The organism is Erwinia persicina (genome assembly GCF_014838825.1).
Classification (GTDB): domain Bacteria; phylum Pseudomonadota; class Gammaproteobacteria; order Enterobacterales; family Enterobacteriaceae; genus Erwinia; species Erwinia persicina_A.
Genome location: NZ_JACYMO010000001.1, coordinates 914,950 through 972,620, shown reverse-complemented (window position 1 = coordinate 972,620; position 57,671 = coordinate 914,950). Strand labels below are relative to the sequence as shown.

Genomic DNA, 57,671 nt, shown 5'->3' with positions numbered 1-57,671 from the left:
CCGCCGGGCTTATTGATCAGCACCAGATGGTCATCCTGAAAGAGGATCTCAATGTCGTCATGGCAGGGTGGAGCAATAAAGTCATCAATAATGGCAGACATCAGGCGGCCCGGAGCGAGAGTGGGGGCAGGGAGCACCCCGGCTGAAACCGTAAATGAAAAAGCCCGCTTAAGTTTCCTTAAGCGGGCTTCTCGAATTTGGCTCCTCTGACTGGACTCGAACCAGTGACATACGGATTAACAGTCCGCCGTTCTACCGACTGAACTACAGAGGAATTGTTGGAACGGGGCGCATCATATCCAGCGGGGCAGGGGATGTCAAAGCCTGATTTCACGCTTTTGGTTCAACTGCTGAATAAAGCAGCACCTTCCTGACAGCGGTGTGAGTTTCCCCACAATAATGATGCTTTCGCGGCATGCTTTGCAGGGTGTGACGGGGCTTGCAGCCGTGTTGCACTGATTTTCGTCAGGGTGATCACGTTTATTTCATTTTGACATTGATACGCTAAGTTTCGGTATATACATTCCATGGGTATTGAATGTTTGTTTCATTTTTCTCCCACCCTAAGGACCCACCATGAAAAAAGTCAGAATCGGGCTGATCGGTACCGGTTATATCGGACGCTGCCACGCAATCGCTTATGCTCAGGCCCCGACGGTCTTTAACCTGAAAGGGGAGTTGGTGCGTGAGATGCTGGCAGAGGTCAATCCGCAGCTGGCGAGCGCGCAGGCGGCAACGCTGGGGTTTAACCGGTCGACCGGTGACTGGCGGGAGCTGGTGGCGGATGACAATATTGATGTGGTCGATATCTGCGCCCCTAACTTCCTGCACAAAGAGATGGCGCTGGAGGCAATCCGGCACGGTAAACATGTTTATTCAGAAAAACCGCTGGCGCTGGACGCGGCCGATGCTGAAGAAATGGTGCGGGCGGCGGAAAAAGCCGGGGTGAAAACGCTGGTCGGCTTCAACTATATGAAAAACCCGACCAGCCAGCTGGCGAAAGAGATCATCGCCCGGGGGGAAATTGGCGAGGTGGTGCATTTTTACGGCACCCACAACGAGGACTACCTGGCTGACCCGCTGACGCCGCTGGACTGGCACTGCCAGAAAGCACTGGCGGGTCTGGGGGCGCTGGGCGACCTGGCGGCGCATATCGTCAATATGGCGCACTATCTGGTGGGCAATATTGATGAAGTCAGCGGCGATATGATGACGGTGATCAAACAGCGCCCGGACCCGAAAAATCGCTCGCTGATGCGTGATGTGGAAAACGAAGACCAGGCCAGCGCACTGCTGCGCTTTGCTAACGGTGCGCACGGGGTGATTGAAACCTCGCGCATTGCCTGCGGCAGCAAAATGGGCCTGACCTACGTAGTGACGGGTACCAAAGGCAGCCTCCGTTACACGCAGGAGCGCATGGCGGAACTGGCGCTGTATATCCATGACGATCCGGCAGGCCGCCAGGGCTTCAAAACCATCCTCACCGGCCCGGCACACCCTGACTATGCGTCATTCTGCATCTCTGCCGGGCACGGCATCGGCTTTAACGACCAGAAAACCGTAGAAGTCCGCGATCTGATTAACGGTATTGCCGCCGGGGATCGCATGTGGCCTGATTTTGCAGAAGGCCTGCAGGTATCGAAAGTGCTGGAAGCGATAGCGGTTTCAGCAGCGGAGCGGCGCTGGATGAAAGTCTGACGCGCTGTCAGGCCGGGGGGACCCGGCCTTTTTCATTTCTCTTCTTGCCCGTCCGCACCGCCCCGCGATAAGCCGTTTAATTTGTTCGCCATTAAATGTATGATAATAAGACTCATTTGCAACGTAATGGCCAAGATGAAAAAAACCTTCTCCTTCCCGGTACTGTGCGCAGTACTGGTTGCCGCCGCCCTGATCTTTGTGGTGTCTGTCCGTAGCTGTTCAACACAGCATATCGCCGATCGGCCGGACGCTTCGCAGGCGTCTGCGGTGCCTGCTCCAGCCTCAGCGGAGGCACAGCAGGGCTGGCCGCGCACCCTGCAAACCCCCAAAGGGCCTCTGACCCTGAAGCAGGCCCCTGAGCGTATCGTCTCTACCAGCGTGACCATCACCGGCACCCTGCTGGCCATCCATGCGCCACTGGTCGGGTCCGGCGGCACCAGCCGTAACAGCACGGTGTCTGACGATCGCGGTTTTTTTAAGCAGTGGAGCGCCGAGGCCGCTCAGATCGGGCTGAAGCCGCTGTATATCACGGAACCCAACGCCGAGGCGATTGCCGCGGCCGCACCGGACCTGATCGTGATTTCCGCTACCGGGGGGGACTCGGCGCTGAAGCTGTACGATCAGCTCTCCGCTATCGCCCCGACGCTGGTGATCGACTACGGCGATAAAAGCTGGCAGCAGCTGGCGGTACAGCTGGGGGAGATCACCGGGCATGAGAAGGACGCCAGTGCGGTGATTGACCGTTTCGAACAGCGGGTACAGGCGGTCAAACAGGCGATTGCGTTACCGCCGCAGCCGGTCTCGGCGCTGGTTTACTACGAAGACGGCCGCGGCCTGAACCTGTGGACGGAGGCGTCTGCGCAGGGCAAGCTGCTGTCGGCGCTGGGCTTTACGCTGGCGATGCCACCCGCAGACGTACACGGTGGCACCAGCATGGGCAAGCGTAACGATATTATTCAGCTGTCAGGCGAAAATATGGCGGCAGGATTAACCGGGAAAAGTCTGCTGCTGTTTGCCGCAGATGATGCCACGGTGGGCAGGGTACGGGCGAATCCGTTCCTGGAGCATCTTACTGCGGTAAAAAACAACCAGGTGTATGCAATGGGGCCGGATACCTTCCGCCTCGATTACTTCAGTGCCAGCAATATGCTGGACAGTATCGAACGGCACTTTAAAGCCCGCTAAGCGGACCGTTTGACAGAAGGCCCGCCGTTTGTCCGGCCGGCCCCTGTCAGATGATGCCGGTTACGAATGGGTTACCGGCTCTGACGCCTCCGACGGGGCAGGGGGCGCTGTCGTCAGCGTTGCCCGCCGCAATGTCCCTACCAGACCGGCCAGCACCAGCGCGACACCGGCCGCTGCCGCACCGAACGACAGTACGCTCACCACCGGCGTAAACAGCTTACCTAATACGCCCAGGCCCAGCGCCCCTACGGAATCTCCCGTCACATCCTGAGCAGTACCCAGACTGTTGACGCGCCCCAGCAGGTGGTCAGGCGTATGGTGCTGAATCAGCATATATTGCAGCAGCGAAGCAATGGCATTGCAGTAGCCGTATACCACCAGGGCCAGCAGGGCAGGAATAAAGTGGCTGTAAAGCCCCAGCGAAGCAATCGCCAGGAACGCGCAGGTGGCGCTGACCAGCACCAGAATCCCCGGCCGTCCGTGACGCGGTACCCAGCCGCTGGTAAAGGCACCTATCATCGCCCCCAGCGGGACGGCGGAGTACATCAGGCCAATGGCGGAGGCATCCGCGTGATAGCTGATGGCCAGCGCCGGAAAGAGGATGCGCACCGCGCCAACAATGCTGACCAGCATGCCCAACAGCACCACGGAACCTACCACTTTCTGTCGGCAGACAAACTGAATGCCGCTGGCCAGCGCGCGCAGCGGGTGTTCCGGCTCCTGCGCGTCCGGTTTCATCGTCGGCAGGCGTACCAGGGGGATCAGCGTGGCCAGCGTGCCGATGGCAGCAACGGCAAACGCCCAGCCGACGCCACCGGCGACAATGATCACCCCGCCAATCGCCGGGGAGAGGATCGCCCCGAGGCGCACGGTTACCATACTCAGCGCCCCTGCCGCACCGAGGTTTTCCCGGCCAACCAGCAGCGGGATCACCGCCATCAGTGCCGTCATCCCCAGCGCACCAAAGAAGCCATCCCACGCCGCCAGCACATACAGCGCCCACAGCGACGGTGCGGGAAGAAACGCATTGAGGCTCAGGGCGGCAAAGCCAATACCGCAGGTACCGCGGGCAAACAGGATCAGCTTACGGCGGTCAAGGCGGTCCGCAAGGATGCCGCCGAGCATTAAGCCAATAAACATACCGACCCCATCCAGCATCACCGCGACCCCCACCTGCAGGGTGGAGCCGGTCATGGCCTGGATCTGGATCGGCACGCCGACGGCCAGCATGCCCAGCGAGAAGACGGACAGCATGCGGGCGCAAAAGATGGCGCGGAAAGGGGCGTTATTTTTCAGCAGACTGAAATCAAGCAGGATGGAGGGCTTAGCCATGAGTGTCCATGTGTGTTGATGGGCCGGTGCCTGGCGGCCGGAACGCTGTCCGGTGCGGCGCGTAAGGATGCCGATGTTTTTCTGGCGGTGCGCATGGTAACATATTCGGTTAGTAACGTTAATGATAATAATACTCATATTCATTTGCATGTATGGAGGATCTGTCAGGGATGTCATTGCAGCACGCTTCCCCTCGTACCACTCCACTGTCGGCAGGCATTTCACGCGCCGGCGGTGTCATTATCTGCCTGTGCCTGCTGGCGGCCGTCAGCCTGGCAAGCCTGATGCTGGGGGCCAAATCCATTGCGCCGGCCGTGGTGTGGCAGAGCCTGTCCGGTCAGTTGACCAGTGCTGACAGCATCATCATTCTCAATGCCCGTCTGCCGCGCACACTGGCCGGGATCCTGGTCGGCCTGGCGCTGGGCGGTGCCGGGGCGGTGATCCAGGCGCTGACGCGCAATCCGCTGGCCGACCCCGGCATACTGGGTGTTAATGCCGGAGCCAGCTTTGCCATGGCCGTGGGCATCACCCTGTTTGGCGTCAGCGGCATGGCTGGCTGGCTGGGGTTTGCCTGGGGCGGCGCGCTGATTGCCAGTATTGCCGTCTGGGCGATTGGTACCCTCAGCGGGGGACGGGTGAATCCGGTCCGCCTGACGCTGGCAGGGGTAGCGCTGAGTGCGGTACTGGGCGGACTGACCTCCTCACTGTCGCTGCTGAATCCGCAAACCTTTGATCAGCTGCGCTTCTGGCAGGCGGGAACGCTGGATATCCGCACAATGGACAATCTGCTTATTGTTGCTCCGGCGATTGTGGCGGGAGCGGTGCTGGCGCTGGCAGTATCGCGTTCGCTGAACAGCCTGAGCATGGGCGAGGACATTGCCGCCGCGCTGGGCACAAGGGTGGTGCTGATCCGCCTGCTGGCGCTGCTGGCGGTGATGCTGCTCTGCGGATCGTCTACCGCGCTGGTGGGGCCGATTGGTTTTGTCGGCCTGATGGTGCCTCATGTGGCGCGCTGGTGGGTGGGGGCCGACCAGCGCTGGATACTGATCTATTCATTTTTAATGGCCCCGGTGCTGCTGCTCACCGCCGATATTGCCGGGCGGTTTATGGCGCAGGGCGAATTACGGGTGTCGATTGTCACCGCGTTGATTGGGGCCCCTGTTCTGATCTGGCTGGTCCGTCAGCGCAGGCATTAGGCTTTGTTACCTGCCATTTTGCAGCCCGGTTGAGTTAACCCGGGCTTTAAGGGAGATCTGCATGCACAGCAGAACGTTAATAATAGGGCGCGCGGACGGCTGGCTGAATCTGCGCCTGTCATCCCGGGTGATGTGGGTTAACCTGACGCTGCTGCTGCTGGCCGTTGCGCTGGCGCTGTTTGCCCTGTGCTACGGCACGCTCAGTATTCGCCCCGGGCAGGTGTGGCAGGCGCTGCAGGGAGAGGGGCCGCGCGGTATTATCACCGTCATCCGGCAGTGGCGTGCGCCACGCGCGATGTTAGCACTGGTGCTGGGGGCCGGCCTCGGCGTCAGCGGCGCAATCTTCCAGTCAGCCATTCGTAACCCGCTGGGCAGTCCGGACGTGGTCGGTTTTAATACCGGCGCTTTTACCGGCGCACTGGTGATGATTATCGCGTTTGGCGGCGGCTATTATCAGATTGCGGCAGGGGCACTGGTCGGCGGCATCGGTGCGGCGGCGCTGGTCTATCTGCTGGCCTGGCGTCAGGGCATTGTGGGTTTCCGCCTGATTATCGTCGGTATTGGCGTCGGCGCGGTGCTTTCCGCGCTGAATACCTGGCTGATTATCAGCGCTTCGCTGGAAAGTGCCATGAGTGCGGCGCTGTGGGGGGCCGGATCGCTGAACGGTATCACCTGGGCGAAAGGTCAGCCTGCGCTGCTGCTGGTGCCGCTGACGATTCTGGTCGCGCTGCTGCTCAGCCGCCGTCTGCAACTGATGGAGATGGGCGATGACAGTGCGCGGGCGCTGGGGATCAGTGCGGAATCCAGCCGCCTCTGGCTGATGCTGTGCGGCATTATCCTCACGGCGATTGCCACCGCCAGCGCCGGGCCCATCGCCTTTATCTCTCTGGCCGCCCCGCAGATCGCCAAGCGGCTGACCGGCGCACATGCTGTGCCGCTGTTCTCTGCCGCCACAACCGGGGCGCTGCTGCTGCTGCTGGCAGACGTCGTCGCGCAACATGCTTTTAACGGGATACAGCTGCCGGTGGGGGCCGTCACGGTCAGCATCGGCGGGCTGTATCTCATCGGGTTACTTATCAGGGAGTCACGTCGTTAACCATGGAACTTTCTTCCCCCTCACGCCTTCAGGCCAGCGGAGTGACGCTGGCCTACGACCAGAAGGTGATCGCCCGCGAACTCAGCGTGCAGATCCCCGACCGCCGGTTCACGGTGATCATTGGCCCGAACGCCTGTGGCAAATCAACGTTATTGCGCGCCCTGTGTCGTCTGCTGAAGCCGCGCAGCGGCCAGGTACTGCTTGATGGCGAGGATATTCACCAGATGGGCACCAAAGCGCTGGCGCGCCAGCTGGGTTTGCTGCCACAGCATGCCATTGTGCCGGAGGGGATCAGCGTGGCCGATCTGGTGGCGCGCGGGCGCTATCCGCACCAGAGCCTGCTGAAGCAGTGGAGCGAAGCCGATCGCCAGGCGGTGGCCGGCGCGATGCAGGCGACGAACGTCAGTGAACTGGCAGAGCGCAGCGTGGATGAGCTCTCCGGCGGACAGCGTCAGCGCGTATGGGTAGCGATGGTGCTGGCACAGCAAACGCCCCTGCTGTTACTGGACGAGCCGACCACCTGGCTGGATATCGCCCATCAGATCGAACTGCTGGATTTGTTCCGTCAGTTAAATCAGGAACGCGGGCATACGCTGGTGGCCGTGCTGCATGATTTGAATCAGGCCTGTCGCTATGCCGACCATCTGGTGGTGATGCAGGAAGGGCAGATCGTGGCCCAGGGCCAGCCAGCAGAGATCGTTGATGCGTCGCTGGTCCGGCAGGTCTTTGGCATGGAATGCGTGGTGATTGACGATCCGGTATCGCACACGCCGATGATCGTCCCGTGCGGACGTTATCACCGGCCATAAAAAAAGGCCGACCGTTATAAAAGGTCGACCTTGATACGAGGATCCCAGAGGCGGACCGGGTTTTGGGTCCGCCTCTGTTTTACGCCAGGTATTTACACTCCACCATCAGCTGCGCCAGCAAGGGCCCCAGTGTGACCAGGGATGCCGGGGACAGGATATCCATGTGATCGCAGTCCAGTTCGTGTACCCGTAACTGCTGCAGGTAAGGTGCCCAGCTTTTCTGCACATCCATCCCGACGGGCAGCGTCTTTTTCGCCACAAACAGCGTGGCCTGACCGGCAAAGCGCGGGGTAGAGGCGGTGCTCAGACGCTGGACCGCATCCGCGTAGTTCGTCACGATGGTACTGAACATCGCCGCTTTTTCCGCCTGTAACAGCGCATCGTCACTGTCGGTCGCTGCCATAAACTCCGCTTCCTCACGTTCGACTTCCGCGCGGGCCTCCTCCTCTGACGGCCGTGTCCAGTCCTGACCCTCTGGCGGATAGGTATCCAGCAGACCCAGGAAGCTTACCGTCTCCCCCTGCTGCTGCAGGCGGGTCGCTATCCCGTGGGCAAGGGTGCCGCCCAGCGAGTAACCCAGCAGATGGTACGGCCCCTGCGGCTGAATGCTGCGCAGTGTCGCCAGATGGCGATCGCACATTTCATCCACGCTGGCACAGGCGGCGATCACACCGTCAGGACGCGGCGACTGCAGGCCAACAATCGGGAAGTGACCGCCAAGATGACGCAGCATACCGGAATACTGCCACGCAAAGCCGGATGCCGGATGAATACAGAACAGCACCGGCCCGGTCCCGCTGCGGAAGGGCAGGCTTTCACCGTTGGCACGCGTCCCGGCGTTGGTGCCGTGGGCACCCTCATCCAGCAGACGGGCCATGTTCTCCACGCTGCGCGCAGCCATGATCTGCCCGATAGTGAGCGGCGTTGCCAGGCGACGACGCAGTTCGGCAGCCAGACGCATCGCCAGCAGCGAGTGCCCGCCCAGCGCGAAGAAATCATCATCGGCATACACGGTTTCACGCGCCAGCAGGCGGGTGAAAAGTTCCGTCAGCAGTTGCTCATGCTCACCGTGCGGCAGGCGGCCAGCCGACTGCGGGGCCTGCGGGGATGGCAGGGCCTTGCGGTCCAGCTTGCCGTTGGCGCTCAGCGGGAAACGGTCGGTCAGCACGTAGCTGACCGGCAGCATATGCGCCGGCAGGCGCTGCGCCAGCTGCTGGTGCACGACCCGGGTATCCAGTGCCAGCCCCGGTTGGGCAATCAGCCAGGCTACCAGCTGACGGGCATCGGCCCCGACGGCGGCCACGCTGCCCAGTTCGCGCGCGCCAACTACCGCCTGCGCCACGCCGTCCAGGGTCAGCAGCGCCTGTTCAATTTCGCCCAGCTCAATGCGCTGACCGCGAATTTTCAGCTGATCGTCGCTGCGGCCGAGGTATTCCACGGCACCGCTGTCCAGCCAGCGGGCGATGTCGCCGGTGCGGTACATGCGCTCACCGTCGGCAAACGGATCGGCGACAAAGCGCTGGGCAGTCAGGTCGGCACGGTACAGATACCCCTCCGCCAGCTGCACACCGCAGAGATACAGGTCGCCCGCCACGCCGACGGGCACAGGGCGCAGCAGGGCATCAAGGATGCGCAGTTCGGTGTTCCACACCGGGTAGCCAATCGGTACGCCCGCGCCGCTGCACTGTTTCAGACTTTCACCGCTGGCCGGATGCCAGGTCACATCAACGGCGGCCTCGGTCGGGCCATACAGGTTATGCAGCGGGGCGGCGATCAGGGCTTCATAGCTGGCGGCCAGCTCGCAGGAAAGGGCTTCCCCGCTGCAGAACACGCGACGCAGGCTGTGACAGCCTTTATCCTCGCCGTCGCGGCTTTCCAGCGCCGTCACCCACGCCGCCAGCATCGATGGCACGAAGTGCATCGTGGTCACGGCGTAGTCTTCAATCAGCTGTACCAGTGCCTCCGGGTCGCGATGGGCTTCCGGCGGGGCCATCAGCAGCGGCGATCCGACCATCAGCGGCCAGAAGAATTCCCACACCGAGACGTCAAAACTGCACGGGGTTTTCTGTAACACCACGTCGCTGGCGTCCAGCGGGTATTCGTCCTGCATCCACCACAGGCGGTTAACGATAGCCTGCTGGCCCACCACCACGCCTTTCGGTCGCCCGGTGGAGCCGGAGGTGTAGAGGACATAGGCCGGGCGGGTGCTGTCTGCCGGTGGCAGCAGGTGCCGTGGCGAATGCGGTTCCTCTTTCAGCTGGTCAAAGGTCAGTATCGGCCCCATCACGGCAAAGCGCGCGGCTAAGGCGCTTTCGCTGATAATCAGACGCGGCCGCGCATCGTCCACCATATAACCCAGACGGTCATCCGGGTAGCCGGTATCCAGCGGCAGCCAGGCAGCGCCGGCCTGCAGAATAGCGGTCAGCGCCAGGCTCAGGCGTACCGAGCGCGGCAGGGCGACGGCGACGATATCCCCGGGTTTTACTCCGGCATTAATCAGGCGGTCGGCCAGCCGCCGCGCCTGCTGCTGCATCTGGCGATAGGTCAGACGATGTTCGCCGTCCAGCAGCGCCAGCGCATCCGGCGTGCGATTCACCTGCTGCTCAATGGCCCCCTGCAGCGTGCCGGGGGCGACCGGGTAAGCGGTGTTATTGATGCTGGCAATCAGCGCCCGTTCATCCGGCGTCTGCAGCTGCCAGCGCGCCAGCGGCAGGTCAGGCTGTGCCACCAGCTGGGCAATCAGCATCAGCAGGCGGTCGGCAAAACGCTGCGGGTGCGGCACCGCATCGCGATATTCCATCAGCAGGTGCAGGCGCTCGCCCGGTAGCACCAGCAGGGTGAGTGGGTAGTGGGTGTAGCCCCGGTTGCTGATGTGGTCGCAGCGCAGGCCGTTGTGCCCCTGCAACAGGTCGGTGTTATCCGGATAGTTCTCCACCACCAGCAGGGTGTCGAACAGCGTGCCGCTGCCGGCCAGTTGCTGGATCTCGCCCAGGCCCAGATCGTCATGTTCAATCAGCTGGATCTGCTGTGCCTGATGATCGGCCAGCTGCTCCAGCAGCGGTCGCTGGCTGTCAAAGCGAACCCGCACCGGCAGGGTGTTACTGAACAGGCCAACATGCTGATCCTGGCCGTCAATCTGACCGAAGCGGCCGGACACCGGGGAGCCGAACACCACGTCCTGATGGCCGCTTTCAATCGCCAGCTGCATGCCCCAGAGGCCCTGCATAACGCTGTTCAGGGTCAGGCCACGGCGGCGGCACAGCGCCAGCAGGCCGCGTTCCAGCTCAGGCTCCAGCACCAGATCAAGGTCGTGCACCGGGCCGGTGTGGGCCTCACTGCCGAACAGCAGCGTCGGGCGTACGTCCTGTAATACCTGCTGCCACCGCTGACGCGAGGCCGCCGCGTCGCGCCCGGCAAGCTGACGGACGATATCCGCGTAGCTGAAGCGGTGCGGCGTCAGCGCCTGCGGGCCGTGCCACAGGGCGGTAAACAGGTCGGCTAAAATCACCGGCGTTGACCAGCCGTCCACCACCAGGTGATGGGCGTTCAGCATCAGGGTAAAGCGGTCGCCTCCGGCGTGCTCCACCAGCAGCGCGTGCAGCATCACCGGCTGGCTGAACAGGTCCCGCGCCAGCTCGCGTTTTTCCAGCGCCAGCAGGGCGTTTGTTTCGTCCTGCGGGGGGAGCACCGGCAGCGTATGGCGGTCGAGCGTCCAGACGGACTGGCCGACCGGCAACACCGGGATCAGCTGCAGCGGCTGAAGTGTCTGCTCGCTGTCAAAACGTGCTGCCAGCTGCGGATGGTGACGCACCACGGCATCCAGCGCCGCCCGCAGGCGATCCTCCTCCAGCGCGCCGCTAAAGGTCAGGCGGGTCAGGGAGTTATAGCTGCCGCTGTTATCGGCGGTGGCCGCATGGAACAGCAGCCCCTTCTGCAGCGGCAGCAGCGGCAGCACGGCGGCCAGCGGGCCGTGGCGGTCACCCAGCGCCACCACATCCTGCTGGCTGACATCGGCCATCGCGACCTCGGCGGCCACTAAGGTATCGCATGCCTGCTGAGGATGGCGGCGGGCAAACCCGGCCAGCGCCTCGCAGGCGTCTGCCATGGCCTGATGCAGGGCATCGATATCCTCTTCGCGGAATACGCCGCTGAGCCAGCCCCAGTTGATCGCCAGCTGCGGCATCGCGCCGTTTTCATCCACAAAGATATTCACCTCCAGCCCGTGCAGCTGCGGCATCGCCGGGGACTGATACACGGCAAAGGCGTCGCGGAAATGCCTGCGTGTGCGCTGGGGTGTCCAGAGTTCGTCCCCGGCGCTGAAGCGTCCGAGGTAGTTAAACAGCACTTCCGGTGCGTGCTGCTGCGCCAGTGTCTTAAGCTCTGGCCCACGGACGGCGTCGAGGTAGCGCAGCTGACCGTAGCCAATGCCGCGATCCGGTACGGCCCGCAGCACATGCTTGACCGCGCGGACGGTGTCGCGCAGCGTGCCGTTATCGCTATTTCCCAGTGTGACCAGCAGCGGGTATTCGGCGGTCAGCCAGCCGACAGTGCGGGCCAGGTCACGATCGCCTTCCAGTTCAGCGCGGCCGTGTGACTCCAGCGTATAGCGCAGCTGGCGGACCTTAAAGCGATCGGCCAGTGCCAGCGACAGGGTGCAAAGCAGCGTCTCCTCCACGCTGGCGCGGAACTGTTGCGGCAGCGTGGAGAGCAGGGCCTGCGTCTGACTGCCGTTCAGCAGCGTGCGCTTCTCTTTCATCTCACCGTGGGTATCCTGTCCGTGCACAGCGCGCTGGCCGAGCAGCGGAACAGGATCCTGCAACATGCTCTGCCAGAACGGCAGCTCAGACGTCCGGTGGGCGGTATCGCGCAACAGTGCTGCTGACCAGTCATGCAGTGAGGTTTCTTCAGGTGGCAGCGTCAGCGGCGTGCCGTTGATGGCCGCTTCGGCCGCTTCGCGCAGATCTTCCAGCAGGACGCGCCAGGAGACACCGTCCACGACCAGATGGTGGATCACCAGCACCAGACCGAACGTCAGTCCCTTATGCTGCAGCAGCGTCGCCTGCATCATCACGCCGTTCGCCGGATCAAGACGGTGAACGGCCGCGTCAAACGCATCTTCGGCACAGGCTTCCGGTGCGTCATTCAGCATCAGCGTACTGACCCGGGGGGGCGGTCCGGCCGGAGGCGCTTCGCCGACCACCAGCTGGCCGTCGCGGGTAAAGGCGGCCAGTGCCGGATGTGCCTCGCTGAGGGTGGTCAGCGCCTGCTCAAGCTGCGCAGGCTGCAGCGCCGCCGGTACCCTTAACCAGACGCCGTGGGCAAAGCGCTGGTTAATACCGCCGTGTTGGTTAAACCAGTGTAGGATCGGCAGGCCAGCGATCGCCCCCTGTTGTTTCACCTGACTGACCGCCGCGCGGGTCGCCAGCGGCGGCATATTCTGTGCCATGCGCGCCGGGGTGCGCTGGGCAAAAATATCGCGCGGGCGCAGCAGATAGCCTGCGCGGCGGGCGGCGGTGCCGAGCCCCATTGCAGAAATACTGTCGCCGCCGAGGGCGAAGAAATCATCGTCAGCGCCGACGCGCTCCATGCCCAGCAGGTCGGCCACTGCCTTGCAGATCAGCGTTTCTTCCGCTCCCTGCGGTTCGCGGCCGGGAGTAAAGGCCATCTGTTGCGGTTCAGGCAGCGCCTGACGGTCAATTTTCCCGTTGACGTTAAGCGGCAGCTCATCCATCACCATCAGGATGGCCGGCACCATATAGTCGGGCAGGGTCACGGCCAGCTTCGCCAGCAGCTTCGCTGAGAGCTGCGCGTCGGCGCGCAGGGCATCGTCAGATACCGAGCAGTAACCGATCAGCCGGTTTGTGGCCCCGACAGGCTGGGCGATCACCACGGCGGTACTGACTTCTTCCAGCGCCACCAGGGCATTTTCCACTTCCCCCAGCTCGATGCGGAACCCCCGCACTTTGATCTGATGATCGACGCGGCCAATAAACGCCAGCTGCCCGTCGCTGCGCCAGCGCATCAGATCGCCGCTGCGGTACATCACCTCGCCCTCAAGGAACGGGTTGGCGACGAAACGGGCAGCGGTCAGGTCCGGACGGCGGAGGTAGCCACGCGCCATCCCGGTGCCGGAAATGTAAAGTTCACCGACACAGCCCACCGGGACGGGGCGCAGCCTGCTGTCCAGCAGCCAGACCCGGGTGTTACCCACCGGGCGGCCGATCACCGGCTGGTCAGAAACCATTACGCTGGCACCCAGCGTATCGATAGTGTATTCGGACGGGCCGTAGTAGTTATGGATCTCCAGTTCCGGGTGCTGCTGCATCAGCTTCCACAGGGTCGGCGTGGCGGCTTCACCGCCGATCATCACAAACGCCGGGCGGTGGCTGTCGGCCTCAAACAGTCCCGCATCAATCATCTGCGAGAAGAACGACGGGGTGATATCCAGCAGGTCGACCGGCACCTGTTTCATTTTCTGTAACAGGCCCCACGCATCACGGCGCAGCTCTTCATCAAAAATGTTCAGCTCACAGCCCATCATCATGCAGAACAGCGGCTCCCATGACGAGTCGAAGGAGAACGAGGCGGTGTGGCCGGTGCGCATGCGGCGCGGCTGGTTGCGGTGGAAACGCTCAATGGCCGGGCCGAACAGGTTGGCCTGGTGCGACAGGAAGAGGTTCAGCAGGCCGGCGTGGGTGCTCATTACTCCTTTCGGGCGACCGGTAGAGCCGGAGGTGTAGATCATATAGGCGAGGTGCTCACCCTGCTGGGCGACGCGGCGTTCGCTGTCGCTGACCGGGGTGGCAGCGCGGGCATCACAGCGGGCGCGCACGTCGGCGTCATCAATACACAGACAGACCCCTTCCGGCATGCGAGCCACCAGGCTGCTGTGCGTCAGCAGCAGCTGTGGCTGCGCATCGTCACACATCAGCGCCAGACGCTCGCGTGGATAGTCGAGATCCAGCGGCATATAGGCGGCCCCGCTGGCCAGTACGCCAAAAATGGCCACCAGCGAATCCACCGAGCGCGGGAGGCCAATCGCCACAACATCATCCGCACCCAGACCGCGGGCCATCAGCTCACGTGCCAGCTGCATTGCCCGGGCAGAAAGCTGTCCGTAGGTCAGGCTGATATCACCGCAGACGACGGCGGTGGCATCGGGCTGTGCTTCCACCTGGCGCTGCAGCATGGCCAGTATCGACACCACACCCTCCGGCGGCGTCACGGCGATCCCCTGCGACCACTCATCAATCTGCTGCTGCTCAAGCCCGGTAACCAGCGCCAGTCTGGCCAGCGGCAGACGCGGTTGCTGCGCCAGCTGTCTTGCCAGACAGACGATCCGTTCGCCGTGCCAGGCCAGCATCTGCGCGTCATATTTATCGGGATTGGCGACCAGCGTGACCTGAAGCTGGCCAAGCTGGAAGCCGATCTCAAACTCCAGATCGTCCACCGGCCCCATCGCCAGGGTGTGGCTGACGGCATCAATACCGTCAAATGCCAGGCTGTCGTGATAAATCTTGAGGTTAATAACCGGGCCATACAGGGGCTGGCCGCTACCGACCAGGCCGAGATCGCGACGCAGCTGCTCTGCTTCATAACGCTGGTGACGGCGCACCTGTTTGATTTCACTCTGCAGGGCCTGGCTGACATCGGCCAGCGTCATGCTGTCATCAATGTCAGGCAGCAGCGGCAGGACGTTGACCACCGGCCCCGTAGCGGCCAGCGCGGCCGAACCGATCCGGCGCATAAACGGGAAGCCGATGCTCAGACGGGATTCACCGCTGATGCGTGCCAGATAGGCAACCAGCAGGGCGCTGGCAATCTCCGCCGGCGCGGTTTCCCGCAGGCCTGGCTGCTGGGCCAGGGCCGCCAGCAGGGCGGGCGGCAGGGTGACCTGCTGTTTCAGCGGTGACGTGCGGCCGTGGTGGCTGAAGGTTTCACCCGACAGGGAGATCGCCGTCGGAAAGTCTTTACCGTGCTGCTGCCAGAACAACGCCGCACGCTCACAGGCCGGTGAGTGCTGCCAGGCCTGATATTCGGCAACCACTTCACCAAAGGAGATAAACGGCGAGGGCGACGGCGTCTGGCCCGCGCGCAGGGAGTGATAGACTGCCGCCACGCGCCGGGTCAGCGCCTCGAAGCTGAAGCCATCCAGCATCAGATGGTGATAACGCTGATACCAGAACCAGCGGTCAGCGCTGACGCGGATCATCACCTGCCGGTACAGCGGACGGTCACCGTCAGCAGGGAGGTCGGCAGCCAGGTCGGCCTGCATCAGATCCTGTGCCGCCTGCACGGCATCGCTGCGCTGGCTGACATCTATCCATTCAACAGGCTGTACCTGCTCGGGGGTACGCGCATGCGGAAGCCGCTGAACGACGCTGCCGTCTTCCGCAAGGCAGAAAACCGCCTGCACGGTATCCGCCTCGGACATCGCCTGGCGGATCGCGGCGTCCAGGCAGGGGCGGTCAATGTTGCCGTGCAGCTCACTGTAGTGGGCGACGGCATAGCTGTTTCCTGTCGCGGCGATCTGATCGGCGATCCAGATCCCAGGCTGCGCGGCAACCAGCGGATATTCGGTAAATTCAGCCTGTATTTCAGGCGTGATCTGAGCTTCTGACACGGTGGCAATTCCTGTCGATAGAAAATGAAAATCCAGTGTGAAAACGGTGGGGCCAGGGCTGACTGAAACAGCAGGTCAGCCCCTGGGCGGCGTGAATTTTTCCGCCCGCCCCGCCGGGCAACGACTGCACCATTAACCCGCCGTTTTCAACCCGGCCGGGCGCATGTCCTGCCAGTGCTCTTCGATATAGGCGATACAGGCCACACGCGTCGTCGGGCCGGCCACGGTCTGCCAGCCGGCAGGCACATCGGAAAAAGCAGGCCACAGGCTGTACTGCTGGCGCGCATTCAGCAGCACCAGGAAGTCGAGGCTCTCATCATCGAAGGGATTGAGTTGTTCAGTCATGGTTGTTACCTGTTCCTGCCATAAATTGTGGAGAGTTTAAGTCGGCCAGCAGCCAGCGTAAGCCGTCAAGCAGCCCGCCGCGCCAGCACAGGGCATCATGCCCGCCGGAGAAAATACGGAAGTTGATATCATGTCCGGCCGCCAGCAGCGCCTTGCGCATCTGCTGGTTGACCCAGGCCATATCGCCTTCGCGATCGCCCGCTTCCTGGAAGATTTTTAAGTGGCTGTCAGGCAGGTGCCCGTTGATCGCCTGTTCGGTCAGCCAGCCCATGTCGTGTTCCTGAGCCTCAGCAAAATGGGTCACCAGACGGACGTTGGGCCACCAGAACGATCCGGACTGGCTGAGGACGCGGCCAAAGCGTTCAGGCCAGTGCAGTCCGGCATACATCGCAGCCAGCCCGCCATAGCTCTGGCCGGCCACCACCGTGCGGTCACCCCGTTCGCTGAAGGCCGCGTGCCTGCGTGCCAGCGGCAGCAGTTCCTCCTGTACAGCCCGCCAGAACGCGGCATTGCAGGGCAGCTCTTTTTCCCGCCAGTCACCGTTGATCACATCGATAAACAGCCAGCAGGCGGCGGGCAGCTGGCCACTGCCGGTGGCGGCCTGCAGGGCAGAAAACAGGGGTTGTCCCTCTACCCAGTTCTGGCCATCCAGCAGGATCACCAGCGGACTGTCTTCCGCGACCGGGAACGTGCCGGTGGTAAAGAGCCAGATTCGGCGCTGGTTGCCGAGCAGGATGCTGTCCCAGCTGAAGGTGTGCAGGCGCTCTGCATCGGGCTGCAGCGGATGTCCGGCATCCGGCGCATGCCACAGCGACTGGTCGGGTGCCGCAGGCATATGGGCGGCGGACAGGGCCTGTCCGCGACTGTTGAAATGGGGGGCGCAGCGGTTAAGCGGGTCGGCGATCGCCAGCGGGAAAAGGGAGATCCACCATTCTCGCTGCTGTTTTCGCCGCGTGTCGTGATCGTCACTGAAGGCCGGGGGCAGGCGGTCGGCCCCGACCGGGATCAGGCTGTAGCTGCCGCGCCAGTGTTCATCAATCTCCGTTGACCAGTGCCAGACATCGGTGCCGGGTAAACGCTGCAAACTTTGCGGCTGCGGACTGTGGTGATCGGTCACGCAGTTAATGTCGATATAGACCTGGCGTATCGCCGACCGGGTTTCGTCCCCCGCCGGATCGCGCCAGAGAAAGGTCATCCTGACGCACCCTTCACGCACCGCTTCCACCCGCGGTGTACCGTGCGCGGCGATTTCCTGCCACCAGCGATCTTCACCGGCATCACCGGCGGCCAGCCATTTTGCGGTGCTGCCTGCGGGCTGACTTAGCGGCCATAGTCTGTGCCGTGTTGTCACGATAATTTTCCTTGATTTACATTTAATGACGTAAACAGAGAGACTTTAATCTCTCTTACAGTAAATGACGCTAATGCAAATACTATTGAGAATAGTTTGCATTTGCAATAAGATGCGTCGCAACTTTCTAAAGAGCCTGTTATTTGTGCGTCATTACGGGTTTTCTTAAGAAGGGAAGAGGAACTGACGCCAGGAGTGGCAAAGGGGGTTCTTTCTGACCACCGCAGCCAATCAGCGCAACTAATGAATTGGCGGGGTTTAACGTTTTTTTTATCGGCAAGTCTGTTCAGACGGGATAACAGAACATGTTTAATAAAATTAAAAAGCAGGCATCACCAGGCATTGCAGCATTCTCTGATAAATACAGCACGCGTTTATTACTGGCATCGGCACTGTTTATCGCTCCTGCCGCGCAGGCCGCCACCGATGCCGACAGTACGATGACGGTCACGGCAGAAAGCCAGGAAAGTGTCACTGCGCCCAACAAAGGGATTGTGGCGAAAGCGAGCGCCTCCGGCACCAAGACCGCCACGCCGCTGCGCAAAACCCCGCAGTCGATTTCCGTGGTGACGCGCGATCAGATGGATGACCAGGATGCACGCTCCGTGGCTGATGCATTGAGCTACACCAGCGGCGTGGTCGCCACCTATCGCGGTAACTCCAACCGTAATGACGAAGTGATCAGCCGCGGGTTTCGCTATGCTCCCAAGCTGCTGGATGGTCTGCACTTCGGTCTCTCTTCAGAAAACGGCGGGGCGGGGCAGCTCGATCCCTGGCTGTTAGAGCGCGTGGAACTGGTTCACGGCCCGGCCTCGGTGCTGTATGGCCAGGTCAGCCCGGGCGGCCTGGTGCTGATGACCAGCAAGCGCCCCACGGCAGAAAGCATTCATGAAGTTCAGCTCAGTACCGGTAACCGCCACTATGGCGAAGCGGCCTTTGATTTTGGTGGCAAGCTGAATGATGACAATACGCTGTTTTACCGCCTGAACGGCATTGCCAGTACCCGGAACGAGTTTGTGAAAAACAGCAAACAGCAGCGTATGGCGATTGCTCCGGCACTGACCTGGCTGCCAAACGAAGACACCAGCTTCACCCTGTTAACCAGCTACCAGGACGATCCGAAAGCGGGGTCACGTAACTTTCTGCCGCGTGCGGGGACGCTGTATCCCACTGCAGCGGGCTATGTTCCTTACGATCTGAACGTCAGCGATTCCGACTTTGCCAAATCAAAGCGCCAGCAGACCTCCATCGGTTACAGCCTGGAGCACAGTTTTAATGAGGCGGTATCATTTACCCAGAACCTGCGTTACACCCACCGTGATGAAGATTACAAATATCTGGTGTACAACGTCGACGATGGCGACCATACCCTGACGCGTCTGGCCCAGCATGAAACGGCGATGACCAACGAGTTCAATGTCGATAACCAGCTGAAAGGCGTGTTCGACACCGGCGAGGTGCAGCATACGGTGCTGACCGGCTTTGATTATCGTTACTCCCATATCAACAGCAAGCTGTACCGTGACTACGGCAGCAGCTACCCGATGGACTGGAGGACCCAGAGCCGCGTGGACGTGGACGAAAGTCTGTTAGCGCTGGCGACCGATACTAAAAAGACCCTGAATCAGTACGGCGTGTATTTGCAGGATCAGCTGGAGTGGAATAACTGGAACCTGCTGCTGTCCGGTCGTAACGACTGGTCGCAGGTGCGCAATCAGGATCAGACCACCGGCGGATCGGACATCACCTATAACGACAGCGCCTTTACCGGTCGTGCAGGTCTGCTGTACGCCTTCGATAACGGCATCTCCCCTTATGTCAGCTACAGCACCTCGTTCGAGCCGGTGCTGGAACAGGCCGCACCGGGAGCCGACCCCCTGAAGCCGACGACCGGGGAACAGACCGAAGTCGGGGTGAAATTCCAGCCGAAAGGCGTCGATGCCATGATGACCGTTTCCTGGTTTGATATTAACCAGAAGAACGTCTCCTCATATAACCGTCTGACTAATGCCTATGAGCAGATTGGTAAAGTGAATTCTCAGGGGGTGGAAACTGAACTGCATATGCAGCCCACCCCGGAAATTAAGCTGACGGCGGCCTATACCTACACCGACGTGGTGACTAAAAGCGCCACTGACCCGGATAAAGTGGGCCACAGCCCGAACGCCATTCCACGCCATGCGGCGTCGGCCTGGGGCAGCTACAGCTTCCTGAACGGCGCGCTGAACGGCCTGACCGTCGGTACCGGGGTTCGCTATGTCGGGAAAGCGCCGGGGGATGACATCGGCGAGTATACTGTGCCGCATTACACGCTGTATGACGCGATGGTGAAGTATGAGCTGGGCCAGGCTGTTCCGGCGCTGAAAGGCACCACGCTGCAGTTTAATGCGCAAAACCTGACGGATGAGCATTACGTTTCATCCTGTGCCGGTCAGTATGCCTGCTTCTATGGGGCAGGGCGGACGTTTGTCGCCTCAGTCAACTACCGCTGGTAATTCCCGCCGGCGACCCGCGTGAAAGATCATCGTGCAGCCACCCCAACGGGTGGCTTTTTTTTGCCTGTTCCCTGTCCGTTGCCTCTTCCTGTTTTTTTCCCGGCCCTCGGGCCGGAAGGATGTCTCTCGTTCGACACGTTAATTTTCTTTGATTTACATATTGTTGCATTTATTTGCTGCGCTATCGTGCCTGCGGGATAAGGAAAGCTAATGCAAATGCTATTGAGAGTGATTTACATTTGCATTACTATGCATCGCAACTTCGCTTAATGCCGCGATAACGCTGTATTTTGTCAGGTTTTTTTACCCTGATCGCGGGGTGAGTGCGGGCAGGCATGACTCGCGCCACGCTGGGATTCAGCCCTCGCCAGTCAGAAATATTAATGGATGGGTGGGCTTTACCGGTGCTTTTCGCAGACAAGGCTGTTTCAGACGAGATGACAATTCATGACTAAAATGATGAAAGCCCAGGCACGACCTGGTGTGGCAGTAACCTCTGGTAAGGCCAGTTTGCGCCTGTTAGTGGCTTCAGCGCTGGTGGGGGTACCGGTGTCTCAGGCCGCCACAGAAAATACCCTGACCGTGACGGCAGAAACCCGTGAAAGCGTCACCGGACGTAACAGCGGGCTGGTGGCAAAGGAGAGTGCGGCAGGCACCAAAACGGCCACGCCGCTGCGCAAAACGCCGCAGTCGATCTCCGTCGTGACGCGCGAACAGATGGATGACCAGGCGGCCGCTTCGGTGTCTGATGCGCTGAGCTACACCAGCGGCGTGGTCACTAATTACCGCGGTAACTCCAATCGTAACGACGAAATTATCAGCCGGGGCTTTCGCTATGCGCCGAAACTGCTGGATGGCCTGCACTACGGCCTCTCCAGCTCCAGCGGTGGCGCAGGGCAAATCGACCCGTGGCTGTTAGAGCGCGTGGAGATGGTCCACGGCCCGGCAGGCGTGTTATACGGACAGGTCAGCCCCGGCGGGCTGGTGGTGATGACCAGCAAGCGGCCAACCGCGGAAACCGTGCGTGAAGTGCAACTCAGTAGCGGTAATCATCATCAGGGGGAAGCTGCCTTTGACTTCGGCGGTCAGCTGGACGACGACAGCACGCTGTTCTATCGCCTGAACGGCATCGCCAGCACCCGGCATGAAGACGTCAAAAACAATAAGCAGGAGCGCGTCGCCATTGCCCCTGCCATCACCTGGCTGCCGGATGCCGACACCAGTTTCACCCTGCTCGCCAGCTACCAGAACGATCCGAAAGCCGGCTCGCGCAACTTCCTGCCGATGGCCGGGACGCTGAAAGCGGCCAGCACCGGCTATATTCCGTATGATTTCAATATCAACGACCCGAATTACTACGGCAACCGACGGGAACAGGCGTCCGTGGGCTATGAATTTGATCACAGTTTCAATGAAGCCGTGTCGTTCACCCAAAACCTCCGTTACACCCATCGTGATGAAGACTATAAATATATGGTCTACACCACCAGTTCTCCGGTGAACGATCACACTATTGAGCGTCGTCCCCAGCACGAAACGGTGATGACCAACGAAGTGGGGGTGGATAACCACCTGAAAGGGCTGTTTGCGACCGGTGACGTCGGGCATACGCTGCTGGGCGGGCTGGATTATCGCTGGAGCCGTGTTGCCAGCACCCTGTCCCGTCACACCTCCAGCCAGTATCAGCTTGACTGGGCGAACCCGACCCGGGTGGACGTGGACGAGGGTGATATGAGCGTCAGCAGTAATACGCTGAAGCAGCTACACCAGGTGGGCGTTTATCTGCAGGATCAGATGGAGTGGAATCACTGGAACCTGGTGCTCTCCGGCCGGAATGACTGGTCCCAGATCCGCACGGTTAACCGTCTGTCCGCCACCGATGAGAAGCAGAACGACAATAAGCTGACCGGTCGCGCCGGGTTGCTGTATGCCTTTGATAACGGGCTGTCGCCTTACGTCAGTTACAGCACCTCGTTTGAGCCGAACCTCAGCACCGGAGAGCCGGGAAGCGATCCGTTCAAACCGACGACCGGTGAGCAGACCGAGCTGGGGGTGAAGTTCCAGCCTGTGGGCTCGAATACGGTGATGACCGTCTCCGTGTTTGATATTACGCAGAAAAATATCACCTCCGTTAACCCGGTAACCAAGTATAACGAGCAGATTGGTAAGGTTAAATCGAAGGGCCTCGAGGCTGAAATTCATGCGCAGCCGACGCCGGAAGTGAAGCTGATTGCCGCCTACACTTATACGGATGCAGTCACCAAAGAGACGTACAACGCTACGCAGCTGGGGCACAGCCCTGCCAGCATTCCGCGCCATGCGGCCTCAGCATGGGGCAGCTACAGCTTCCAGGATGGCGTGTTAAGCGGCCTGACCGTGGGGACGGGCGTGCGCTACACGGGCGATGCCCCTGCCGACAGTACCGGGACTGACGAGGTGCCGCACTTCACACTGTACGACGCCATGGCAAAGTATGAACTGGGCGAGGCGGTGGCCAGCCTGAAAGGCACCACGGTTCAGCTGAACGTGCAGAACCTGACCGACAAGCACTACGTCGCCTCCTGCAGCGGCAGTGAGGCCTGCTTCTATGGTACCGGTCGCAACATTGTCGCCTCAGTGAATTATCGCTGGTAATGGCCGCGACAGCGCTTACCGCTGTATGACGGCGAGACGCTGCAGTGCAGAATGATTGCCCGTTAACCACCCCGTTGCGGTGGTTTTTTTTGGGCGCTCTGTCAGACTGAGTGCAGCCGAAACAGGAGAAGACTATGTCGTCATTAACGGGCCGTCAGCGTGCTGGCGCACTCTGTTTTGCTGCGGGTGGGCTGCTGTATTTGCTGGCAGAACGCCTCAGCGCGCTGGCCTGGCATCACCCGGCCTATCGTTACAGCCAAAACTATATCAGCGACCTGGGGATCCCGGGCTGCGGGCCACAAATCTGTTCTCCGCTGCACGACGTAATGAATGCTGGCTTTGCGGCGGAAGGGCTGCTGTTTATACTGGCCTGCGGGCTGCTGCGCCGGGAGGTCCCTGGTCTGACCGGTGGGGCCGCGCTGCTGGCAGGGGGTCTTCACGGCACCGGCGGAGTGTTAATTGCGCTATTCCACAGCGGCGGCCCGGCAGCAGGCATCACGCTGCATCAGATCGGCGCAGTCATGGCGATTGGCGGCGGTAACCTCTGCCTCATCGCCGTGGGCCTGGCAGGGCGGCGAGTATCCGGGGTTTATGCGTCTTTCAGCCTGATACTGGGGGGCTGTGGCCTGGTCTGTATGCTGGCGATCCCCTGGGTTCCCGTGCCCGTCGGCCTGATTGAGCGGGCCGCTGTCTATCCCATCACCCTGTGGCAGATCGTTACCGGAGTGTCGTTGCTGCTGGCGGGGTCCCGTTATCGTGTCGTTAAATAACGCTGGCAGAGGTATCCCTGCCACCCCACTGCGCCTCCGCGCAGGTTCCAGAGGAGAGTGTCTTGAATCATAGCCAGCGTGAACATATCGCCGCCGTGGCTGCCACCGTCAGCCAGCATGCCTCTTCCCTGGCGCTGCGCCAGCACGATAGAACGATCCTTGACTCGTGGCAGCGCTGTGTCGACCATCACGGGCTGGATCCCAGCCGGATGCAGGCGGCGCGGATCCTGCCGTGGCATGAACTGCGTGAGCACCGCCAGCAGCTGGAGGAGTTTCGCCACATTGCCCGTCACGGCCTGGAGGCGCTCTACCGGCAGATTGCGCCGGCGGGCTATGTCCTGCTGCTGACGGATGCCACGGGGGTCACGGTCGACTATTACGGTGATGACAGTGCAGAAATCAGCCTGCGTCGCGCCGGGCTGTTTCTGGGCGCACACTGGTCGGAGGCCTGGGCGGGCACCTGTGCGGTCGGCACGGCGCTGGCAACCGGAAAAGCACTGACCGTCCATCATAATGACCATTTCGATGCCACCCACATCGCGCTCTCCTGTTCGGCGGTGCCGCTGTTCGATCCCCAGGGACAGCTGTACGCCATCCTCGATGTCTCTGCGCTGACCTCGCCGCAGCCAAAAGCCGGTCAGCAGCTGGCGTTGCAGCTCGCCAGGCTCTGCGCGCAGCGGATTGAAAATGCGTGGTTTGAGTACCGGCACCGTCACGACTGGATACTGAAGCTCAGTGCGGAAACGCCGTTTGTGGAGGTCAGCCCGGACTATCTGATTGCCATCGACGCAGGCGGCCGGCTGGTGGGGCACAACCACCGTGCGCAGCGCATGCTGGAACAGGAGCTGGGCCTGACCGCGCCATCCCCCCACAGCCGCAGTGTGCTGCCGGGCATGCCAATCGAACAGCTGTTTCACACCTCGGTTGACCGCCTGCCGGACTGGCTGGCCAGCGCCAGCGGGCGGCACGGCCAGCTGCAGCGGATCAACAGCGGGGAGCGACTGTACGTGACGGCGGTACAACCGGCAACGCGGCCTCAACGGCAGGCCGTTACCGTGCCAGCGCCGCTACCCGCCCCGCTGGCGTCACTGACCGGGGGCGATCCGGCTTTTCAACAGCAGTTACAGCGTGCGTCACGCCTGCTGAACGCGTCCCTGCACCTGGTGGTACAAGGTGAAACCGGCTGTGGCAAAGAGTATTTTGCCCGGGCGTTTCACCAGGCCAGCACACGCCGGTCGCAGCCGTTTATTGCGGTGAACTGTGCTGCGATAGCCCCGACGCTGATTGAAAGCGAGCTGTTTGGCCACCTGCCGGGCAGTTTTTCGGGTGCCGGCAGCCGGGGCCGACGCGGGCTGATTCAGGAGGCCGATGGCGGCACGCTGTTCCTCGATGAAATCGGCGATATGCCGCTGGAGATGCAGACGCGTCTGCTGCGCGTGGTGGCCGAACAGGAGGTGCTGCCGGTCGGGGCATCGCGTCCGGTGCCGGTCAATATCCGCATTATCTCCGCATCCCACCACGCGCTTGAGCAGCGGGTTGAACAGGGGCGCTTCCGTGCCGACCTGTTCTATCGCTTACAGGGGGCGCGGATCTCCCTGCCGGCGCTGCGTCACCGCGACGATCTCGACTGGCTGATTGCTAAGCTGCTGGGCAACCGGGCTTCGCTGACGGTCGCAGCCCGCCAGCGTCTGCATCAGCATGAGTGGCCGGGTAACCTGCGCGAGCTCAGTAATGCGCTGGAGTATGCGGTGGCCATGAGCGACGGCGGTGAGATAACGGTACAGGATCTGCCGGAAACCCTGACCGGCCCTGCTGAACCGGCGTCGTTCCAGACGGATATCCCACCGGAGGCCGCGCTTCTGCTACAGTCCCTGCGGGCCGCACGCTGGAACCACAGCGCGGTCGCACGTCAGATGGGCATCAGCCGCATGACGCTCTACCGCCGGATGCAGCGCTACGGCATTCAGTCGCCGAATACCGCCCCGGATCGCGGCGCAGAAGGAGAATGATGAAAGCATTTTCTCCTGTTACAGGTGAGGGGCCGTTTTCACTTCCTGAAGGGGGACGGCAGCACTGTGCGGACCCGACTCAGGCTGAGAGTGGGCTGTTTGAGTTAGCGGCCGCCGGTCAGAAAGTCGCCCGTATCTGGTCCGGGCCAGAGTCACTGGTGGTGCCCGCCAGCTACCGGCGTTTTGCCCGGCTGGAGGCGGTGCGTGAGGCCTTTGCGGCTGACGGCTGCCCGGTATTTTTACGTAAGTCCGGCGGCGGGCTGGTGCCGCAGGGGCCGGGGATCCTCAACCTCAGCCTGGCGTACCCGACGGCGCTCACGCTCGGCGAAGCCGCCGAAGGGGTGTATCGTCATCTGTGCGCGATCTTAAGTGATGCGCTGGCGGAGCTGGGTGTGGTAACGGGCTGGCAGGCGGTGGAAGGATCGTTCTGCGACGGGCGGTTTAACCTTGCCTGCGGGGAGGGCACGGCGGCACGTAAAATTGCCGGCACGGCGCAGTACTGGCAGGCGATACCCGGCCAGTCCTTCGACGGGCCGCGTCGCCACGTAGTGCTGGCGCACGCGGTGCTGCTGGTGGACTGCGATCTGACGGCGGCGCATCGTCTGGCGAACCAGTTTGAAGCGGCACTCGGCAGCGGGCGCTTTTATCAGGCAGCGAAAACCGTCAGCGTGGCGCAGAGGCTGCCAGCGCCGTCTCCGCATCTGCGGGATGACGTCACGGAGGCGATCATCGCACAACTCGCGCAGGGATGACCCGGCTCATCCCGCACGGTCGTTATCTGAACGACCGGAGGCCTGAGCGGGCGGGATGCCTGCTCAGGCCTCCGGTTTGCCGCTTTCCCTGCCGGACACCGGCTTCGCATACCGCACAAAATACCCATACCTGACCCTTTATCCGGGGAAAAAGCTGCGCTACTCTTTTATCTTGCGCACTAGATAATCAAGCGACAGATAAAAACCGGAAATGAAGATGCAGACACCACAGCAAATCGGTACCCAACTCTCCTTCGCGTTATACGGCGCGGCGAACCGCATGAACCGGCTGCATAAGCCTTTTCTCGATCCGCTGGGCCTCACGTTCCCTCAGTATCTGGTGATGCTTGAACTGTTTAACGGCACGCCGCGCACGGTGGGGGACATCGGAACCCAGCTCGGTATGGACACCGGCACCATCACGCCCGTTCTTAAACGGCTGGAGGCCGCCGGGCGCATCTGCCGCACGCGGGACCGCAGCGATGAACGGCGGGTGCTGATTACCCTGACGGAGGCGGGGAGTGCCCTGCAAACCGAACTGTGGCGCGTTACCGACCGCATTAAATCAGCCTGTCAGTTATCAGAGACAGAGCTGGTGGCGCTGCGCGACACCCTGAATAATTTCGCGCATCCTGCTGAAAAATAATATTTTTCCACTCAGACCCTAAGGTGTACTTATGAACATAGGCATTATCGGCGCGGGAAATATTGGCTCAACGCTGGCGCATAAACTCGCCGGGTGTGGTCACACTGTTAAGCTGGCGAACTCGAGAAGCCCGGATACCATCGCGGAACTGGCGCGTCAGCTGGGGGTAACGGCGGTAGAACGTCAGGAGGCCGTTCGCGATGTTGAGGTGATCATTCTCTCTACGCCTTTTGATAAACATGCTGAACTGGCCACCCTGTTGCGTGACGTGCCGCCAGCGGTGATTGTCATTGATACCGCCAACTACTATCCCTTCCGCGATGGTGATATTGAGGCGCTCCGCCAGGGCACCCCTGAAAGTGTTTACGCCAGTGGCCTCCTGCAGCGTCCCGTGGTGAAGGCGTGGAATGCTGTCCTGGCCGGGACGCTGAAGGAAAAAGGCGTGGCTGCCGGTTCTGCAACGCGTATCGCCATCCCGGTAGCTGGCGACAGTCCTGCAGCAAAATCCGTGGTGATGTCGCTGGTCAGTGACACCGGTTTTGATGCCGTTGACGGCGGCACGCTCGGTGAATCGTGGCGGCAGCAGCCCGGTACGCCCGCCTACTGCACGGAACTGGACAGTGACGGACTGCGTGCGGCGCTTCAGGCGGCCGATAAAGAACGTGCCCCGCTGAACAGAGAGGCGTTGCTGCAGGAATTTATGTCAGCGGGCGACAGGCTCACGCATGAGGCCATTGTTGAACGTAACCGGGCGGTCACGGCCTGAGCCTGAGGAACACAATATGAAACACACAGAAAATCTGCGTATCGGCATCCTCGGCACCGGTCACATCGGCAAAACGCTGGCGCGCACACTGGCCTCCGCCGGTCATCGCGTCAGGGTGGCCAATTCCCGTGGGCCAGAAACGATCGCCGCAGAGGTGCTTGCAACGGGTGCGGTTGCCACGGACGCCGCCGCTGCGCTGGCAGAGGTGCAGGTGGTGATCCTGTCGGTGCCGCTGACCCGGCTCAGCGATCTCGTCCCGCTTATTCAACAGCTGCCTGAAGACGTGATTATTGCCGATACCTCGAACTATTACCCGCATCGGGACGGCACCATCAGCGCGATCGTTAACGGGCAGGTTGAAAGCCTGTGGGTTGCCGGGCTGCTGGGGCGACCGATCGTCAAGGCGTGGAACGCAATCGGTTCGGACTCGTTGGTGAAGAAAGGCCTGCCTGGCAAAAGCGCGGCACGGCTGGCCATTCCCGTGGCGGGCGATACCCTGCAGCGCCGCACGGTGATTATGGAACTGGTGAATGACACCGGTTTCGATCCCTTCGATGCAGGAACGCTGGCCGAATCCTGGCGACAGCAGCCTGGCGCACCCTGCTACTGTACCGATCTCACCCGGGAAGAGATGGGACCCGCACTGGCCTCTGCGGAGATAGCGCGTTTACCGGCCCGACGGGATCTGGCGGTGGCGGCGATTCAGGAGCGGATGGGGGACAACAAAACCAACCCAGATGCGGATTATCTCGTTCGCCTGCACCGGGCACTGTTCATGTAGCGCAGTCCGGCGGCCCGCCAGCGCATCGTCTTACATCTTGTCTTCTAAAAACGTAATAAAGGCCCTGACTTTTGAGTTCAGGGCCGAACGTTCATTGACGCAGGCATAAATATTCATGGGTGAAGACTCGGTGTAACGCCCGTCACTGTTGTCTGCGCTGAATAACGCCGTGAGCTGGCCGTTAGCGATCAGTGGCCGGGCAATAAAACTGGCCAGCCGGGCAATTCCCCCGCCGTTAACGGCTATATTGGCAATAATATCAATATCATCGCTGATGAATTCCGGATTAAGCTTCGCGTTAACAGGCTGGCCGTCGACGATAAAATGCCAGGGAAGAAAACGGCCGTCTGTCGGATAGCGGAACACCAGGCAGGCGTGGCGGCTGAGGTCTTCGGGTGAGCGGGGAAGGCCGGCGCGCGCCAGATAAGCGGGGGCCGCACAAACGATAAACGGCAGCGAGGCGATTTTCCTGGCGATCAGCTGATCGTTCAGCTGTGCCTCGATGCGGATACTGACGTCAACGCCTTCCAGCCGGTGATCGACGTTGCGATCGGTACTGATAAGCTCAATATCAATATCGGGAAAAGAGGCTTTAAATTCGGGCATCAGTGGCGCGATAACGTAGCGGCCAAACGCCGCTGTGGTCGCGATGCAAAGGGGACCCTGCGGCCGGGACTCCATCGATGCTGCCTGCGAGGCCAGGTCGATATCATGCGGAATATGGCGCACTTTCTCAAAATAACGCTGCCCGCTTTCGGTCAATGTCATGCTGCGGGTGGTGCGCGACAGCAGACGCACGCCCAGATGGGTTTCCAGGCGGGAAAGACTCTGGCTTACTGCCGCCGGGCTCATCCCCCTGGCACGGGCCGCTGCGGCAATACTGCCGTTTTCCACCACGCGGATAAAATTGCCGATCAGCCCCAATAGGTCCATCGATCCCTCCCTCTCTGATTCGTCACATTTGCTTAATAATGAATAAAGCATAACGGCTCTACCGCCGCCCGGGCCGGCTTGTTAGGTTAGTCGCTGTTTTTCACTCACCCACCAAAGGGACCCGATGATGACCCCTGTTGTTGCGAAAAATAGTGCCCGCACCCGCCTGCCAAAACCGGCTTCACCCTATATATTTGCGCTGTATATGGCAACGATTATGGCGTTTTTAATGAGCCTGGTGATCACGCTGGCGGAATCGGGCATCGGCCCACATTACATGGGAAATGTGATGAATGCTTATAAAGTCGCCATGCCGTCGGCTTTTGTCTGCATCCTTGTTGTACGTCCGATGGTGATGCGGCTGGTAGGGCTGACGGTGCACGGTCACTGAGTCAGCCTGAGCTTCTGTTTGTTTGCGGCACGCTGTGAGCGTCGCGCACGTTAATGGCGCGGTAGATGAATGCCGTTGTGGACGGGGGCGGGCGGGAGAGTGGGGCAATCCCAGCGGGGGATTGCCCTGAGCAGTCAGTTACTGCGGTGGACGGACCAGGATTTTCACCTGGTTTTTCTCTTTCACCAGCGCGTCGAACCCTTCGGTCACCAAATCGTTCAGTTCAATGCGTTTGGTGACCAGCTTGTCGGCCTGGAAATACCCCTGGGTCATCAGCTCCATCACCGCCGGGAAAATATGGCGATAGGCGATGATGCCTTTCACACTGCGTTCGGCCAGTACCACCCTGTTCGGGTGGAAGGAGGCTTCGCCCTCCCAGATGGAAACGATGATGGTTTCGCCTTCGTAGCGGGTGGCATCAATACACTGCTTCAGCACCACCGGCACGCCGGTCACTTCGAACGACACGTCAACGCCGCCTTTGCTCAGTTCACGAATGGTGGCTACCGCATCCTGCTTGCCCGGGTCGATGACCACGTTAGCCCCCAGCTCGCGGGCTTTTTCGGCGCGCTGCGGCGACAGCTCGACGACGTAAATCTCCGAGGCACCCGCAGCACGCAGGGCTTCAATCACCAGCAGACCAATCGGGCCGGCACCAAATACCGCCGCTTTATCCCCGGCTTTCAGTTTGCTCATGCGCACGGCATGCAGGGCCACGGCGGCAGGTTCCACCAGCGCGCCCTGTTCGTAAGACAGACCGTCCGGCATGCGGTGCACCATATGCTCATCGACCATGGTAAATGACGAGAATCCGCCACCGCCGCCGGACAGACCGTGGAAGCCCAGGTCGCCGCACAGATTGTATTTGCCCTCGCGGCAGGCTTCGCATTCGCGGCACGCAAGGATTGGCTCGACCACCACACGGTCGCCCGCTTTAAATTTACTGACGCCAGCACCAACCTCAACCACTTCGCCTGAGAACTCGTGGCCCATCACGATAGGAGCAATGTCGTGGCTGATTTTGTGCGGCTTGCCGACCGGAACAAAGATCGGGCCGGCCAGGTATTCGTGCAGATCGCTGCCGCAGATGCCGGTCCAGGCCACTTTTATTTTCACCTTACCGGCTGAAACCTCAGGCTCTTCGATATCGTCAATGCGGATGTCATGTGCTTTATACCAACGTGCTGCTTTCATCTTCTTTTCCCTTGAGATTGGTCAACATCCTGTCCATTGCCATTGATACGGCCGGATCAGGAACTCAGGGCTGCATAGTGCGAAAAGCGTGCCAGAAGTGAGTGGTGCGTAAGTTGTTGATTTTGCGAAAGCAGGGTGAGGAGGGCGCTGGGAGGGGAGGGGAAAAGGTGTAAGGGTGTGACAGGTGTAACGGGGTGCGGGTGTAACAGGTGAGAGGCGGGGGGAGGGGGAGATTGAGAGTGTTCGGGAAAAGTGTGGGCGTCTTCTTTGTGCTGTGAGCAGATCTATCGTGGTATTAAAAGCCCCCTCATGAAGTGACCAGCTTTTATCGACCACTTTAATATTTATACCCGTGATATTAACGTTATCTGGATGCTATCCACACATTGTTCCTGATGGCAATGCAAACATACCTATCCCTACTATGGAAGCTCAAAAAAATCACCAGCTTCCATACGGGTACACCTTGCCCTTAATAAAATCCTTTATATCCTTGTCATATCCATAAGAAAAATCACTCTTAGTTACTCTTTTGCATATCTCCAGTTTATCCCCGGAGACAGTTTTCAGAACTGATGGTGTTACACGATAATTAGGCTCAAATCCTATGCCCTGTAGCCAGACAGCCACCTTTCCTTCCGGTGCCAGACCAATCAGCACGGTGTCATAGGTATTATTGTACGGATCACTTTTCCCGCTGGGACTACGCATTTTTTCCACAACGTCATCAGGCAGGGTCAGGTAGGTTTCATACACCTTTTTATCTATCACCGAATCCCAGCAGAAAAAAAACTGCTTTGGCGGGTACTTGACATGATTCCAGTGCCCCCCCGGAGCCCGATCTCGATCGTTCCATTCCCCTATAACGCTGGGCATATCTGGGGTACTGTTCAACGTAACAAACCGGGATACCCCACCGTCAGTATCAAAAATAACGGCGAACGTCACCAATGCGGGCAGCGCCTTCGGCGTGAAAAAGTTAAAATACCACTCTGTCGGCACATCGCTTTTAACGACGGTATTGGACTGGCCAGCACTGTGACAGGCCGTCAGCACAAGCACCGGAAGCAGTCCGGCCAGACGAATTATTTCCATGTTTTATTCCCCTCCATATCATAGACCGTCCGCTGCCAGCGCTCGTCCGGCCTGTTGGTGAAGGTCACCAGTTTCGCCGGTTTGACAGCACCGGTGGCCATCCCCTGACCATCTCTGATCACGCTGTTCCAGTTGGCCGAGCAGTGAAGGTATTGCCCCGTCAGCATCTCTATTTCCGGGGTGGTAAAGCCGATAGCAGATTGACCGTTTCGGGCGGCACGCCCCATTACAATGGCTTTTTCACAAAAACTATTAAGTTCTGGCCGAAGTCTTAATTCTATATTCGTGTCTCGGATAGGATCGAACACCGCCCCGGCATCCTGCGCCGCATCGAGCATCACACGCAGCACCACTTTCGACCAGTCATTACGCGTCGGTCGGTCGATGACCAGCGCCGCACCGCTGCGCTTTTGCGGCAGGCCGTAGCGGTCTGCCGGCATCCGGTCGTCATGCCATGTATCGACATTCACCTCCATCGCATTCAGCAAAAGGGTTATTGCCGGGTAGCCGTCCATCATTTTCAGCTCTTCACAAGCCCGTCTGTAAATCCGCGTCTCGCTGTCGGGAGTGGAAAGGGGCACGGTTTCAAACTCCGGACGGGTCAGAAAATAGGCTTCGTGCTCGTCAGGGTTGTAGCCGCCACCGATGTCGGAGTGCACGCCCGGCAGGGCCAGCTCTGGCCACGACGGTTTTACGCTGTTCAGCGCGAAGTTAAACCGGCATTCGTGCTGCGCGGTGATGTGGAAAACCTTCTGCGCAACGCCCGGACGCAGCACGATATTCACATCTCCGGTATCGGCGCTGTGTGGATTAAGGCCATTCGTAGGTGTACCAATGGCTGCTACGGTATCAAAGATCCCCAGAAAACGGGTTTTACCGCCCGGCGTTCCGGAAAACTCGACGTCACCCAACCCGGACTTGATGGCCGAAATAATAACGCGTTCCTGACTGAATACCCGGTTGGCAAAATGCCGCGCTGTTGCCGCCCCGCGGCTGAACCCGAAAATATCGAACTGCAGTTCTTTGATGGCGAAGGAACTGGCATCGGCGTGTCTGGCTAAATACCCCTGAATACCGGCAGAGAGTGCCGCAACGGCCTTATCGGTTTTCCTTACCACACCGGTGTCACCCCGGCCAGTCGCCATCCCGTAACCGCTGTCGCCTTCCCCGCTTTCCGTACCGATCCCCTCGATATAAATGGCATATTGCCCGACCCCATCACTGGGTGGAATATTCTGTTTATACAGCGTATTAAGCCAGTGCACGTTGGTGTAATAACCAAGATGACTTCCGGCAGAGGTACCACTGAGCCCATATTTTAACCGGACACACTGAGCTTGAGCAGACTGAGCATCGGCGTTATCCATCCCGTAATGCTGAGCGGTACAGGCGGCCTGACGGTTACCGCTGTTATCGGCATTGTTGCCGGTGCCGTCGAAGAACACACCAATCGTCAGCGTGATCTCACGTTTCTTTTTCTTCGCCGCCTGCGCATGCTGCTCAAGTTCACCGGACTGCCGCGCCTTTATCTGCGCTGCCTGCGCGCGTTCTGCCGCACGACCGGCGTTATAGTCGCGCTCATAAGTGTGCGTGCTGACGGAGGGGATAAACCGCGCCCGGCATGGACAGGAACTGTAGCTGTCAAGAGAACCCGCCCACTCTTTCAGCGCACCGCCCATCTCGTAGGTATCGCCCATCCCAGCACAGACGCGAAACTGCCCTTCATGCTTTCCGCAGGTCACCGGGTCACCCTCCCTGACCTGCTGCCGCTCGATGCCGCCGATTTCGTAGGTGTCATCAGGCGCCCCCGCAAGAATGCGCCCCCCGCAGGTGGTTTTATCCAGGTGATACAAAAAAAATCCCGTCGCCATAATCCCTCATGAATGAAGCGGTTATAAAATGAGCGCATCATACACTCTCGTAACCCAAATGTCCCCCTACCGATCCATCGTCGTCCCCCTGCACGTCACGCCCCCCGTCCGGGCCGACAAGGCTGATCCTGCTCGTGGGGTCCACTGGGAAAACGGAAAATATCCTATGCCAGGCCTCTGTCTTAAGCAGGTATGATCAGCCGCTTTGTTCCAGAAGCGGGCATCATCCCAGCTACCTACCACTCACACAAAAAAAATGCCATCCCCCACGGGACAGCATTCTGAATTTATCCAAACAGCGCTTACCTCAAAGGCATAAGCAGTTTTACCCTAAATATCGATCATCACCGGAACGGCGGTTCGTTGAACGTCCGCAGCTTGCGTGAGTGCAGGCGGTCGCCCTCGGCGCGCAGCAGATCGATGGCGCGGATACCAATCTGCAGGTGCTCGGAGATCGCGCCTTCGTAGAAGCGGTTGGCCTGACCCGGCAGCTTGATCTCGCCGTGCAGCGGCTTGTCAGAGACGCAGAGCAGGGTGCCGTAAGGCACGCGGAAGCGGTAGCCCTGAGCAGCAATGGTGGCGCTTTCCATATCGACCGCCACGGCGCGGCTGAGGTTGAAACGCAGCGCGGAAGCGGAATAGCGCAGCTCCCAGTTGCGATCGTCGGTGGTGACCACCGTGCCGGTGCGCAGCCGCTCTTTCACCGCTTCACCCGGCATGCCGCTCACCTGTTTGGTGGCGTCGTACAGCGCGCGCTGCACTTCGGCAATGCTCGGAATAGGGATATCCGGTGGCAGCACGGCGTCCAGAACGTGGTCGTCGCGCAGATAAGCATGTGCCAGTACGTAATCACCAATGGTCTGGCTTTCCCGCAGCCCGCCGCAGTGGCCAATCATCAGCCAGGCGTGCGGGCGCAGCACGGCGAGATGGTCACAGATGGTTTTGGCATTGGACGGACCCACGCCAATATTCACCAGCGTGATCCCCTGGCCGTCTTTGGCGATCAGATGCCAGGCCGGCATCTGGTGCTTTTTCCACGCCAGGTCGGAGATCGTTTGCTCCGGGTGCGGCGTGTCGTGAGTCAGGGTGGTGCCTCCGGCGCAGGACAGGGCCAGATAAGGGGAGTCCGGGTCTGCGATCTGTTCGCAGGCCCAGGAGACAAATTCATCCACATAGCGCGTGTAGTTGGTAAACAGCACGTAGGGCTGGAAATCTTCCACCGGGGTGCCGGTGTAGTGGCGCAGGCGGGCCAGCGAGAAGTCGGTACGCAGCGCGTCGAAGTGGGACAGCGGAAACGTTTCGCCCGGCACCAGCAGCCCGTCGGCGTTCTCATCACCAATCTGCGACAGTTCGGTGGTGGGGAAATGCTGGGCGATGCCTGCGCTCATACTGCGATCCAGCGCCAGCCCGGACCCGTCAATCACATAGGGGAACGGGATCTCCTGCTGCGAGGGCAGCACGTCGATCTGCACCTGATATTCACCGGTCAGCATGGTCAGCTGTTCGCTGAGGTAGTGGCGCAGCAGCGCCGGGCGGGTAATGGTGGTGCTGTAGCTTCCGGCGCGGGTAAAGCGGCCGAAGGCACGGGTCAGACGCTGCGAGGGTGCCACGCCATCCCAGGTGACGCGCAGCTGCGGGTAAACAAACAGCCCGGCGGCGCGCCGGGTCGCATCGGGCAGGCTGCCGTCAGCGACAAAAGCGGTTATCGCCTCGCGCAGGGCCTCAACGGCGGCGTTGTAATGGTTTTCCAGGCTATCCAGCGCTTCAGTGACGGTCAGGGATCGCGCTACGGGGTAAGTCATGGTATCTCCTTGAATCGTTTGCACGTTTGTCTCACAGACTACCTGAAGATAACAGCAAAAGGATAGCGCATGAAACCCCTCAGCTGCTGGCCCCGGGTTCCAGGCTGAATCTGACCTGTTCTTCCTGCGGCGACGGGGCATCATCCAGCATCGCCATCAGCTGCTGTCCCACCTGGTGTCCCAGCTTTTCGTAATTGAGGCGCATGGAGGTGAGGGCGGGGAAGGTGTGATCGCAGTTGTCAGAACCATCCAGACACGCCACGGCCAGGTCGTAAGGCACCTTCAGCAGCCGGCGCTGGCACTCAGACAGCACGCCAAAGGCGATCTCCTCATGGCTGCAAATAATCGCGTCCAGATCCGGCTGGCTTTGCAACAGCTGGCCCAGCGCATAGCGGCCAAACTGCAGGCTTGGCGCATCCGGAACGGTGATCATCAGATCCGCATTCTGATAGTGCATCAGCATCGCTTTGTGCCAGCCATTAAGCTGCTGTTTGTGCAGGCGGTTATCTGTCTGCGCACCGATAAACCCGATGCGGCGATAGCCTTTATCCAGCAGATGGGCGGTCAGCCGTTCAGCGGCATCGTTGATGGCAATATCCAGGGTGATGTCGGCGGAAAAACGTTCCGCACCGCAGACGTTCACCGTCACCAGTTCGGCGGATTCAATCAGCTCACAGGTCTTTTTCGACAGCTGTGCGCCAAACAGGACGAGGGCAGAGGGGCGGTTTTGCAGCAGTTTTTCTACCAGCGGCGTTTCGCCATACTGATGATATTCGTGGCAGGCCATAATCAGCTGGAAGGGCTGCTTACTCAGCGTCTGCTGCAGGGCCTGAACAAAGCGGGTGCTGGCGCGGTCGTGCTGAAAAGGGTACAGCACCGCAACGGTGTGCAGCTGCGAGGAGGCCAGACTGCTCGCGGCCTGATTGGGCACATAGCCCAGCTCCCCCACGGCCTGGCGGATTTTCTCCAGCGAGGCCGCAGAGACCTGGCCCGGATCGCGCAGCGCACGGGAGACGGTCATCGGGCCGACGCCGGCATGGCGCGCGACATCCTGTAGGGTCACGCGGTTTACCCCCTGCGCTGACAGCGCGCTGGCTTCCGTATTGGCTTCATAGCCGAGGACGCTGGCGGCCTGTTCAACCTGATTGCGGACTTTTTCAGAGACCAGCTCCGGCGTCCGCATGACGCGCGACACGGTCATGGCCCCGACACCGACATAATCGGCGATATCCTGCAACGTTACCCGGCCACTGCCGCGACGCTTGCGCATCCTGGTTTCTCCTTTACAACCCTGTTTATGACACCTTCGCAGTGTGCCGATACCGATATCCGGCAACAACTTATTCTCCGGCAGATGATAGGCCGGTCACAATTAATGATAGTTATAACAGTTAGCGTTATCTTTTTAGATATCCGTCACATTATTCCCTTCGCTCTGGCACTAATCTGCTCCTGCGATTAGAGAGAGGTGACAAACAATGCTTAAAGAATTACTGACAGCCGATGTTGTTCAGATTATCCCTGCCTGTGCTGACTGGCGTCAGGCTGTCTCACTTTCCTGCCAGCCGCTGCGTGATAACGGCACCATTGAAGCCCGCTATGTCGAAGCGATTTACCGCTCACATGAGGCCATTGGTCCATATTACGTGGTTGGCCCCGGCATCGCTATGCCTCATGCGCGTCCGGAAGACGGCGCGAACAAAATGGGCGTCAGCCTGACGGTGATCCGCGAGGGCGTTAACTTCGACTCTGAGGGTAACGACCCGGTGCATCTGCTGATCGTGCTGGCCGCGACCGACAGTAACAGCCATATCGGCATTATTACGGCGCTGGCCCATCTGTTCGATACCCCTGAGGATACCGCGTCGCTGATGGCGGCGACGCAGCCAGAGCAGATTTTATCCATTATTTCACGTTATTAATAATCTCCAGAGGACAATATGAAAATTACCGTGGTATGTGGCAATGGTTTAGGTACCAGCCTGATGATGGAAATGAGCATTAAGAGCATCGTTAAAGAACTGGGCGTGAATGCAGAAGTCGACCATGTTGATCTCGGTTCCGCCAAAGGGACCGCCAGCGACATCTTCGTCGGTACCTCCGACATTGCCGAGCAGCTGGTCGCCCAGCAGGTGGGCGGTAAGATTGTCTCCCTGAAAAATATGGTCGACAAAGTGGCAATGAAAGAGCGTATTTCAGCGGCTCTGACAGAGCTCGGCGCGTTATAACAGGGAGCCAAAAATGGAATTTTTCCGTTTTTTAATGAGTGACGTGTTATCGGAGCCGTCAATTCTGGTCGGCCTGATCGCGCTGATTGGCCTGGTGGCGCAAAAGAAACCGGCGACGGAAGTGATCAAAGGGACGGTGAAAACCGTCATGGGCTTCCTGATCCTCGGTGCCGGTGCGGGCCTGATTGTGTCATCGCTGGGTGACTTTGCGGCTATCTTCCATCATGCCTTTGGTATTCCTGGCGTTGTGCCGAACAACGAAGCGATTGTGGCGGTGGCGCAGAAGAGCTTTGGCACTGAAATGGCGATGATCATGTTCTTCGCCATGGTTATCAACATTGCGATTGCCCGTTTCACCCCGTGGAAATATATCTTCCTGACCGGTCACCACACGCTGTTTATGTCAATGATGGTGGCGGTGATCCTGGCCACGGCAGGTATGAAGGGTGTTCCGCTGATTGCCGTGGGTTCGCTGGTGGTGGGGGTCTCAATGGTCTTCTTCCCGGCGATTGTTCATCCGTACATGAAGAAGGTCACCGGCTCAGACGACGTCGCCTTCGGCCACTTCTCGGCCATTTCTCAGCTACTTTCCGCCTGGATCGGCAGCAAATTTGGTAACAAAGAGAAATCGACCGAAGATATGGAAGTGCCGAAAAGCCTGCTGTTCCTGCGTGATACGCCGGTGGCCATCGCCTTTACCATGTTCTTCATCTTTATCTTTACCTGCCTGGTCGCGGGCCCGTCAACGGTCAAGGAGATGAATGCCGGGGGTAAAAACTGGTTTATGTTCTCACTGATGCAGTCCATCACCTTTGCGGCCGGTGTTTACATCGTCCTGCAGGGTGTGCGCATGGTGATTGCGGAAATCGTCCCGGCGTTTAAGGGGATCTCTGACCGGCTGGTGCCGAATGCCAAACCGGCGCTCGACTGCCCGGTGGTATTCCCGTATGCCCCGAACGCGGTGCTGGTGGGCTTCCTCAGCAGCTTTGTGGCCGGTGTACTGGGCATGTTCCTGCTGTATGCGCTGAACATGACGGTGATTATTCCGGGCGTGGTGCCACACTTCTTTGTCGGTGCTGCCGCCGGGGTGTTTGGTAATGCTACGGGTGGCCGCCGGGGGGCGATTCTCGGTGCCTTCACCAACGGTCTGCTGATCACCTTTATCCCGGTGTTCCTGCTGCCGGTACTGGGCAGTATTGGCCTGGCGAACACCACCTTTAGTGACTCTGACTTCGGTGCCGTCGGCATCCTGTTAGGCCTGATTGTGCGTTAATCTTCCCGCAAAGCCGGTCATCTGATGACCGGTTTTTTTTCACTCCTCACTGCCGTTCTCGCCTTTCGTCCTTTCAAATGCCCGTAAAAGCACATTCATCGGGATCCTACGTTTTCTCTGGCTGAAACGGGGCGCAAGGCGGCCTGGGAAGAGGATATTTTCTACGCTTTTCGGCAGGGCTCGCAGAAAAATGCCGCCAGAAGCGGAGGGGGGTTACCGATAACAATTCAAATAAAGTTGTGTTTATATCGGAATTTTTTAGTTAAATTAGTGTAAGTACGTTGTAATTATATGTCAGTTAATAATTACGCACTTTAACACTAAGGGATACCAATGCTTAACAAGATAACCGGTATAGTCATCGCAATCGTTGGGATTGCGCTGCTCTATATGGGGACAAAACTGCTGCTGGTCGGCGGAACACCTTTTTATGTGCTGATGGGTCTTGGCCTGTTAGTCACGGCCATCCTGCTGTTGATGAGAAAGAGAATTGCGCTGTCTCTGTACGCTCTTCTGATGTGGGCGGTACTGGCATGGATGATTTATGAAGTCGGTTTCGACAAATGGCAGTGGATCCCCCGTGGTGACATCATCGGGGTCATCGGCCTGTGGCTGGCGCTTCCCTGGGTGGTTCGTCCGCTGTACCCCCAGCAGGGACGCCGCTTTCATCCGTTCCTCGGCACTACGGTTATCCTGATCGTGGCGCTGGTGGTGGGAATGATGTTTTACGATCCGCTGCCGCAGGCAGGTACCATCACCACCCAGCGTCAGAGCAGCGATACTGAGGTGGCGGGCAGGGACTGGACGGCCTACGGTGGCACCAGCAACGGTCTGCGTTTCTCCGACCTGAAGCAGATCACCAAAGACAACGTCAGCCAGCTGGACGTCGCCTGGACGTACCATACTGGTGACGTGCGTGACGCGGCCAAAGATGCCACTGAGTACACCTTTGAAGCGACGCCGCTCAAGGTGAACAACACGGTCTATTTCTGTACCCCGCACAATGAGGTTCATGCGCTGAACCCGGAAACGGGCGCGCTGAAGTGGAAATATCAGCCAGCGAAAGAGGCTTCGTACCTGCAGCAGCATCAGACCTGCCGTGGCGTGAGCTATTATGATGGCAGCAGCGTGCAGGCGGAGGCGACGGCAGCCCAGCCAGCGATATGTCGCAAGCGCATCTACAACGCCAGCAACGATGCCCACCTGATCGCCCTGGATGCGGATACCGGCAAGCTGTGCGCAGACTTTGGCGATAACGGCGTGGTGGATCTGCACGCCAATATGGGCACAGTCCGCCCTCATGCGCTGATGCAGACTGCGGCCCCGCTGGTGGCGGGTAACCTGGTGATTGTTGGCGGCTCGGTAATGGACAACGGCTTCAACAGGGGCAATCCGTCCGGCGTGATCCGCGCGTATGATGCGATAACCGGTAAGCTGGTATGGAACTTCGACCCGGCCAACCCGGAAAATACGCAGCCGATTGCCGCTGACCAGAACTACCCGCAGGATACGCCTGTGGCCTGGGGAACGCTGAGCGCCGACCTGAAAAATGGCCTGGTGTATGTGCCGTTTGGCAATGCCTCGCCGGATGAAGTCGGTATCGGACGTGATGCTAACAGTAACACCGAGAAATTCCGCGATACGCTGGTGGCGCTGGATCTGCAAACCGGCCGTTTTAAATGGCGCTTCCAGTCATCAAAAAATGACCTGTGGGACCGGGATAATCCGTCGCAGCCTTCGCTGCTGGATATCGACTATCAGGGCCAGAAACAGCCGGTGGTGATCCTGCCGACCAAAACCGGCAACCTGTTTGTGCTGAACCGTCTTACCGGGCAGGCCGTCTATCCGGTTAACCAGGTGGACGTCTCTACGCAGGGTATCAGCGGTGAGCAATACGCCCCGACGCAGCCGGTCTCCGCGCTGAACTTTATCCCGGCACCGCTGACCGAAAAAGCGATGTGGGGGCTGACCCCGTTTGACCAGATGGCCTGCCGCATCGACTTTAAGTCACTGCGTTATGACGGCAATCCGTGGACGCCAGCAACGGAAGCCGGGTCGATTATCTTCCCGGGTAACATTGGCGTGTTCAACTGGGGCTCGGTGGCGGTCGACCCTGAGCGTCAGATCCTCATCGCCTCGCCGGTGCGTCTGGCGTACAAATATAATCTGATCAAACGCACCCCGGCCAATGCGGATCAGCGCCTGTTCACCAAAGACGGTACGCCGTACTGGAATGAGAACTTTGACGGGGATTACGCGATCCACATTCAGCAGCTCTCCTCCAGCCTGGGCATTCCGTGCATTGCACCGCCGTGGGGTCGGATGGTTGGCGTGGATCTGAAAACCGGTAAAACCGAGTGGCTGCGCCGCGTGGGCACCACGAAGAACCTCAACACCAGTTTCCTGCCGGGACGCTTCCCGATAGGCTTCCCGATGGGGATGGTGGCACACGGTGGACCGTTAACCACAGCGGGTGACGTGGTGTTCCACGGTGCAACGGCAGATAACTTCTTCCGCGCCTACGATGTCAGCACCGGTGAACTGCTGTGGCAGACTGAACTGCCTGCGGGTGGCCAGGCAACGCCAGCCACCTACATGGGCAGTGATAACAAACAGTACGTGGTGATTGCTGCGGGGGGACACGGTTCACTCGGAACCAAAGCGGGTGATGCCGTGGTGGCTTACCGTCTGAAGTAAACGTTGTTTCACGCGGGCTGACCGAAACATCCGGCCAGCCTGAACCTGAAGGGCCGATCTTATTTTTCGATCGGCCCTTATCTTTTCAGTCAACAAGACAGATGCGGCAGGTATTCGCGCTGCCAACCTGCCCGACGCTGTCACCCTGCGACAGCACGACCAGATCCCCCGAATTCAGATAGCCTGCCTCACGCAGCACGGCAATAGCGTCCTGCGCCGACTGCACCCCTTCTGCATGACCGTTAAACAACACCGGCGTCACGCCACGGTACATCGCGGTAAGATTCAGCGTGGCCTGATGGCGGGAGAGGGCGAAGATCGGCAGAGGCGAGGTGATACGTGACATCATCCTTGCCGTGCGTCCGGATTCGGTCATGGCAATCACCGCTTTAACGCCGGTCAGGTGGTTAGCGGCGTACATGGCGGACATCGCCGTCATCTCTTCGATATTGCTGAACTCAACCTCCAGACGGTGTTTAGAGGTTGTCGTGCCGGGCACCCGTTCTGCCCCCAGGCAGACGTTATGCATGGCGGTTACCGCCTCTACCGGGAAGCTGCCTGCGGCGCTTTCCGCTGAGAGCATAACGGCATCGGTGCCGTCGAGAACGGCGTTCGCCACGTCCATGACTTCTGCACGGGTGGGCATCGGATTGGTGATCATCGACTCCATCATCTGGGTGGCGGTGATCACCACGCGGTTAAGCTGACGGGAGCGGGCAATCAGGCGTTTCTGCACCGCGACCAGTGCGGCATCGCCGATTTCAACGCCCAGATCGCCGCGCGCCACCATAATCACGTCCGAGGCAAGGATCATATCGTCCATGCTTTCCTCGCTGGCGACCACTTCGGCGCGTTCCACTTTCGCCACAATCAGCGCCTTACAGCCCGCTTCCCGCGCCAGCCGACGGGTGAGGCGAAGATCTTCCCCGCTGCGTGGAAACGACACGGCCAGATAGTCGACGTTCATTCTGGCGGCAGTGAGAATATCGGCTTTGTCCTTTTCGGTCAGGGCATCGGCGGACAGACCACCGCCCAGCTTATTCACCCCTTTGTTATTGGACAGCACCCCGCCGACGGTAATCTCGGTGTAAATTTCGTTACCCGCCACGCGCTGCACGCGCAGCTGAATGCGGCCGTCGTCCAGCAGTAAGATATCGCCGGGCACCACGTCGCCCGGCAGGGATTTATAGTCGATGCCGACGCGCTGGTTATCACCCAGGCCTCTCTCCAGCAGCGCATCGAGGATAAACACCTCGCCCACCGTCAGCATCGCCTTACCTTCTTTAAAGGTAGACACGCGGATCTTGGGTCCCTGAAGGTCGCCTAAAATCGCCACCTGGCGGCCAAGTCGGTGGGCGACATCGCGGACCTGCTGTGCGCGGGCAATATGGTCGTCGGCGGAGCCGTGGGAGAAATTCAGCCTGACGACGTTGGCCCCGGCCCGGATTATTTTTTCGAGGTTATTATCCCGATCGGTCGCGGGGCCCAGGGTGGCAACAATTTTCGTGCGTCGTAATACTTCAGACATGATCACATCCTTGGTTAAATTACATGTTAACGCCCCGGGCCACTGACGCATCAGTGCAGGCGGGGTGTGAAGTCAGATAGCAGCGGTTTTTTTAAGTAAACGGCCAATGTTTTCGCAGGTGCGCTCCATATTTTGCCTCCCTTCCTGCAACAGAGAGTGAATATCCGCCGCGTGCGGAATAATACCGAAAATGGCATCAATACCCGTGTCATAGAGTGACGCCACATCATCGCCAATACTGCCTGCCACGGCAATCACCGGCACATTATGCTGGCTGGCTATCCGGGCCACGCCGTAAGGCGTTTTGCCAAAACGGGTCTGGCTGTCAATGCGGCCCTCACCGGTGAAGCAAAAATCGGCACCGGCCATTTTGTCGCTCAGGCCACTGTACTCAACAACGATGTCAATTCCTTTGCGCAGCGTGCAGGGAGTAAACGCCATCAGCCCGGCACCCAGGCCACCAGCGGCCCCTGCGCCGGGCAGGGTGGCCACGTCCTTAGCCAACTGCTGCAACACCATTGCCGCGTAGTGTGCCAGGTTGCGGTCCAGCAGGGCGACCATCTCCGGGGTGGCTCCTTTTTGCGGCCCGAAGACGGCGGATGCGCCTTCAGGGCCGCACAGCGGGCTGGTCACGTCGCAGGCAACCTGTATATCGACACCGGCCAGCCTGCTGTCCAGCCCCGTGATATCAATGTGATGCAGCGCGCCCAGCGCGCCTCCCCCCGCCGGCAGCCGGTTGCCCTGGCGATCGAAAAAGCCGACACCCAGCGCCTCCGCCATGCCCGCGCCGCCGTCGTTGGTGGCGCTGCCGCCCAGCCCGAGAATGATTTTTTTAATGCCGCGATCGAGGCAGGCCAGGATCAGTTCACCGGTCCCCCGGCTGGTGGTCAGCAGCGGATTGCGGGTGTGCTGATCCACATAGTGAATGCCGCTGGCGGAGGCCATCTCAATCACCGCGGTATCACCGCTGCCCATGATGCCGAAGCAGGCGGTGACGGGGGTTCCGAGCGGGCCGGTCACCGACAAAGAAATCAGCTGCCCGCCGGTGGCATCAATCAGCGACTGGGAGGTGCCTTCACCGCCGTCTGCCATGGGAACGTGAAGATAGCGGGCATCAGGAAAGACGCGTTTGAGTCCGGTTTCCATCGCGATGCAGACCTGCTTTGCGGTCATGCTCTCTTTAAAGGAGTCAGGGGCTAATACAAAGGTCTTTTTCATCCGGGAGCCTTATTTTAATCTGCAAATCGTGGGGAGGATGATGACCAGCGTCATACGTTGCCGCAGGAATGTCAATAAACGCGCCGGTCAGGGTAACGGCGGCGGGGAAGGTGGGCGTCAGGCGGCACCCGCGAGGGTGCCTGCCAGAACAGAAAAGAGAATAAATTACAGGGAAAGAGAAAAGTGTTTATTCAGCTGTAAGCGGCCTTTTGCCGTCAGCGTCACCACCCGATAGCCAGGTGTTCGCGTCAGCCAGCCCTGTTTTTCGCCGTGCTGAAACAGTGCGGCCCCCACGTAGCCGCCCACGTGAAAGCATCGCTCACTCCAGTCCAGACAGGCGCAGCAGTTTTTACGCCGCGTGGCCGCCTCTGGTGGGATCCCCATGTCCGTCAGTTTCAGTCTGCCGGCGGCGGTCAGCGTCGCGCCATCACCGGTCAGCCACTGTTCCCTGAGCATGGCATCATAAATCTGTACTGCCACTTCTCCCGCCAGATGGTCGTAACAGGTCCGGGCAAAACGCATATCAAGTGGGGTACGGGATACCGGGCCGGGGACGCGCCGCCATGAGACACCCATCATGGTTTCAATCAGCTGCGCAATATCACTGCCCGCCAGCCGGTAGTAGCGGTGCCGCCCCTGGGACAGGCAGACGATCAGCTGACTCTGTACCAGCCGCGCCAGGTGGGCGCTGGCGGTGGACGAGGCGACACCGGCCACCGCGCTTAACTCAGTAGCCGTCCACGCCCGTCCGTCCATTAAGGCACAGAGCATTTTGACCCGGGATGTCTCGGCCAGGGCCGCCGCCACGGCGACCATAGCCGACTCCAGCAGCGGTTCATCATCGGTGACTACCGTCAGTTTCTGCATATTTACTCTGCTGTTACGGCCCAGGGTCGGGTCACGCGTTCGGCGACGGCGGGGTTATCCGTCACCAGGATTAACTGATTAGCATGATCGCTGTACTGCGTGCAAACGGAGACTCCGGCCCCGGCCAGCGCGGTGGCAATCTCGCCCAGTTCCCCCGGGCGACGCTGCGGCAGCTTGCGGATCAGCGGCTGGCAGACATTCTCTACCTGAAATCCCGCCGCCTCAAGCACCTGACGCGCACGTGGGCCTTCTTCCACCAGAAAATGGGCATGGCTGACCTCGCCGGCGCTGAACACACCACCGCCTTCCAGCCCGATGCCGTTACGCCCCAGCAGGCCAGCCAGGGCGGCGAGGGCCCCGGGAGTATTGGGTAACAGGATATGGAGATCAAACATGCTGTAGTCCTTGCGTATCAGAGGCGTAGTCGCGCACAACCTGAGCAATGCGGATACGGTAATAAGAGAAGATCGACTCGCGACCTTCACGCTGTGCGGCCTGGTGGAAGATATTCTGTTTCCAGGCCAGTACGGCGGCTTCATCCCGCCACCAGGACAGTGACAGGATCCTGTCTTCGCAGGCCAGACTGCGAAAACGCTCGATGGCAATAAACCCGTCAATCTCATCCAGCAGCGGTTTCAGTTCTGCGGCCAGATGCAGGTAACGTGTTTGCCCGTCAGGGCTTATTTCGGCTTCAAAAAGGACGGCGATCATCAGTACGCTCTCTGTCAGGGTGAGCCACCAGATTACGCAATAAAAACAGCAATACTTCGGCCTCTGACGAAGTATGAACGGCGGGGCAGACGCAGCGCTATCGCGGGGACAGCGCTGCGAAGAGGGGATTACAGCCGGGCAATATCCAGCAGGTCGTCTTTGGCACCCGGCGCTACGGCCAGCACTGGCGCTCCGCGCAGCAGGTGGTCACCCTCGGTGTTGAACGGGTGCGTCCAGCCGCCAGCCTCACTGACCAGGCAGTAACCCGCCAGGCAGTCCCAGGCGTGCATATAAGGTTCGTAATAGCCGACCAGACGTCCGGCAGCCACATAAGCCAGCATCATCGCTCCTGACCCGTTACGGAAGAAATTACCGCCGACGGCGATAATCCCGGCGGCAATTTCACCCACCCGCTCCGGGGTGACATAGCTGTTGGCACCAAAGCCGGTGACATGGTTCTGCATGGTACGCGCCGGGTCCACGCGCAGCGGCCTGCCGTTGAGCGTTGCGCCCTGGCCACGGGCAGCGACAAAGCACTCCTGCTGACACGGGGCCATAATCACCCCAATCACCGGCTCACCGCCGGCAATCACCGCAATCGATACGCACCAGTTCGGCATGCCGTTAACAAACGGGCTGGTGCCATCAATCGGATCCACCACCCAGGTGAAACCCGACTGACCCGCCTTTAAGCCGAACTCTTCACCGAGAAAACCGTCTTCCGGGAAGGCGGCGGCAATCTGTCCGCTGATCAGCTGTTCAACGTCGCGATCGGCAATCGACACCACATCCTGGGCATCGCGTTTTGTTTCAATCACCAGCTGGTCGCGACGGTTAAAAAAGTCCAGCGCTTTAGCGCCAGCCTCGCGTGCCACCCGTTCGGCCAGTGCCAGGCGGCGGGAAATATCGTCACTCATATGCAGTCCTTATTAAAGAGGGATCACTGGGCAATCAGCGCCAGACCCTGAGGTTTGAAATCCACGGCGACACCGGTGCCCGGTGCCAGCTGGCCTTCCATCTGTACATCGATAATAAACAGTGCGCCCAGCGCGGTCTGGACTTCATATTCAATATGATCCCCCAGCCAGGTGCTGTGGGTGACTTCGCCGTTAAGCGCCCCGGTCGGATCGGTACGCAGCGTAATAAACTGCGGCCGCACCGACAGCTGCGCCGATCCGGGGCGGGCGTGAGCACCGGGAACGCGGTACTCGCGGTTGCCCAGAGCCACCACGGCTTCATTGCCTTCTATCCGGCGAATATCGCAGGGCAGGATATTGGCTTCGCCCATAAAATCAGCGATAAACACCGAGGCGGGCGACTGATACAGCTCCTGGGGCGCACCCTGTTGGGCAATATGCCCCTCTTTCATGACAATTATCTTATCGGAAACCGCCAGTGCCTCTTCCTGATCGTGGGTAACGTACACCGCCGTAAAGCCCAGGCGCTGCTGCAGGTCGCGGATCTCGGTGCGTACGCGGCGGCGCAGGCGTTCATCCAGGTTAGAAAGCGGTTCGTCCAGCAGCAGCACCTGCGGCTCCAGCACCAGCGCACGCGCCACGGCGATACGCTGCTGCTGGCCACCCGACAGCTCTGCCGGTAAGCGCTGGCCCATGCTCTCCAGCCCGACCAGCTTCAGCCCTTCACGGGCGCGATCCTGCGCCTCTTTTTTGGACAGCCCGCCGGACAGCAGGCCGTACATCACGTTATCCAGCGCGTTCATGTGCGGGAAGAGGGCATAAGACTGAAACACCATTGCCACGTCGCGCTCGTTGGCGGGCAGATGGGTGACATCTTTGCCGCCAATCAGAATCCGCCCGGAGGTGGGGTGCTCCAGCCCGGCCAGCAGGCGCAGCGTGGTGGTTTTGCCGCAGCCGCTGGGCCCGAGCAGCGTCACCAGCGTACCCGGCTCCACGGTCATTGACAGGCCGGGCAGGGCGTTAAAATCGGCAAACTGTTTGGTGACATTGTCAAATACCACCGAGCCTGAGCGAATGGTCGTCATACGGCACTCTCCTGATGTAAAGCCGGGGGCGTGGCCACCGGGGCTGCAGCAATGCGGGTGGCGCGGCGCAGGCGGCGTTCACCGACCAGCAGCTGGAAAGTGATAATCACCGCCAGCATCACCACAATAAGAACGGAGGAGTAGGCAATAGCCACGCCGTACTCTCCGTTTTCGACCAGGCCTACGATGTACGAGGTGGCCATGTTGTACTGCGCGCTGACAAGGAAAATCACTGCGCTGATGGAGGTGATCGCGCGGACGAAGGCATACACCAGCGCGGCGCTGATCGCCGGTTTCAGCAGCGGCAGGATCACCTTGCGCAGCGTACGGAAGCTGCTGGCCCCCAGCGTCAGCGAGGCTTCATCCAGGCTGCGGTCGAGCTGGCTCATGGCGGCAATCCCCCCGCGCACGCCCACCGGCATGTTACGGAAGACAAAGCACGCCACAAGGATCAGCGCCGTCCCGGTGATCTCCAGCGGCGGCAGGTTGTAGGCCATGATGTAGCTGACGCCAATGACCGTGCCGGGAATGGCAAAACTCAGCATCAGCATAAACTCGAAGGTCTGACGTCCGGCAAACTTCTGCCGTACGATCAGCCAGGCAGTCAGCAGGCCAACGATGGCGGTGAGCGGGGCGGCAATCAGGGCGATTTCCATTGTGGTCCAGAACGAGTTCCAGGCCACACCGGTCCAGACGATTTGCCCTTCGCCCCAGTGGAAGCCAAAGGCCCGGGCGTAGTGCGCCAGCGTCAGGCTGCTGTCCAGGCCCCACGACTGCACAAAGCCGCCAATCAGGATCATGCCGTAGATCACCAGGGTAAACAGGCCCCACGGGATCACCAGCGCATAGACGCCATAGCGCAGGGCGCGCGGCAGCCCGCAGTGCTGGCCGGAGTCCCCTTTGCCGGTGACGGTGGCAAAGTTTTTACCCGACAGCCACAGGCGCTGGAGAATAAAGGCGCTGAGGGTGAAGCACAGCAGGATCATTGCCAGCACCGCCGCCCGGCTCGGGTCGTTCTGCGCCCCGACCACCGAGAAGAAGATCTCCGTCGACAGTACGCCGTGGCTGCCGCCCAGCACCATCGGATTGCCGAAGTCGGCCATACTCTCGATAAAGCTGATCAGGAACGCATTGGCCAGCCCCGGGGCCATCAGCGGCAGGGACACATAGCGGAAGGTGCGCCAGCGGTTAGCGCGCAGCGTCTGGGACGCTTCTTCCAGCGACGGGCTGACGCCCTCGACCACGCCAATCAGCACCAGGAAGGCGATGGGCGTAAACGACAGCACCTGGGCTATCCAGATGCCGGTCAGCCCGTACAGCCAGCGACCCGGTTCGATGCCAAACAGCGTTGCCAGCAGCTCGGTGACCACGCCAGCGCGACCGAACAGCAGCATCAGCGCGAGGCCAATAACAAACGGTGGCGTGATAATGGGCAGCACGGTCAGCATGCGCAGCGCTTTTTTAAACGGCAGCGGCGTGCGGGTTGCCGCCAGTGCAAAGGCCAGACCGAGCAGCGTAGAGCCTCCGGCGGTCATCAGCGCCAGCCACAGCGTGCGCCAGGCGGTGCCACAGCCGCCGCTGCCGGTCAGGCAGCCGAGGCTCCAGATCGCCGGATCCTGAATACTGGCGATCATCCCGTCCGGTTTAAAGGAACCGTCCACGTCCTGCACCGAGGCGACAAACATGCTCAGTACCGGGTACAGCACGAAGGTGGTCACCAGCGCCACCAGCAGCACGATGGCGGCCACCACAAAGGCGTCACCGCGCAGCACGCCGCGCTCTGCCAGCGCAAACGAGAACAGCAGCAAAAAGGTGGTCAGCAGCAGAATCGCTCCGGCACCAAAGGCAGGCTGCCCGTCGCTGAGTGCGCCAAACAGCTGTTCGCTCCACAGCCAGTTCCAGCCGGTATAGCCGATAGCATGGCCTTCAAACAGCAGGAACAGGACGCCAGCGGTCGCGGCCCCCATGATCAGCCCGCTGCGCTTATTGCCGACGGGCAGCAGGCGACCCAGCCCGGCGGTCAGCAGCATCAGTACGGCGACAGCCAGCCACGGACGCTGGAACAGCGCAATCTGCCACAGGGCCGGTGCGCTGTCGCGATCCGTCCAGAGCGTTGTCACCCAGCTAAAATCGAAAAAACCGGCTTCCAGGCTGTACCAGGGCAACAGCAGGATGGCAAATGCGCCCAGCGCTAAAGCCCCGTTCAGGCGGCGGTTTTGAGCATTCATCATAACCTCGATCGTTCATTGCTCTGCCTCCCGCCAGGGCGGGAGGGGGAGGGGGCGGGATTATTGTGCGCTGGCACCGATCTCTTTATCCCAGCGGCTGAGCAGGGCTTTGCGTTTAGCCGAGTCGCCATAGGTTTTAAAGTCGTAGTCGATCAGTTTGATGTTTTCGAAGCGCGGGGCATATTCAGAGATGGCCGCATTTTTATTCGACGGAAGCTGGAAGGATTTGGCGTCTTTCATATGGGACTGCGCGTCAGCACTCAGCGCCCAGTCGTACCACACTTTGGCGGTCTTCAGGTTCCGCGCGCCTTTCACGATTGACATCGAGCCGATCTCATAGCCGGTGCCTTCGCATGGCGCGACGGCTTTGATCGGGAAGCCATCCACCTGCATGGCGACGGCATCATGCATAAAAACGATGCCGATGGTGGTTTCGCCGCGTGCGGCTGCTTTCACCGGAGCCGAGCCGGATTTCGTGTACTGGGAGATATTGGCGTTGAGTTTTTTCAGATAGTCGAAGGCTTTCTCTTCGCCCATGATCTGCACCAGCGTGGCCAGCGTATTGTAGGCCGTACCGGAGGAGTTCGGATTAGCCATCTGGATTTCCCCTTTCCACGACGGGTCCAGCAGGTCGGCCCAGCATGCCGGGGCTTTGTGTTTTTTCTCTGCGACCAGTTTGGTGTTGTAACCCCAGCCCAGCGCCCCGGCATACACGCCGACGGTACGGTACTGTGCGCTTTCCGCCTGCTTGCGCGCCCAGTCCTGCTGCTGGTCGAGCAGCGGGGACTGATAGGCCTGAGTGAGGCCTTCATCGGCGGCCTGCATATGCGGGTCACCGGTGCCTGCCCACCAGATATCGGTGCGCGGGTTGCGGGCTTCGGTGCGGATACGGGCGTAGGCTTCCCCTGCGGAGAGGCGCACCATACTGACTTTGATATCCGGGTGCTGTTTTTCGAACAGGTTGGTCATCTGTTCACAGACAACCACATCGGCGGAGCAGATCATATTCAGCTTTTCTGCGGCCTGAGCCGGCAGGGCGGTGAGCGCAGAGCCGGCGGCGATGACCGCCATCAGAGTGATGCGATGCATGGTGTTCTCCTTCGGTGTAGGGTCGGCGATACGTTGTCGCCGGTTTTTATGTGCATATGTTTTGCACGTGTGTGCAATTAATTAATGGTTAATAATTACCCTGTCAATCGTGTCGTGACGCAATTCAGTTGCTGCGTCACAAAAATGAAACAATTACACAACATAAATAATTGCACAGCCGTGCAAAGTGCGACAGACTCACAGCAGGTCAATTGAGGCGGGCAAAATAACACCATGGAAAAAGCAGTCGTCAGTGCGAAAGACGTTGCCGAGCGGGCGGGGGTATCCCGTTCGGCGGTCTCACGAACCTTTACACCGGGAGCCAGCGTATCGGCAGCCACGCGTAAAAGGGTGATGCAGGCGGCGGAAGCTCTGGGCTATCACGTTAATCATCTGGCGCGAGGTCTGGTGAGTAACCGCAGCGGTATCGTCTGCCTGATTGTCTCGGATCTGGCGACCCCGTATCGTGCCAGCCTGGTACGGCTGGTCACCCAGCACCTGCAGGAAGCCGGGAAAATCGCCATGCTCATCAACACTGACCGCTCCGATGACAGCGTGTCTCAGGCGTTGCAGCAGGCGATTAACTTCCGTGCAGACGCTTCGTTTGTGCTCTCCGGGATGCCGGAAAGCGCTATTGCACGCCTGTGTCATAAGCACGGGCAGCGCCTGGTGCTGATAAACCGTGACGATGTCCTGCCGGGATCACTGAGCATCAATCTTGATAACGGAGAGGCAGCCAGCCGGGTGGTGATGGCCTTTGCCCGGGCGGGCTGCCAGCACGTGGCGTTTGCCAACTCGCTGGCAGGAACGCCCAGCCTGATGGCGCGTGAAAACGGATTTATCCAGGCCGCCGTTGCCGCGGGTATGAAGGTGAGCGTGGAGCGCTTCGGTACCACCTCTTATGAGAGCGGGCAGATCCTCGCACATCGTCTGCTGACCCGCCGCGACCGCCCGGAGGCCGTATTCTGCGTCACCGATCTGCTGGCGTGCGGCTTTATGGATGAGGCGCGTCACCGCTTCTCGCTGCGTATTCCCGACGATCTCTGCGTGGCGGGTTACGATGACATTCCCCAGGCGGCCTGGTCCTCCTATCATCTGACCACCTTTACGCAGCCGGTCGAACAGTTTGCCCGCGACTCGGTCGCCTGGCTGGTGAGTGAGGAGCAGCGTGAAGACAGCCAACCCCCCGTGCTGGGGCAGGAGATGCCCGGTGAAACGCGGATGTATCACGCGGACTTTATCTGGCGCGGGACGATACGCGGCGGATGAGGTCTGTAACCCTGGTGCTCTCTTTATAAGATAGGGTTTTCTGAATCTGATGAAACTGATAGTGCTAAAGTCATCTTTTCAAGCAAGTCTAATAACTCCTGGGCACTCATTAACACAGGTAGATCATTTTTTTTATCTAACCATAATTGATCTTCCAGAGAATCAATCCACTCGATGTCGGTAACCACGCCCAGCGATACAACGTCTGTTACCCATGAAAAATCACCATTTAATTTTTGCAGATTTTCACAGGCAAAGTGTTTGATACTTAAAACCTGATTGATTTTATCCTGCATTAGGTCATTACGAATTTTAAGGACTGATGGCTTGCCAATAATCCAATCCAGCGGTCTTTCTGTACTTCGACAATCACATAAAATCAGAGTATTACCGATACGTATAGCTAAATCAGTTTCACGATATTTGCCATCAGGACGGGTCAGATTTCTAACTGGAAGTAATTCATAACCTTGGGTGGAAATTTCATCTCGTAAAATATTTTCAAAATCAAGCCCTCTTTCCTGATTATTTTCTCTCATGCCGAAAAAAAGATTTTCTAAAATGGTTTGTACACCACCAAGGTCAATAATGAAAATATCATTGTATGGAAAAATTACGGGGCGCGGACCGAAAGACCACAGGGAGAGACGCTCCTTAGTGCTTTGATTAAGGGTGAAATTTTCACATGCTTTAAGAATTTCTTCAGAGGTTAAGCTCTGCTCCTGATATTTTTTACCAGGAAAACTTTTTAGTGTCTGGACGATGTTATGGCTGAGTTCTTCCAGCGTAAAACTTGTCGTGGAATATGCGCGTTGCATTATAGACCAAACTTTGAGGGCAGAATTTTCGTCATTCTGTAACTTACTGGTTCGATACAATATATGATTGTAAGAAAGAGCCTGCAAAAATGAAAAGAAAGTCTCCAGAGAGAAACCCATTCTCTTAAGGAAAGGTTTTTTCAGTGATTTATGGGACCTGATGAAACTTTTAAAATCAACAGGTAGTGGTATGAAGTTGGTGATCTCATTGCTTAATGGGCTTTCAGCATGGAAAATATCAATGAATTTATATCTGTCGTAATTATATCGCATACCTAGAAAACTTGATTGGAAAAAATCTTCTTTAATATCTCTAAAGCTGGGTAGGCCTTTTGCAGAACTGAGGTATTTCTTCCCACGCACTAGTCTTCGGTCATAGCTGAGAATCAGGTTATCCTGCTCCTCGGTTCTGATTTCTTTCCAAGAGCCATCTTTATTAAGAAGCAGTTTCACGCCCTTACCGATAGCACGCATTTTTGCAGTGGTTCGCCAGTACTCATAAGCATAGCTCTCAAGAAGGTAAACAGATTGGTGAATCTCAGGACTATACTCTTTCATCACCCACTGTGTGTTTTCCTGGTGTAGCTTCCAGTATTTTTCGATCATATCTGGATGATAATTGTTTTCTAAAAGTGAACTGTAAAACATTCCACCCAGCACGTCTCTGGCTGAAATATCTTTACTTAAACACATGTCATTAGCAGTGTTTTTTGCATATTTTAAAAAGGCTGTTTCCAGTGTTAAGCGTACGGAAGCGATTGTACTTGCATCTCTCTTTTCATGCGTATCAGCAATGCTACCTGGTGAAGTACGTCGATATAGATGGAACCAGAAAAATTCAGAATGATCTTCAATTATTTTTTTTATTTTACTTTCGATCCTCACGAGGAAGTTGTTAAGTATGTTCCACGCTTCGTCTCCGTCTATTACCAGGGTTTTATTTTGCTTTATTTCATTTTGATAATTCTGGTGTAGTTCTTTTCGGGTTGTTTTCGAGATTTCCATCATATCATTTAGATGATATTGATGAACGTGAGCGAATGCCAGTGAGTAATACTCAATAGAAAGTTGATGTGCTTTTTCTTTATTTTTTTTGCTTTTCTGAGTTGGTGTTTTTTTTCTGGGTTTTTTATTGCCGGGCATTTATTAAATTCCTTTTTTAAGTAAATCTTTGCCTGTTTATTACATTTTGTTCTTAGTTTTTATTTTTTGTAATGGTTGAATGAGATAAATCTTAAGATATCAGATTGAGATGATAAAATCCTGCAAAATTTCTCTTATACTCCCCGTGGAAAAACAGATTACGGGTGAAAGTCGGATGTTCCATGTCGACCCATTCTGTTGACAGCGCGATGTGCTTATCATGCTAATCCGCATCGGGTGTATATCTGACGGCTGTGAATGAATGACATACGCCATTTATGTATCAATCAGGAGAAGATGATGAAAGCAGTAGTGATTAATACCCCCTTTAATCTCGACAGCGTGACGCTCACCGAACTCAAGGATCCGGGGCAGCCGGGTAAAGGGGAGATCAGAGTGGCAATTAAAGCCAGCTCGCTCAATTTCCATGACCTGATGGTGGCCACAGGCGGCATGGCCGTTGACGATGGCCGTATCCTGCTGTCTGACGGTGCCGGTATTGTTGAGGCGGTAGGCGAAGGCGTAACGGAGTTCCGCGTGGGTGATGCCGTGGTTTCCACCTTCTTCCCGGTATGGGCGGCAGGTAAAGCGACCCCGGCCGTGGGCGGATTTGCCCATACGCCTGGCGATGGCGTCGATGGCCTGGCCTGTGAAAGTGTCGTGCGCGCGGAAAGCGCCTTTACCCACGCGCCGGCAGGCTGGTCGCACGTGGAAGCCGCCACCATCACCACCTCCGGCCTGACCGCGTGGCGGGCATTAGTGGTTAATGGCCGCTTAAAAGCGGGTGAAACGGTACTGGTGCAGGGCACCGGCGGTGTTTCCATTGCCGCGCTGCAGCTGGCCAAAGCGATGGGTGCGCGGGTGATTGCCACCTCGTCCTCTGATGAGAAACTGGCGAGAGTGCGCGAACTGGGCGCAGATGACACCATTAACTACCGCACGACGCCAGAGTGGGGCGACAAAGTCCTTGAGCTGACCGGTGGCATCGGTGTTGATCACGTGGTTGAAGTGGGTGGCCCCGCCACGCTGAATGAATCCCTGAAAGCGGTGAAGGTTGGCGGCCATATTGCCGTGATCGGCGTGTTGTCCGGCACGGATGCGGCATTGTCCGTCTTCAGCGTGCTGGCAAAACAGGTGCGCATTGAGGGGCTGATCGTCGGCAGCCGCCAGGATCAGATCGACTATGTCAATGCGCTGGCGCTGATGGCGCAGAAACCGGTCATCGACAACGTCTTCAGCTATGACCGCTTAGGCGAGGCATTTGCCCATCTGCAAAGCGGCAAACACCTGGGTAAGGTGTGCGTGAGCTGGTGATTGTTGCTGGTTAAATTCCGAGGCCCGCTCCAAAAAAATGAGCGGGCTGTTTAATGTCAGGCACGGCATATCGCTAACCTGCAAGCCCCTGTTTGCCCGCTCTTATCCTCGCAATAAAATTATCCGTGATGACATCCTCACCGCAGGCATTCCAGGCGACGCCAATCTGCCAGCTTATCGACTTGCCAGTTAACGGAATAATATTTAACCCCGGAGGCGCAATGTGAATAACGCTTTGTGGCAATAACGCAACGCCAATACCGGCAATCACCAGGGCGACGATGGTATGAATATCCTCAGCCAGCTGAGTGGCAGAGGCAAGCAGCCCGTTGTCCTGCATATAGCGATCAATCTGGGTATTCAGACCGCGGCCGCGTTCCGTGCGCAGCCGCAGCAGAGGCCACTTTTTCAAACAGTCAGCCACGCTGACCGACGAGGTATCCGCCGCGACCAGCACCAGACGGTCAGTAAACAGCGGCAGATAATCCAGCGGTGCAGCAGGGGGCACCCGAACAAATCCCACCTGGAGTTCGTTGTTTTGCAGCTGCGCATACTGCTGCGCGGAGGGCAGGTCGGTTAACTTGACCTCCACACCGGGAAAATGCCGGCGAAATTCGGCCAGATACTGTGGGGCCAGGTAAAAACTGGAGAGTCCGAATCCCACCGCCAGAGTGCCCTCGTGGCCTTTTGCCACCTGTCCGGCATGGTGCAGGAAGGATCGCGTCTGCCCGAGCACCTTCTGCGCCTCCGGCAGCAGGCGACGACCGCCGGACGTCAGCGCCGTACCGTGTCGTCCGCGTGAAAAAAGAGCGACGTTGAGCTGTGATTCCAGCAGGTTTATCTGTTTGGTTAATGCCGGTTGCGAGATAAACAGGGCCCGCGCGGCTTCGGCATAGTTTCCTTTTTCTGCCAGCATCACGAAGGCGTTCAGCAACCGAAGATTCATGAGGACATTCCAGAAAGTTATCAGAATTGAAAATAGTTTGATTATACCGTTATCAGACAGCCTGCTGTAATGTATTTCCGATCACTTCTGGAGTTTCATCATGTCAGAGAGAACCCCCCTCAAGGCCGCCACCGTACAGTTTCAGCATCAGGCCGGAAATAAGCAGTACAACCTGCTGGTCATGGAGAAGTTTATTCAGCAGGCCGCCCTGCAACAGGTAAAGATTCTGACCTTCCCGGAAATGTGTATCACCGGTTACTGGCATGTGCCCCGGCTCTCCGCCAGTGAGGTGTCTGCGCTGGCTGAACCGGTGAACAACAGCCCCTCGCTGGCGCTGATCCGTGCGCTGGCGATAAAACATCAGATGCTGATCGGTGCCGGGCTGATCGAACGTGCCGATGACGGGCGTCTTTATAACGCCTATGTGGCCTGTATGCCCGACGGTTCAGTGCATACGCACCGCAAGCTTCACGCTTTTGAGCACCCGGCCATCAGCAGCGGCGACAGATTCACCGTGTTTGATACCCCCTGGGGCGTGAAAGTGGGGATCCTCATCTGCTGGGATA

At 59.1% G+C, this 57,671-nt stretch carries 43 protein-coding genes and 1 tRNA gene (2 of these 44 only partly in view); 21 read left to right on the top strand and 23 right to left on the bottom strand.

Annotated features, from left to right (window positions below):
* Nucleotides 1–101 carry the beginning of an RluA family pseudouridine synthase gene (locus IFU29_RS04445; RefSeq protein ID WP_191932824.1) on the bottom strand. The gene continues 598 nt to the left of window position 1, outside the view, so 101 of the gene's 699 nt are visible here — the first part of the coding sequence; its start codon is at nucleotides 99–101; the stop codon falls past the left edge of the window.
* 97 nt (nucleotides 102–198) lie between these two features.
* A tRNA-Asn gene (locus tag IFU29_RS04440) sits at nucleotides 199–274 on the bottom strand.
* Nucleotides 275–576: 302 nt separating this feature from the next.
* Between IFU29_RS04440 and IFU29_RS04435 the strand changes: the two genes are divergently transcribed.
* Together IFU29_RS04435 and fepB are read left to right on the top strand one after the other, a co-directional pair.
* The gene (locus tag IFU29_RS04435) at nucleotides 577–1,698 is read left to right on the top strand and encodes a Gfo/Idh/MocA family protein (protein WP_191932823.1); all 1,122 of its coding nucleotides are present in this window, start codon (nucleotides 577–579) and stop codon (nucleotides 1,696–1,698) included.
* Between the two features lie 126 nt (nucleotides 1,699–1,824).
* Nucleotides 1,825–2,883: a Fe2+-enterobactin ABC transporter substrate-binding protein gene (fepB, locus tag IFU29_RS04430; protein WP_240043805.1), complete on the top strand. Its 1,059-nt coding sequence runs from the start codon at nucleotides 1,825–1,827 to the stop codon at nucleotides 2,881–2,883.
* 60 nt (nucleotides 2,884–2,943) lie between these two features.
* On the opposite strand, the gene entS is transcribed toward fepB, so the two are convergent.
* Nucleotides 2,944–4,215, bottom strand: coding sequence for an enterobactin transporter EntS (entS, locus tag IFU29_RS04425; RefSeq protein ID WP_191932822.1), 1,272 nt, complete (start codon nucleotides 4,213–4,215; stop codon nucleotides 2,944–2,946).
* A 170-nt stretch (nucleotides 4,216–4,385) separates the two neighbouring features.
* Here entS and fepD point away from each other — a divergent pair, with 170 nt between their 5' ends.
* The 3 genes from fepD (at nucleotide 4,386) to IFU29_RS04410 (ending at nucleotide 7,316) form a co-directional block, all read left to right on the top strand.
* Nucleotides 4,386–5,411 (top strand): Fe(3+)-siderophore ABC transporter permease, encoded by a 1,026-nt coding sequence (gene fepD, locus IFU29_RS04420; RefSeq protein ID WP_191932821.1) that lies wholly within the window; start codon nucleotides 4,386–4,388, stop codon nucleotides 5,409–5,411.
* Between the two features lie 61 nt (nucleotides 5,412–5,472).
* Complete coding sequence (gene fepG, locus IFU29_RS04415) at nucleotides 5,473–6,507, top strand: iron-enterobactin ABC transporter permease (protein WP_191932820.1); 1,035 nt, start codon at nucleotides 5,473–5,475, stop codon at nucleotides 6,505–6,507.
* A 2-nt stretch (nucleotides 6,508–6,509) separates the two neighbouring features.
* Nucleotides 6,510–7,316 (top strand): ABC transporter ATP-binding protein, encoded by an 807-nt coding sequence (locus IFU29_RS04410; RefSeq protein ID WP_062742750.1) that lies wholly within the window; start codon nucleotides 6,510–6,512, stop codon nucleotides 7,314–7,316.
* A gap of 79 nt (nucleotides 7,317–7,395) precedes the next feature.
* Here IFU29_RS04410 and IFU29_RS04405 read toward each other — a convergent pair whose 3' ends face one another.
* The 3 genes from IFU29_RS04405 to fes all read right to left on the bottom strand — a co-directional run bounded on the left by IFU29_RS04405 (nucleotide 7,396) and on the right by fes (nucleotide 17,635).
* Nucleotides 7,396–15,939 (bottom strand): non-ribosomal peptide synthetase, encoded by an 8,544-nt coding sequence (locus IFU29_RS04405; RefSeq protein ID WP_191932819.1) that lies wholly within the window; start codon nucleotides 15,937–15,939, stop codon nucleotides 7,396–7,398.
* Nucleotides 15,940–16,071: 132 nt separating this feature from the next.
* Nucleotides 16,072–16,284, bottom strand: a complete 213-nt coding sequence (locus IFU29_RS04400) for an MbtH family protein (RefSeq protein ID WP_187510115.1) — start codon at nucleotides 16,282–16,284, stop codon at nucleotides 16,072–16,074.
* Nucleotides 16,277–17,635: an enterochelin esterase gene (gene fes / locus IFU29_RS04395; protein WP_191932818.1), complete on the bottom strand. Its 1,359-nt coding sequence runs from the start codon at nucleotides 17,633–17,635 to the stop codon at nucleotides 16,277–16,279. Before fes ends, IFU29_RS04400 begins: the two co-directional genes overlap by 8 nt.
* 305 nt (nucleotides 17,636–17,940) lie before the next feature.
* On the opposite strand from fes, the gene IFU29_RS04390 reads away from it, so the two are divergent.
* The 8 genes from IFU29_RS04390 to IFU29_RS04355 all read left to right on the top strand — a co-directional run bounded on the left by IFU29_RS04390 (nucleotide 17,941) and on the right by IFU29_RS04355 (nucleotide 28,488).
* Nucleotides 17,941–20,130, top strand: a complete 2,190-nt coding sequence (locus IFU29_RS04390; protein WP_191932817.1) for a TonB-dependent siderophore receptor — start codon at nucleotides 17,941–17,943, stop codon at nucleotides 20,128–20,130.
* 456 nt (nucleotides 20,131–20,586) lie between these two features.
* A complete protein-coding gene (locus tag IFU29_RS04385; protein WP_423244813.1) occupies nucleotides 20,587–22,764 on the top strand; it encodes a TonB-dependent siderophore receptor in 2,178 nt (725 codons plus the stop codon).
* A 134-nt stretch (nucleotides 22,765–22,898) separates the two neighbouring features.
* Complete coding sequence (locus IFU29_RS04380; RefSeq protein WP_191932816.1) at nucleotides 22,899–23,534, top strand: DUF998 domain-containing protein; 636 nt, start codon at nucleotides 22,899–22,901, stop codon at nucleotides 23,532–23,534.
* Nucleotides 23,535–23,596: 62 nt separating this feature from the next.
* Nucleotides 23,597–25,543, top strand: a complete 1,947-nt coding sequence (locus tag IFU29_RS04375; protein ID WP_191932815.1) for a sigma-54-dependent Fis family transcriptional regulator — start codon at nucleotides 23,597–23,599, stop codon at nucleotides 25,541–25,543.
* Nucleotides 25,543–26,295: a lipoyl protein ligase domain-containing protein gene (locus IFU29_RS04370; protein WP_244633643.1), complete on the top strand. Its 753-nt coding sequence runs from the start codon at nucleotides 25,543–25,545 to the stop codon at nucleotides 26,293–26,295. Before IFU29_RS04375 ends, IFU29_RS04370 begins: the two co-directional genes overlap by 1 nt.
* A 217-nt stretch (nucleotides 26,296–26,512) precedes the next feature.
* Nucleotides 26,513–26,941, top strand: a complete 429-nt coding sequence (locus IFU29_RS04365; RefSeq protein WP_244633615.1) for a MarR family winged helix-turn-helix transcriptional regulator — start codon at nucleotides 26,513–26,515, stop codon at nucleotides 26,939–26,941.
* Between the two features lie 31 nt (nucleotides 26,942–26,972).
* Nucleotides 26,973–27,707, top strand: a complete 735-nt coding sequence (locus IFU29_RS04360; RefSeq protein WP_191932814.1) for an NADPH-dependent F420 reductase — start codon at nucleotides 26,973–26,975, stop codon at nucleotides 27,705–27,707.
* The gene (locus IFU29_RS04355) at nucleotides 27,667–28,488 is read left to right on the top strand and encodes an NADPH-dependent F420 reductase (protein WP_274604276.1); all 822 of its coding nucleotides are present in this window, start codon (nucleotides 27,667–27,669) and stop codon (nucleotides 28,486–28,488) included. The genes IFU29_RS04360 and IFU29_RS04355 overlap by 41 nt, the downstream gene beginning before the upstream one ends.
* A gap of 30 nt (nucleotides 28,489–28,518) precedes the next feature.
* On the opposite strand, the gene IFU29_RS04350 is transcribed toward IFU29_RS04355, so the two are convergent.
* Nucleotides 28,519–29,421, bottom strand: coding sequence for a LysR family transcriptional regulator (locus IFU29_RS04350; protein WP_191932813.1), 903 nt, complete (start codon nucleotides 29,419–29,421; stop codon nucleotides 28,519–28,521).
* A 127-nt stretch (nucleotides 29,422–29,548) separates the two neighbouring features.
* On the opposite strand from IFU29_RS04350, the gene IFU29_RS04345 reads away from it, so the two are divergent.
* Complete coding sequence (locus IFU29_RS04345; protein WP_191933123.1) at nucleotides 29,549–29,812, top strand: DUF2798 domain-containing protein; 264 nt, start codon at nucleotides 29,549–29,551, stop codon at nucleotides 29,810–29,812.
* 138 nt (nucleotides 29,813–29,950) lie between these two features.
* Here the strand turns inward: IFU29_RS04345 and IFU29_RS04340 are convergent, their stop codons facing one another.
* From IFU29_RS04340 to IFU29_RS04320, 5 genes are all read right to left on the bottom strand, one after another.
* The gene (locus IFU29_RS04340; RefSeq protein WP_191932812.1) at nucleotides 29,951–31,006 is read right to left on the bottom strand and encodes a 2,3-butanediol dehydrogenase; all 1,056 of its coding nucleotides are present in this window, start codon (nucleotides 31,004–31,006) and stop codon (nucleotides 29,951–29,953) included.
* A 441-nt stretch (nucleotides 31,007–31,447) separates the two neighbouring features.
* Nucleotides 31,448–32,101 carry a DUF2931 family protein gene (locus IFU29_RS04335; protein WP_191932811.1) on the bottom strand — a complete coding sequence of 218 codons (654 nt, stop codon included), beginning with the start codon at nucleotides 32,099–32,101 and terminating at the stop codon, nucleotides 31,448–31,450.
* Nucleotides 32,092–33,972, bottom strand: coding sequence for a phospholipase effector Tle1 domain-containing protein (locus IFU29_RS04330; protein WP_191932810.1), 1,881 nt, complete (start codon nucleotides 33,970–33,972; stop codon nucleotides 32,092–32,094). The genes IFU29_RS04335 and IFU29_RS04330 overlap by 10 nt, the downstream gene beginning before the upstream one ends.
* Before the next feature lie 344 nt (nucleotides 33,973–34,316).
* Nucleotides 34,317–35,774 (bottom strand): AMP nucleosidase, encoded by a 1,458-nt coding sequence (locus IFU29_RS04325; protein WP_062742738.1) that lies wholly within the window; start codon nucleotides 35,772–35,774, stop codon nucleotides 34,317–34,319.
* A gap of 79 nt (nucleotides 35,775–35,853) precedes the next feature.
* Complete coding sequence (locus tag IFU29_RS04320) at nucleotides 35,854–37,044, bottom strand: LacI family DNA-binding transcriptional regulator (RefSeq protein ID WP_191932809.1); 1,191 nt, start codon at nucleotides 37,042–37,044, stop codon at nucleotides 35,854–35,856.
* A 208-nt stretch (nucleotides 37,045–37,252) separates the two neighbouring features.
* Here IFU29_RS04320 and IFU29_RS04315 point away from each other — a divergent pair, with 208 nt between their 5' ends.
* The 4 genes from IFU29_RS04315 (at nucleotide 37,253) to IFU29_RS04300 (ending at nucleotide 41,972) form a co-directional block, all read left to right on the top strand.
* Nucleotides 37,253–37,696 (top strand): PTS sugar transporter subunit IIA, encoded by a 444-nt coding sequence (locus IFU29_RS04315; RefSeq protein WP_062742736.1) that lies wholly within the window; start codon nucleotides 37,253–37,255, stop codon nucleotides 37,694–37,696.
* An 18-nt stretch (nucleotides 37,697–37,714) separates the two neighbouring features.
* The gene (locus IFU29_RS04310) at nucleotides 37,715–38,002 is read left to right on the top strand and encodes a PTS sugar transporter subunit IIB (protein ID WP_062742735.1); all 288 of its coding nucleotides are present in this window, start codon (nucleotides 37,715–37,717) and stop codon (nucleotides 38,000–38,002) included.
* A gap of 13 nt (nucleotides 38,003–38,015) precedes the next feature.
* A complete protein-coding gene (locus IFU29_RS04305) occupies nucleotides 38,016–39,275 on the top strand; it encodes a PTS ascorbate transporter subunit IIC (RefSeq protein WP_062742734.1) in 1,260 nt (419 codons plus the stop codon).
* Nucleotides 39,276–39,608: 333 nt separating this feature from the next.
* Complete coding sequence (locus tag IFU29_RS04300) at nucleotides 39,609–41,972, top strand: membrane-bound PQQ-dependent dehydrogenase, glucose/quinate/shikimate family (protein ID WP_191932808.1); 2,364 nt, start codon at nucleotides 39,609–39,611, stop codon at nucleotides 41,970–41,972.
* Between the two features lie 85 nt (nucleotides 41,973–42,057).
* Here the strand turns inward: IFU29_RS04300 and pyk are convergent, their stop codons facing one another.
* The 9 genes from pyk to IFU29_RS04255 all read right to left on the bottom strand — a co-directional run bounded on the left by pyk (nucleotide 42,058) and on the right by IFU29_RS04255 (nucleotide 51,615).
* The gene (pyk, locus tag IFU29_RS04295) at nucleotides 42,058–43,500 is read right to left on the bottom strand and encodes a pyruvate kinase (RefSeq protein WP_191932807.1); all 1,443 of its coding nucleotides are present in this window, start codon (nucleotides 43,498–43,500) and stop codon (nucleotides 42,058–42,060) included.
* Nucleotides 43,501–43,572: 72 nt separating this feature from the next.
* Nucleotides 43,573–44,718, bottom strand: a complete 1,146-nt coding sequence (locus IFU29_RS04290; RefSeq protein WP_191932806.1) for a glycerate kinase family protein — start codon at nucleotides 44,716–44,718, stop codon at nucleotides 43,573–43,575.
* Between the two features lie 165 nt (nucleotides 44,719–44,883).
* Nucleotides 44,884–45,585, bottom strand: a complete 702-nt coding sequence (locus IFU29_RS04285; RefSeq protein WP_191932805.1) for an ArsR/SmtB family transcription factor — start codon at nucleotides 45,583–45,585, stop codon at nucleotides 44,884–44,886.
* Nucleotides 45,586–45,587: 2 nt separating this feature from the next.
* On the bottom strand, nucleotides 45,588–45,980 hold the full coding sequence (locus tag IFU29_RS04280) for an amino acid-binding protein (protein WP_191932804.1): 393 nt from the start codon (nucleotides 45,978–45,980) through the stop codon (nucleotides 45,588–45,590).
* The gene (locus IFU29_RS04275) at nucleotides 45,973–46,296 is read right to left on the bottom strand and encodes an antibiotic biosynthesis monooxygenase family protein (protein WP_191932803.1); all 324 of its coding nucleotides are present in this window, start codon (nucleotides 46,294–46,296) and stop codon (nucleotides 45,973–45,975) included. Before IFU29_RS04275 ends, IFU29_RS04280 begins: the two co-directional genes overlap by 8 nt.
* A gap of 128 nt (nucleotides 46,297–46,424) precedes the next feature.
* Nucleotides 46,425–47,213, bottom strand: coding sequence for an inositol monophosphatase family protein (locus IFU29_RS04270; protein ID WP_191932802.1), 789 nt, complete (start codon nucleotides 47,211–47,213; stop codon nucleotides 46,425–46,427).
* Nucleotides 47,214–47,236: 23 nt separating this feature from the next.
* The gene (locus IFU29_RS04265; RefSeq protein WP_062742724.1) at nucleotides 47,237–48,298 is read right to left on the bottom strand and encodes an ABC transporter ATP-binding protein; all 1,062 of its coding nucleotides are present in this window, start codon (nucleotides 48,296–48,298) and stop codon (nucleotides 47,237–47,239) included.
* Nucleotides 48,295–50,526 (bottom strand): ABC transporter permease, encoded by a 2,232-nt coding sequence (locus IFU29_RS04260; RefSeq protein WP_191933122.1) that lies wholly within the window; start codon nucleotides 50,524–50,526, stop codon nucleotides 48,295–48,297. The genes IFU29_RS04265 and IFU29_RS04260 overlap by 4 nt, the downstream gene beginning before the upstream one ends.
* A 60-nt stretch (nucleotides 50,527–50,586) precedes the next feature.
* A complete protein-coding gene (locus IFU29_RS04255) occupies nucleotides 50,587–51,615 on the bottom strand; it encodes an ABC transporter substrate-binding protein (RefSeq protein ID WP_118663804.1) in 1,029 nt (342 codons plus the stop codon).
* Between the two features lie 234 nt (nucleotides 51,616–51,849).
* Here IFU29_RS04255 and IFU29_RS04250 point away from each other — a divergent pair, with 234 nt between their 5' ends.
* A complete protein-coding gene (locus IFU29_RS04250) occupies nucleotides 51,850–52,884 on the top strand; it encodes a LacI family DNA-binding transcriptional regulator (RefSeq protein ID WP_191932801.1) in 1,035 nt (344 codons plus the stop codon).
* Between the two features lie 23 nt (nucleotides 52,885–52,907).
* Here the strand turns inward: IFU29_RS04250 and IFU29_RS04245 are convergent, their stop codons facing one another.
* Nucleotides 52,908–54,845 (bottom strand): hypothetical protein, encoded by a 1,938-nt coding sequence (locus IFU29_RS04245; protein ID WP_191932800.1) that lies wholly within the window; start codon nucleotides 54,843–54,845, stop codon nucleotides 52,908–52,910.
* A 300-nt stretch (nucleotides 54,846–55,145) separates the two neighbouring features.
* On the opposite strand from IFU29_RS04245, the gene IFU29_RS04240 reads away from it, so the two are divergent.
* Nucleotides 55,146–56,159 carry a zinc-dependent alcohol dehydrogenase family protein gene (locus IFU29_RS04240; RefSeq protein WP_191933121.1) on the top strand — a complete coding sequence of 338 codons (1,014 nt, stop codon included), beginning with the start codon at nucleotides 55,146–55,148 and terminating at the stop codon, nucleotides 56,157–56,159.
* 73 nt (nucleotides 56,160–56,232) lie between these two features.
* Here IFU29_RS04240 and IFU29_RS04235 read toward each other — a convergent pair whose 3' ends face one another.
* Complete coding sequence (locus IFU29_RS04235; RefSeq protein ID WP_191932799.1) at nucleotides 56,233–57,105, bottom strand: LysR family transcriptional regulator; 873 nt, start codon at nucleotides 57,103–57,105, stop codon at nucleotides 56,233–56,235.
* Between the two features lie 100 nt (nucleotides 57,106–57,205).
* Here IFU29_RS04235 and IFU29_RS04230 point away from each other — a divergent pair, with 100 nt between their 5' ends.
* Nucleotides 57,206–57,671: the beginning of a nitrilase family protein gene (locus IFU29_RS04230; protein ID WP_191932798.1), read on the top strand. It continues 524 nt past the right edge of the window; the window shows 466 of its 990 coding nt (coding positions 1–466); the start codon lies at nucleotides 57,206–57,208; the stop codon falls past the right edge of the window.

Coding starts and splice junctions, on each gene's coding strand:
- IFU29_RS04435 (WP_191932823.1), top strand. CDS start 577: ATGAAAAAAGTCAGAATCGGGCTGATCGGTACCGGTTATATCGGACGC.
- fepB (WP_240043805.1), top strand. CDS start 1,825: ATGGCCAAGATGAAAAAAACCTTCTCCTTCCCGGTACTGTGCGCAGTA.
- entS (WP_191932822.1), bottom strand. CDS start 4,215: ATGGCTAAGCCCTCCATCCTGCTTGATTTCAGTCTGCTGAAAAATAAC.
- fepD (WP_191932821.1), top strand. CDS start 4,386: ATGTCATTGCAGCACGCTTCCCCTCGTACCACTCCACTGTCGGCAGGC.
- fepG (WP_191932820.1), top strand. CDS start 5,473: ATGCACAGCAGAACGTTAATAATAGGGCGCGCGGACGGCTGGCTGAAT.
- IFU29_RS04410 (WP_062742750.1), top strand. CDS start 6,510: ATGGAACTTTCTTCCCCCTCACGCCTTCAGGCCAGCGGAGTGACGCTG.
- IFU29_RS04400 (WP_187510115.1), bottom strand. CDS start 16,284: ATGACTGAACAACTCAATCCCTTCGATGATGAGAGCCTCGACTTCCTG.
- IFU29_RS04390 (WP_191932817.1), top strand. CDS start 17,941: ATGTTTAATAAAATTAAAAAGCAGGCATCACCAGGCATTGCAGCATTC.
- IFU29_RS04385 (WP_423244813.1), top strand. CDS start 20,587: ATGATGAAAGCCCAGGCACGACCTGGTGTGGCAGTAACCTCTGGTAAG.
- IFU29_RS04380 (WP_191932816.1), top strand. CDS start 22,899: ATGTCGTCATTAACGGGCCGTCAGCGTGCTGGCGCACTCTGTTTTGCT.
- IFU29_RS04370 (WP_244633643.1), top strand. CDS start 25,543: ATGAAAGCATTTTCTCCTGTTACAGGTGAGGGGCCGTTTTCACTTCCT.
- IFU29_RS04365 (WP_244633615.1), top strand. CDS start 26,513: ATGCAGACACCACAGCAAATCGGTACCCAACTCTCCTTCGCGTTATAC.
- IFU29_RS04360 (WP_191932814.1), top strand. CDS start 26,973: ATGAACATAGGCATTATCGGCGCGGGAAATATTGGCTCAACGCTGGCG.
- IFU29_RS04355 (WP_274604276.1), top strand. CDS start 27,667: ATGAGGCCATTGTTGAACGTAACCGGGCGGTCACGGCCTGAGCCTGAG.
- IFU29_RS04350 (WP_191932813.1), bottom strand. CDS start 29,421: ATGGACCTATTGGGGCTGATCGGCAATTTTATCCGCGTGGTGGAAAAC.
- IFU29_RS04345 (WP_191933123.1), top strand. CDS start 29,549: ATGACCCCTGTTGTTGCGAAAAATAGTGCCCGCACCCGCCTGCCAAAA.
- IFU29_RS04340 (WP_191932812.1), bottom strand. CDS start 31,006: ATGAAAGCAGCACGTTGGTATAAAGCACATGACATCCGCATTGACGAT.
- IFU29_RS04335 (WP_191932811.1), bottom strand. CDS start 32,101: ATGGAAATAATTCGTCTGGCCGGACTGCTTCCGGTGCTTGTGCTGACG.
- IFU29_RS04330 (WP_191932810.1), bottom strand. CDS start 33,972: ATGGCGACGGGATTTTTTTTGTATCACCTGGATAAAACCACCTGCGGG.
- IFU29_RS04325 (WP_062742738.1), bottom strand. CDS start 35,774: ATGACTTACCCCGTAGCGCGATCCCTGACCGTCACTGAAGCGCTGGAT.
- IFU29_RS04320 (WP_191932809.1), bottom strand. CDS start 37,044: ATGCGCAAGCGTCGCGGCAGTGGCCGGGTAACGTTGCAGGATATCGCC.
- IFU29_RS04315 (WP_062742736.1), top strand. CDS start 37,253: ATGCTTAAAGAATTACTGACAGCCGATGTTGTTCAGATTATCCCTGCC.
- IFU29_RS04310 (WP_062742735.1), top strand. CDS start 37,715: ATGAAAATTACCGTGGTATGTGGCAATGGTTTAGGTACCAGCCTGATG.
- IFU29_RS04305 (WP_062742734.1), top strand. CDS start 38,016: ATGGAATTTTTCCGTTTTTTAATGAGTGACGTGTTATCGGAGCCGTCA.
- IFU29_RS04300 (WP_191932808.1), top strand. CDS start 39,609: ATGCTTAACAAGATAACCGGTATAGTCATCGCAATCGTTGGGATTGCG.
- pyk (WP_191932807.1), bottom strand. CDS start 43,500: ATGTCTGAAGTATTACGACGCACGAAAATTGTTGCCACCCTGGGCCCC.
- IFU29_RS04290 (WP_191932806.1), bottom strand. CDS start 44,718: ATGAAAAAGACCTTTGTATTAGCCCCTGACTCCTTTAAAGAGAGCATG.
- IFU29_RS04285 (WP_191932805.1), bottom strand. CDS start 45,585: ATGCAGAAACTGACGGTAGTCACCGATGATGAACCGCTGCTGGAGTCG.
- IFU29_RS04280 (WP_191932804.1), bottom strand. CDS start 45,980: ATGTTTGATCTCCATATCCTGTTACCCAATACTCCCGGGGCCCTCGCC.
- IFU29_RS04275 (WP_191932803.1), bottom strand. CDS start 46,296: ATGATCGCCGTCCTTTTTGAAGCCGAAATAAGCCCTGACGGGCAAACA.
- IFU29_RS04270 (WP_191932802.1), bottom strand. CDS start 47,213: ATGAGTGACGATATTTCCCGCCGCCTGGCACTGGCCGAACGGGTGGCA.
- IFU29_RS04265 (WP_062742724.1), bottom strand. CDS start 48,298: ATGACGACCATTCGCTCAGGCTCGGTGGTATTTGACAATGTCACCAAA.
- IFU29_RS04260 (WP_191933122.1), bottom strand. CDS start 50,526: ATGAATGCTCAAAACCGCCGCCTGAACGGGGCTTTAGCGCTGGGCGCA.
- IFU29_RS04255 (WP_118663804.1), bottom strand. CDS start 51,615: ATGCATCGCATCACTCTGATGGCGGTCATCGCCGCCGGCTCTGCGCTC.
- IFU29_RS04250 (WP_191932801.1), top strand. CDS start 51,850: ATGGAAAAAGCAGTCGTCAGTGCGAAAGACGTTGCCGAGCGGGCGGGG.
- IFU29_RS04245 (WP_191932800.1), bottom strand. CDS start 54,845: ATGCCCGGCAATAAAAAACCCAGAAAAAAAACACCAACTCAGAAAAGC.
- IFU29_RS04240 (WP_191933121.1), top strand. CDS start 55,146: ATGAAAGCAGTAGTGATTAATACCCCCTTTAATCTCGACAGCGTGACG.
- IFU29_RS04235 (WP_191932799.1), bottom strand. CDS start 57,105: ATGAATCTTCGGTTGCTGAACGCCTTCGTGATGCTGGCAGAAAAAGGA.